Source organism: Streptomyces adelaidensis (genome assembly GCF_016598475.1).
Lineage (GTDB): Bacteria > Actinomycetota > Actinomycetes > Streptomycetales > Streptomycetaceae > Streptomyces > Streptomyces adelaidensis.
In genome coordinates this window covers 57,672-113,947 of record NZ_JAEMUX010000002.1, presented here as the reverse complement: position 1 = coordinate 113,947, position 56,276 = coordinate 57,672, and the positions used below count along the sequence as shown (strand labels likewise).

Genomic DNA, 56,276 nt, shown 5'->3' with positions numbered 1-56,276 from the left:
TCGATGGGCGCGGACCCCGGGCACGAGGGCGACGAGATCTTCGACGCCTATCTGCGGGCGAAGGGCGAGGCCGACGCGTATGTGCGCGGCCTGGACGCCCTGGACTGGACGATCCTGCGCCCCGGCATGCTGACCGACGACGCCGGCACCGGCCTCGTACGCCTGGAGGCGTCCACCGGTCGCGGCCCCGTTCCCCGCGACGACGTCGCCGCCGTACTCGCCGAACTCCTCGACACCCCGGCCACGGCCGGCCTGACCCTGGAGCTCATCAGCGGCTCGGCGCCCGTCTCGGTGGCCGTGAAGTCCGTGGCGGGCAACTGAGCGCGGGCGGCGGACTTCGTTGTCGGGGGCTCGGGTCGGCGGAGCTTCAGAACAGCGGCAGCTGACCGGGGAACTCCGGGACGACGTACCCGTCGAGCGCGGGCTGGGCCGCCCCCATGGGCACCGGCCTGCGCGACCCGGGGCACGACACCAGGTCGCCGCGCGCGCCCGGCGGATCGTGCCGCGCGAACCGCCCCGCCACGACGGCGATCCCACGGCGGCACTCGGGGCAGTTCCTGCGCAGCGATGACATGCGATCAGTGTGCCGCGTGACCACGAAGAGACCCTTTCCGCATACGAAGAAGCCCCTTCCGAACTGCTTTCACAGTCCGGAAGGGGCTTCCCTCCACGTGGCGGCGCCAGGATTCGAACCTGGGTAGGCTAAGCCGACGGATTTACAGTCCGCTCCCATTGGCCACTCGGGCACACCGCCTGGGATTTGTCGCCCCTCGAACCGCTTTTCGACGGTGCTCCGTGGCGACGACGTAAACGATACCTGATGCCCGGGGGTGCTTCGCCACCTGATTGATCAGTGCTCACAGGGGCGGGGTGGCTAGGCTTGTCCGGATGCGGTCCGGGACATACGCCGGGCTCGGCGGTCGTTTTCCGCGCGCGCCGATACGCACCCGATGGTCCCGACAAGCCCCCCGATACCCCGATGCAAGGAGCCACAGGACATGGCCGACTCCAGTTTCGACATCGTCTCGAAGGTCGAGCGGCAGGAGGTCGACAACGCCCTCAACCAGACCGCCAAGGAGATCTCGCAGCGCTACGACTTCAAGGGCGTCGGCGCCTCGATCTCGTGGTCCGGCGAGAAGATCCTGATGGAGGCGAATTCCGAGGACCGGGTCAAGGCCATCCTCGACGTCTTCCAGTCCAAGCTGATCAAGCGCGGGATCTCTCTGAAGTCCCTGGACGCGGGTGAGCCCCAGTTGTCCGGCAAGGAGTACAAGCTCTTCTCGACGATCGAGGAGGGCATCTCCCAGGAGAACGCCAAGAAGGTGGCGAAGATCATTCGCGATGAGGGTCCGAAGGGTGTCAAGGCCCAGGTCCAGGGCGAAGAGCTTCGCGTCAGCTCCAAGAACCGCGACGACCTGCAGGCTGTGATCGCCCTTCTGAAGGGTCAGGACTTCGACTTCGCGGTGCAGTTCGTCAACTATCGGTGACCACCGGCCGGTCCGCGCCGGTGAGTCGTACGCGCAAGGGTGGGCACCCGGCTTCGGCCGAGGGTGCCCACCCCTGTGCGTACGTGTATGTGCTCAGCGGCGGGAATGGCCGAACAGGAGACGGTAGGCGATCAGCAGGACCAGGGCGCCGCCGATCGCGGCCGCCCAGGTGGCGCTGTCGTAGAAGTCCTTGGTGATCGGGTGGTCGAGCCAGCGGGCGGAGATCCAGCCGCCGATGAAGGCGCCCGAGACGCCGATGAGGGTGGTGCCGATGAAGCCGCCCGGGTCCCGGCCCGGCAGCAGGAACTTGGCGATGGCGCCGGCCAACAGCCCCAGAACGATCCAGCCGATGATGCTCATGCCGTGAACCTGCCCTTTCGTGCTGTGCCTGTGCTGTGTTCTCCCCCACAGAGATCAACGGGGCCAGGTGTGTTGTCGCCTTGTCCCGTTGTGGTGGGGGACGTCTGCGTGATGCCTGGCGGTTGCACCGGATGCTCCTATGGTTGTCAAGCCGCAGGAGCGAGGTCGGTTTGAGTGGTTCGTTCGGTTGGTGTGCTGGTCAGGGCGCGGTAGACCTCGCGGGCGACGAATCGTTTGAGGCAGCGCATGATGTCCTTCTTGTTCAGCCCGTCCTTGGTGCGGCGTTCGACGTAGGTGCGGGTGCGTTCGTCGTAGCGCATGCGGGTGAGGACGATCGTGTGCAGGGCGTTGTTCGCGGCCCGGTCGCCGCCGCGGTTGAGGCGGTGGCGGTGGGTGCGGCCGGACGAGGCCGGGATCGGGGCGACCCCGGCCAGGTGCGCGAACGCCGCCTCCGAGCGCATGCGTTCGGGGTTGTCGCCGGCCGAGGCCAGTAGCTGTCCGGCGGTCTCGGGGCCGACCCCGAACAGTTCCAGCAGGGCGGGGGCAGCTTGCTTCACCAGCGGCCCGATCTCGCAGTCCAGCTCGGCGATCTCCTCGTCCAGCGCCTGGTGGCGGCGGGCCAGTCGGCGCAGCCATGCCCGGGTCGCCGCCAGCGGGCGGGACAGATCGTCGCCGGGTCGCAGCGGGGCGAGCGTGCGTATCAGCACGGCCCGGTCCAGACCCGCGAGCTGCTCGCGCAGCATCGCCGGAGCCGAGACGAGCAGGCCGCGCATCTGGTTCATCGCCTGCGTGCGGGCCTTGACCGCGCTGCGGCGTGCGATCCGCAGCACCCGCACCGCCTCGACCACGCCGTCCCGGCTCTTGGGGATACCGGTGGCCCGGCCGGACAGCACGGCCGTCGCGGCGGCGTAGGCGTCGATCGGGTCGGACTTGCCCTTCATCCGCCGTGTCTTGCGGTCCGGGCGGTCCACGTCGACGACCGCGACCCCCGCGGCGGTCAGCACCCGGGCGAGCTCGGCGCCGTAGGCACCGGTGCCCTCCACTCCCACCGCTGCGAGCTCGCCGTGAGAGCGCATCCAGTCCAGCAGGTCCCGGTAACCCCGGATGGTGGCGGGGAACTCCCGGTCGGCCAGGTGCCGGCCGACCGTGTCGATCACGGCCGCGTGGTGGGTCAGGCCGTGGGTGTCGACACCGCCGGTGATCTGCGGGCTGTCGTGCGTCATGCTGGTCATGTCCGTCCTTGTGGCGTGTCCGTTCCGAGGGCGGCACGCGCCGGTCGGGCAGGTGGACAAGACAGTGACGGGGCTTCTGGACCAAGCTATAAGGTCACAGACGCCCGTCCGGCCGCGTGCGTGGCGGCCCTGCCGATGAGCCGACAAATCCCAAACAGGACAGTCGATGACGTCAGTCAGTAGGCGAGTCAGACCCACCAGCAGAACCACCAGTCACATCCTCACTGTCAGTAGGGTGCGGCGCATGACACAGGCCGGATCGGGTGCTGAGCTGCGCCGCACGCTCGGGGTCGGGGACGCGGTGGTCATCGGGCTCGGGTCGATGATCGGTGCGGGGATCTTCGCGGCGCTGGGCCCCGCGGCACGCGCCGCCGGGTCCGGGCTGCTGCTCGGGCTCGGGGTCGCCGCGGTGGTCGCGTACTGCAACGCCATGTCGTCGGCGCGGCTGGCGGCCGTGTATCCGGCGTCGGGCGGCACGTATGTGTACGGGCGGGAGCGGCTCGGCGCGTTCTGGGGGTATCTGGCGGGCTGGTCGTTCGTCGTCGGGAAGACGGCCTCGTGCGCGGCGATGGCGCTCACCGTGGGGGCGTACGTGTGGCCGGGGCAGGCGCATGCCGTGGCGGTGGCGGCCGTGGTGGCGCTGACAGCCGTGAACTACGGCGGCGTCCAGAAGTCGGCCCGGTTGACGCGGGGAATCGTGGCCGTGGTGCTGGCGGTCCTCGCCGCCGTGGTCGTCGTGTGCCTGGGTTCCGGCGCGTCGGACACCGGGCGGCTGGGCATCGGGGCGTCGGGGGGCGCGGGCGGGGTGCTCCAGGCGGCCGGGCTGCTGTTCTTCGCGTTCGCGGGGTACGCCCGGATCGCGACCCTGGGCGAGGAGGTACGGGATCCGGCGCGCACCATCCCGCGCGCGGTGCCGCTCGCGCTGGGCATCGCGCTGGTCGTGTACGCGGCCGTCGCCGTCGCCGTCCTCTCCGTGCTGGGCTCGGGCGGGTTGGGGCAGGCCTCGGCTCCGCTGGCGGACGCGGTACGGGCGGCCGGTGTGCCGGGGCTGGTGCCCGTGGTGCGGGTGGGGGCCGCCATGGCCGCGCTCGGGTCGCTGCTGGCGCTCATCCTGGGCGTCTCGCGTACGACGCTGGCCATGGCCCGGGACCGGCACCTCCCCGGTGCCCTGGCGGCCGTGCACCCCCGTCACCAGGTTCCGCACCGGGCTGAGTTGGCCGTCGGTGCCGTGGTCGCCGTCCTGGCCGCCACCGTCGACGTCCGGGGCGCCATCGGCTTCTCCTCCTTCGGGGTCCTCGCGTACTACGCGGTCGCCAACGCGTCGGCCTGGACGCTGAGTCCGGCGCCCCTCTCCCGTGTCCTGCCGGTGGTCGGGCTCATCGGGTGCCTGGTGCTGGCGTTCGCGCTGCCCGGGGTGTCGGTGGGGCTGGGCGCGGCCGTGCTGGGCGTGGGGGCGGCGGTGCACGGCGTACGGCGGTGGTGGGCCGGGCGGGGCTGAGTCCGCTCGGTCGGGGCCGGCCGAGTCCGGTCGTGTTCGGTCGAGTCGTGTTCAGGCGAGGCGGACGTCGATGCGGCGTTCGGTGAAGAAGTCGAGGAGTTCCTCGAAGGTCTCCGGGCGGATGTCGATGTGCGGGGAGAGGCCGAGGCAGGCGCGGGCGATGTGGGCGTCGTGCCAGACCAGGGTGAAGGGTCCGGTGGCGCCGAAGTGTCCGCCGAGGGCGTCGCTGACGCCGTTGAGGCAGCGGCCGAAGTAGCCGCCGGGGCCGTTCACCGCCTCGCCGAGGGCGCAGAAGAAGGCCTGGTCGTCGGTGATGTGACGGCCGTCGAGGTGGAAGGTGGTGCCGGCGGCGGCGTCGGGTCCGGTCGTCGCCCGGTTCGCGAAGGCCGTGTCGAGCCAGAACCTCCGGCCGTCGGTGCCGCAGTGGGCCCAGAGATTCGGTTCGGTGGGCCGGCCCCGGTCCCACAGGTCCCAGACCTGTTCGGCCGCCCTCGGGGGTCGGTCCGACCATGGTTCGAGGGTGAGGTCGACGTAGCCGCGGCCGCGTGCCGAGGGGATCCACGCGGTGAGTTCGCCCTCCACGGCGGCCTGCACCGTGGAGCCGTGTGTGTCGAGCCGCAGCAGCTTGGCGTGGCCCAGGTCCTCGTCCCCCGCGTCCAGCGCCGCCTTCAGGGCGCCGCGCGGTGCGCAGCCGAGGAGCCGTACCGGGGGCTGTTCGGCGGACGTGGACTCGGGCGGCTCGTCGTCGAGGTGTGCCAGGTCCGCGCAGGTGCCCTGGGGTTCGCCCTCCGGGCCGAGAAGCCGGAAGCCCCATGACTGGGGGCGGCGCTGGGGGTAGTCGGACGGGTTGTCGGCGTGCTGCGATCCCTCGACCATGACGTCCCGCAGCGACAGGTCGTGCGGGCACGTGCGGTGGCCGAGGACACGTACGTCCTCCAGGTACCACTCGTAGACCCGCTCGCCCCGGGCGCCGAGGATCTCCAGGACGAGGAAGCCGAGCGGGGCGGAGCCGTCGGCACGCGCGCGCGTGAGGGCCGTTCTCAGGTCGCCTTCGGGGGCGCAGCCGAGGAGTTCGTACATGCCGCGCGGGGGCGGGAACGGATCGCCGAAGAGGTTCTCCGTGTCCGTGCAGTGGGCCCAGGTCTCCTCGTGGCCGTCCTCGCCGCTGTACTCGGCTTCCGCGTCGTACGACAGCAGGACGTACTTCGGCCGCTGCGTCTGCCCCACCCCCGGCGCGCCGCTCTAGCCGCGCTGGCCGAACGGCTGGTTCGAGCGGACGATCTCGCGGCCCAGGGGCATCAGCGAGACCGGGACGAGCTTGAAGTTGGCGATGCCGAACGGGATGCCGATGATCGTGACGCAGAGCACGAGGCCGGTGAAGATGTGTGTCAGCGCCAGCCACCAGCCCGCCAGGATCAGCCACAGGATGTTGCCGAGGCAGGAGGGCGCGCCCGCGTCACGGCGCTCGACCGCGCTGTACCCGAAGGGCCACAGGGCGTAGATGCCGATGCGGAACGACGCGATGCCGAAGGGGATGCCGATGATCGTGATGCACAGGAGCAAGCCTGCGAACAGGTAGCCGAGGAAGAGCCAGAAGCCGCTGAGGATCAGCCAGATGATATTGAGAATGGTCTTCACTGGTGGCGACCTGCCATCTTCTCGAGTCGGGCGATGCGTTCCGCCATCGGCGGGTGTGTCGAGAACATTTTGGAGAATCCTCGGCCCGGCCGGAAGGGGTTCGCGATCATCATGTGGCTCGCGGTCTCGATTCGGGGCTCCGCAGGCAGCGGGAGCTGCTTGGTGCCCGTTTCCAGTTTGCGAAGGGCACTGGCGAGGGCCAGCGGGTCGCCGGTGAGCTGGGCTCCGGAGGCGTCCGCCTCGTACTCCCTGGAGCGGCTGATCGCGAGCTGGATGACGCTCGCGGCGAGCGGGCCCAGGATCATGATCAGCAGCATACCGAGGAGGCCGGGGCCGTCGTCGTCGTCCGAGCGGCCGATCGGGATCAGCCAGGCGAAGTTCACCAGGAACATGATCACGGAGGCGAGGGCTCCGGCGACCGACGAGATCAGGATGTCGCGGTTGTAGACATGGCTCAGCTCATGGCCGATGACACCGCGCAGCTCGCGCTCGTCGAGCAGTCTCAGGATGCCGTCGGTGCAGCACACGGCCGCGTTGCGCGGGTTGCGGCCGGTCGCGAACGCGTTGGGGGCGTCCGTCGGCGAGATGTAGAGACGGGGCATGGGCTGGCGGGCCTGCATGGAGAGCTCGCGGACCATGCGGTACAGCGCCGGGGCCTCGAATTCGCTCACCGGGCGCGCGCGCATCGCGCGTAGAGCCAGCTTGTCGCTGTTCCAGTACGCGTACGCGTTCGTGCCGAGTGCGATGAAGACCGCGACGACCAGACCCGCGCGGCCGAAGAAGCTTCCTATGACGATGATGAGTGCGGACAGCCCCCCGAGGAGGACGGTGGTCCTGAGCCCGTTGTGCCGGCGGTGCACGGTACGCCCTCCAAGTCGTGCGGCAGGGGAACCCTTTGCTTGCTGTTGCTGTTGACTCCACTTCTCAGTGGACCTTCCCGTACTGGTCAACGCCAGGCGGGGAGCACTAGTTCCCTTGTGCACGCGGCCCCACCGGTGGGCCGTCCGGGTGAGGCGGACTCGTCAGAGGAGGCCGATGCCGGCGAAGCGCAGGATCAGCTGGGGTGCTCCGGAGAGGGCGATGCCGACGATTCCGGTGAGGGCGAGTGCGGCGGTCAGCGGGGCCGGGACGCGGTGCTGTTCGGGTTCGCCCTCGGGGGCGCGGAACAGCAGGGCCGTCCACTGGAGGTAGTAGAAGAGCGCGATCACGACGTTGACGGCCATGACGACGGCGAGCCAGCCGAGGCCCGCGTCGACGGCCGCCGAGAAGACGGTGACCTTGGCGAAGAGGCCGATGATGCCCGGCGGCAGCCCGGCGAGGCAGAGCAGGAAGAAGGCCAGGAGCAGGGCGCTGAGGGGGCTCGACGCGTAGAGGCCCCGGTAGTCGCTGACGCGGTTCAGAGGCTTCGTACGGCTGACGAGGGCGGCCACGGCGAAGGCGCCGAGGTTCACGGCGGCGTACATCAGGGCGTAGGCGACGGTGGAGCCGATGGCCTTCTCGGCGTCGTCGGTGTTGTCGGCGTACGCGGCCGCCGCGATCGGCACCAGGAGGTAGCCGGCCTGGCCGACGGAGGACCAGGCGAGGAGGCGGACCGCGCTGTACGCGCGCGTGGACCGCTGCCGCAGGGCGCCGACGTTGCCGACGGTCATGGTGAGGGCGGCCAGCGCGGCGAGGGCGGGGCCCCAGACGTCGGCGTACGAGGGGAGGGCGACGACGGTGATGAGGATCAGCCCGGAGAAGCCGACCGCCTTGCCGACGACCGACAGGTAGGCGGCCACCGGCAGCGGGGCGCCCACGTAGGTGTCGGGGACCCAGAAGTGGAACGGTACGGCCGCCGTCTTGAAGGCGAAGCCGATGAGGGTGAGGACGACGCCCGCCTGGGTGACGGTGTGCAGCTGGCCGTCGACGTTCTGGATCCGGTCGGCGATCTCGGTGAGGTAGAGGGTGCCGGTGGTGGCGTAGATGAAGCTGATGCCCAGCAGGCTGACGGCGGTCGCGGTGACGGACGACAGGAAGAACTTCAGGGCCGCCTCGGATGACCGCTTGTCGCCGTGCCGGATGCCGACGAGGGCGAAGGCGGGCAGGGAGGCGACCTCCAGGGCGACGACGAGGGTGGCGAGGTCGCGGGAGGCGGGCAGGAGGGCGGCGCCGGCGGCGGACGACAGCAGCAGGAACCAGAACTCCCCTTCGGGGAGATCCTTCTTCGCGTCCTTCAGGGCCGTCATCGACAGCAGGGCGGCAAGGAGGGCACCGCCGAGGACGAGGAACTGGACGACGAGGGTGAAGCGGTCGGCGGTGTAGCTGCAGACGCCGGGCTCGCCGGTCAGGCAGAAGGTGGCGCGGTCGCCGTCCAGGAGCGGCAGCAGGGCCAGCAGGGAGACGGCGAGGCCCGCGACCGAGACCCAGCCGAGCAGGGTCTTCCGCGCGTCGCCCACGAAGAGGTCGGCGACGAGCACGCCGAGGCCGACGACCGCGGCGATCGTGGGCGGCGCGATCGCGAGCCAGTCGACGGACTGGACCACGGACTCGGCCGCGGACGCGGCCAGGTGCTGGGCCGGGGAGCTCATCGGTTGCCTCCTGCGAGGAGCTGCTGCACGGCCGGATCGCTCAGGCCGAGGAGGGCCGCGGGCCAGAGGCCGGCGAGGACGGTGAGGGCGACGAGTGGGGTCCACGCCGCGAACTCGTACGTCTGTACGTCGGCGAGCGGCGGCCCGTCCTTCGGGGCCGCGCCCATGCAGACGCGGCGGACCACGATCAGCAGGTAGGCGGCGGTCAGGAGCGTGCCGAAGGCGGCGATCGTCATGAAGGTGAGGAAGGCCGGGCGGCTGAGGTCCTCGGCGGGCCGGAACGCGCCGAACAGCGCCAGCATCTCGCCCCAGAACCCGGCGAGCCCCGGCAGTCCGAGCGAGGCGACGGCGGCGAAGGCGAGCAGGCCGCCGAAGCGGGGGGCCCTGCCGTAGAGGGCGGCGCCGGTCTGCTGCGCGAGGGTGTCGAGGTCGGTGGTGCCGGTGCGGTCCTTGAGGGCGCCGACCAGGAAGAACAGCAGGCCGGTGATGAGGCCGTGGGAGATGTTCGCGAACAGCGCGCCGTTCACGCCGGTCGGGGTCATCGTCGCGATGCCGAGCAGTACGAAGCCCATGTGGCCGACGGAGGAGTACGCGATGAGGCGTTTGAGGTCGCCCTTCGCGCCCTGTTTGGCGAGGGCGAGACAGGCGAGGGAACCGTAGATGATGCCGACGACCGCGAAGGCGGCGAGGTAGGGGGCGAAGGTTCTCATGCCGTCCGGCGTGATCGGCAGGAGGATGCGGACGAACCCGTACGTACCCATTTTCAGCAGGACGCCGGCCAGCAGGACCGAGCCGACGGTCGGGGCGGCGGTGTGGGCGTCCGGCAGCCAGCTGTGCAGCGGCCACATCGGGGTCTTGACCGCGAGCCCGACACCGATCGACAAAGCGGCGATGACCTGCACGGATGTGGTCAGTTCGGGGTGATTGTCAGTGGTGAGTGCCACTATGTCGAATGTGCCCGCCCTGAGTCCGATCAGGAGCAGGCCGAGCAGCATGACCACGGAACCGAGCAGGGTGTAGAGGATGAACTTCCAAGCGGCTTGCGTGCGTTGCTCACCGCCCCAGCGGGCGATGAGGAAGTACATCGGGATGAGCACCATCTCGAACGCGAGGAAGAACAGCAGCAGATCGAGGACGGCGAAGGTGGCGAGGGTGCCGGACTCCAGGACGAGCAGCAGGGCGACGAAGGCCTTCGGGGACGGGCCCGCGGGCATTTTGAAGTAGGAGTAGAGCGCGCAGAGGAAGGTCAGCAGCGCGGTCAGGACCAGAAGGGGGAGGGAGATGCCGTCGATGCCGAGGTGGATGCGCACGTCGAGTGCAGGGATCCAGCTGATGTCCGTGCTGGCCTGCATCTTCGACGGCTGGTCGTGGTCGAAGCCGAGCGCCAGGACGATCGCTGCGATGAGGACCGCGCCGGTCACGGTCATGCCGTGGCGCAGCACGGCCTGCTCGGGCGACTTTCCCTTCAGCCCCGGCGGGGCCGGCAGGAGAGCGGCGGCGGCGCCGATGAGCGGGCCGACGACGACGAACGCCAGAAGGAACTGCATCACGGACTCGTTGATATCGATCACGACTGCTCACGCTCCCGCGGCGACGAGGAGGGCGGCGACCACCAGGACGACGGTGCCGGCGAGCAGCGCGCTCACATAGGTCTGCACATTGCCGGTCTGGGCCCGGCGTACGGCCGTGCCCAGCAGGCGGGGCAGGGCGCCCGCGCCGTGTACGTAGGTGTCGACGACCTCGCGGTCGAGGAACCGGACGAGACGCGCGCCGGCCTGGACCGGGCGGACGAAGAGCGCCGTGTAGACGGCGTCGAGGTGGAAGCCGGCGGCGGCGTGGCGGTGCAGCGGGCCGAGCAGGAGGCGGCCCGGGTCCGCCGGGTCGGGTGCCGAGGCCACGTCTCCGTAGGCGGGCTCGTGGCTGGCGATGGCCTCCGCCTCGACCGTGGCCGCGTCCGCCTCGGGGTGGGCCGCGACGGCTCCGAGGGGGGTGCGGGCGGCTGCCGCCGTGGTGTGCCGCCAGGCCGCGTAGGTCAGGAGTCCGCCGGCCAGGGCGACGCCCGTGCCGAGGACCGATGTGGTGAGGGTGGGGGCCAGGTCGTCGCCGTCGAACCAGTCGGGGAGCCTGCCGTAGGCGAGCCCGCCGAGGGCCAGGGAGGGCGCGGCGAGCACCCACAGCACCACCGTCATGGTGCGCGGTTGGCGGCCGTGGTCGGGGGCTTCGGCGCCCTTGCCCCGAAAGGCGAGCAGCCACAGGCGGGTGGCGTACGCGGCGGTGAGCAGGGCCGTGAGGACGCCGGCGACAAGGACGGTCCAGCCCGCGGCGCCGGGGATGTGCTCGGCGTGGCCGGTGGCGGCGTGTTCGGCGGCTCCGAGGACGGACTCCTTGGAGAAGAAGCCGCTGAAGGGCGGGATCGCGGCGAGGGCGAGGAGGGCCACGGTCATCGTCCAGTAGGCGTCGGGGACGCGGGCGCGCAGGTCGCCCATGCGGGACATGGCGGCCAGGGAGTTGGTGCCGGCGGCGTGGATGATCACGCCGGCCGCGAGGAACAGCAGTGCCTTGAAGGCACCGTGGGAGAGGAGGTGGAAGACGGCGGCACCGCGGTCGCCGACGGCGAGGGCGCCGGTCATGTAGCCGAGCTGGCCGATCGTCGAGTAGGCGAGGACGCGTTTGATGTCGTCCTGGGCCAGGGCGGCGAGGGCCGAGCCGGTCATCGTGACGGCGGCCATGACGGCGAGGACGACGAGTGCGGCGGCGGAGGCCTGGAAGACGGGGAGGAGCCGGGCGACGAAGTAGACACCGGCGGCGACCATTGTCGCGGCGTGGATCAGCGCGGAGACGGGCGTCGGGCCGGCCATCGCGTCGGGGAGCCAGGTGTGCAGCGGGAACTGCGCCGACTTGCCCGCCACCCCGGCGAGGAGCAGCAGGGCGATCAGCGTCGGATGGTCGAGGCCGCCGCTCGCGACGGTGTCGAGGATCTTCGTGATCCGGAAGGACCCGGCGTCGGTGGCGAGCGCGAACAGGCCGATCAGGAAGGGGACATCGCCAAGCTTGGTGACCAGGAAGGCCTTGAGGGAGGCGGCGCGGGCCTCCGGGGTCTCCCAGTAGTGGCCGACCAGGAAGTACGAGCAGATGCCCATGATCTCCCAGCCGACCAGGAGCACCATCAGGTCGCCGGAGTAGACGACGAGCAGCATCGCGGAGGTGAAGAGGGAGACGAGAGCGGCGTACGAGGGGTAGCGCGGGTCGTCGCGCAGATAGCCCGTCGAGTAGATCTGCACGCAGGTCGCGACCAGGCCGACCAGGACGGCGACGAGGGCGGCGAAGCCGTCGATGTGCAGGGCGAGTTCGACGGGGACCGAGCCGGTCGGGGTCAGTTGGGTGGCCGCGTCGACGGCTTCGTCGCCGCCCTGGCGTACGGCGACCAGCACGGCCAGGGCGAAGGCGGTGAGGGGCGGGAGTACGGCGAGGGGGCGGACGAAGCCGGGGGCCGTGCGGCCCAGGAGCAGGCCGGCGGCGGCGCCGAGGAACGGGAGGAGGGGGACGAGGACGGCGAGGGTGGTCGTGGTCACGCGGTGGCCTCAGCCTTCTCCGTCTGTTCGGCCGGGTCGGTGGCGCCGGTGGCCTCGTCGGGGCCCTCGGGGCCGTCGGTCTCGTGACCCTCGGCGGTGTCTCGGAGCTTGTCGATGTCCGCGGTGCCCCGGTTGCGGTGGACGGCGAGGACGATCGCCAGGCCGATGCCGATCTCGGCGGCGGCGATGGTGATGGTGAACAGGGTCAGGGCCTGGCCGGAGTGCAGGGTCTCGTCGGCGGCCTTGCTGAGCCAGACGTCGAAGGCGACGAGGTTGAGGTTGACGGCGTTGAGCATCAGCTCGACGGACATCAGGACGAGGATCGCGTTGCGGCGGGCGAGGACTCCGTACAGGCCCGTGCAGAAGAGGAGGGAGGAGAGCACGACGGGATAGGCGAGGTGCATCAGGGGTTGCCTCCCTTGGCCGCCTTGGCTTCCTTGGTCGGCTTGCCTTCCTTGGTCGGCTCGGGTGGGCCGGTCGGCTCGGGAGGGCCGGTCGGCTCGGGAGGGCCGGTCGGCTCGGGAGGGCCGGTCGGCTTGGCCGGGTCGGCGGTCGCCTTGGCCTTGCGGGAGAGGACGATCGCGCCGACGAGGGCGGCGAGGAGAAGGACGGAGAGGGCCTCGAAGGGGAGGACCCAGTGCTGGAAGAGGCTTTCGCCGGTGGCCTTGGTGGAGCCGGCGGCGGGGCCGTCGAGGTCGATCCAGGTGGTGCGGAAGGCGTCGACGACGACCCAGACGAGGGCGGCGGCCGAGGCGACGGCCACGGTGAGGGCGGCCCAGCTGTTGCCGGAGTCGGCGTCCGGGGAGCGGCCGATGGGGGCCTTGGTGAGCATCAGGCCGAAGAGGAGGAGGACGACGACGGAACCGACGTAGATGAGGACCTGCACCCAGGCGATGAACTCGGCGGTGAGCAGGAGGTACTCGATGGCGATCCCGCCGAGGGCCACCACCAGCCAGAGCGCGGCGTGCACGAGCTGGCGGGTGGTGACGGTGACGATCGCGGCGCCGAAGGTGACCAGGCCGACGAGGAGGAAGGCGATCTCGACGCCGGTCGGGGAGAGGAAGCCTTGCTGTGCTTGGGCGAGGAAGCCGTGGGGTGCCTGGGCGAGGGTCACGACTCTCCTGCCTGGGGTTCGTTCGGCTCGGCCGGGGTCGCCTGGTCCGCTGGGTCTGCTTGGTTCGCCTCGGCTGCCTCGGCTGCCTGAGCTGCTTGGGTGGCGGCCAGCTTCTCGGCGGTCTTGCGGGCGGCGGCGAGTTCCTTGGGTTCCTCGGCGGCGGGGTCGAGGGCGGGTGGGGAGGGGACCGTCCACATCCACTCGCGGAGTTTGTCGCGCTCGTGGGTGAGCTCGTGGATGTCGGTCTCGGCGTACTCGAACTCCGGGGACCAGAAGAGGGCGTCGAAGGGGCAGACCTCGATGCAGATGCCGCAGTACATGCAGAGGGAGAAGTCGATGGCGAAGCGGTCGAGGACGTTGCGGCTGCGCTCCCGGCCGCCGGGGGCCGCGGGCGGGACCGTCTCCTTGTGGGAGTCGATGTAGATGCACCAGTCCGGGCACTCGCGGGCGCACAGCATGCAGACCGTGCAGTTCTCCTCGAAGAGGCCGATGACGCCGCGGGTGCGGGGCGGGAGTTCGGGTTGGACGTCCGGGTACTGCTCGGTGACGGTCTTCCTCGTCATCGTGCGGAGGGTGACGGCCAGGCCTTTGGCGAGACCACTGCCGGGGATGGGGGCCATGGTTACTGGATCACCACCTTGACGATGCCGGTGAGGGCGATCTGGGCGAGGGAGAGGGGGACGAGGAGGGTCCAGGAGAGCTTCTGGAGCTGGTCCTCACGCATGCGGGGGTAGGTGACGCGGAGCCAGATCACGACGAAGGCGAGGACGGCCGTCTTCAGAAGGGTCCAGACCCAGCCGAGGCCGTCGGCACCCCACGGGCCGTGCCAGCCGCCCAGGAAGAGGACGGTGGTCAGGCCGCACAGGACGACGATTCCGGCGTACTCGGCGAGGAGGAACAGGGCGAAGCGGAGGCCGGTGTACTCGGTGTAGGCGCCGAAGATGATCTCCGAGTCGGCGACGGGCATGTCGAAGGGCGGGCGCTGGAGTTCGGCGAGGCCGGCGACGAAGAAGACGATCGCGCCGACGATCTGCCAGGGGAGCCACCACCACTGGAAGGCGTCGAGGATGCCGACGAGGGAGACCGTGCCGGCCGCCATCGCCACGGAGGCCGCCGTCAGGAGCATCGGGAGTTCGTACGCGAGGAGCTGGGCCGCGGTGCGCAGGCCGCCGAGGAGGGAGAACTTGTTGGCGGACGCCCAGCCGGCCATGAGTGATCCGAGGACGCCGACTCCCATCACGGCGAGTACGAAGAAGATGCCCGCGTCGATGACCTCGCCGACGGCGCCCTCGCCCGGGCCGACGGGGATCGCGAGGAGGACGAGGAGGTACGGGAGGAGGGCGACGGCGGGGGCGAGTTGGAAGATACGGCGGTCCGCGCCCGCCGGGACGACGTCTTCCTTCTGCGCGAACTTCACGCCGTCCGCGACGAGTTGGGCCCAGCCGTGGAAGCCGCCGGCGTACATGGGGCCAAGGCGGCCCTGCATGTGGGCCATCACCTTGTGTTCGGTCTGGCCGATGATCAAGGGGAGGGTCAGGAAGACGACGAAGACGATGAGGAGTCGCAGGGCGACGTCCAGGGCGTCGTTCACTGCGGGCCTCCTGTGGGGGGTTGGGGGGTGGGGGATTCGGGGGCGAGGGGGTCGTCGCCGGGCGTTTCGTCTTCGGGGACGGCACCGGCATCGGCTTCGGTGTCGGTGGCTGGGATTTCGGGGGTGGGGGTGTCGGGGGTGGGGGTGTCGGGGGTGGGGGTTTCGGGGGTGTGCTCCGGCTCGGGGGGTGGTGCGGGGGTGGGGGCGGATTCGGGAGCCGGTACGGAGTCCGGCTTCGGGGCGGGTTCGGCCTTCGGCTCGGCCTGCGGCTTCCTCACGGGTTCAGCCTCCGGCTCCGGCTTCGGGGCGGGTTCGGCCTTCGGCTCGGGCTTCGGCTTCGGCGCGGGTTCAGCCTCCGGCTCCGGCTCGGGCTCGGGCTCCGGCTTCGGCTCCGGCTCCGGCTTCGGCTCGTCGAAGGCCGGGCGGGCGTGGTGCCAGGGGGCGTCCGCGCTGCGTGGGGCGGGACGGGGCTGTGTGGAGGGGTCGCCGGTGCCGGGCGTTTCGGCGGGGGTGGCGCGCCGGCTTGCCGAGCCTGCCGACGCGCTGCGGGTGCGGCGAGGGCCGGTGGGAGGGGTGCGCTCGGGCCGAGCGGTTCGCTCGGCGGGGGCCGACTGCTGCCCGGGCGTGGCGGACTGTTCCTCGTGCGTGCCCTGCTCGCCGGGAGTGGGCTGCTCTTCGGCGGCCGCCTCTGCCCCGGCGGTGGTCTGGGCTTCGGGGGCTGTGGGCTCGGTCGGCAACGGCTCGGTCCGAGGCTGGTCCGGTTGTGTGGCTGAGCCCTCGCTCGCGGTGTCGGCTCGGCGCGGGGTCGCGGGGTCAGTCGTCGGGTCGGGCGCCGAACCGGCTGCCGCCTTGCTGGCGGAGCCCTCGGCCGCCGTACGGGCACGACGCGGTGTTGTCGAGGTCGCCGTCTCGGGTGCCGAACGGGCGGGGCCCGACGCCGCCGGAGTACCCGGTGCGTCGGCCGCTGTGCCGCCTGTCGCCTGACTCGTCGAACCTTCCGCCACCGGGCTGCCCGGCGCATCGACCGAACCAGCCGTCGGCTGACTCGCTGCCGCCTCGGCCGCCGAATCGCCTGCTGTCCGACTGGTCGAGCCCTCCGCTTCCGTACGAGCCCGGCGCGGTGCTGTCGGCGCCGCCGTCTCGGGTGCCGTCCCAGCCACAGCCTGGCTCGCCGAGCCCTCCGCTGCCGTACGGGCGCGGCGCGGCGTTGTCGGGGGGGCCGGGCTTGTTGAGGCCTCTGTCGTTGAGGGGGTTCGGCGGGGTGGGCGGTCGCCGGTTGGGCGGGCGGCGGGGGGTCGGGTTGGGCGGGTGGGGGCTGGGGGGAGTTGGCCCTTGAGGGGGCCCCATTCGTTGGGGTCGGGGACGCCGGGGGGAAGGATTTGGCGGCGTTTGGGGGCGCCGTGTTCGGACTCGCCGGGTTCCTTGGCGCCGGGCCAGGCCTTGGCCACGCGGGCGGCGAGGACGAAGTCCTTGCGGAGGGGGTGGCCCTCGAAGGTCTCGGGGAGGAGGAGGTGGTCCAGGGCGGGGTGGCCCTCGAAGCGGACGCCGAACATTTCGTGGGTCTCGCGTTCGTGCCAGGCCGCGCCGGCGTAGATGTCGACCGCGGTGGGCAGGACCGGGGACTCGTGCGGGACCGTCGTGCGCAGGAGGAGGCGTCGGACGGGGGCGAGGGCGACCACGTGGGCCGAGACACGGAAGCCTGTGCCCGGTTCGTCGACCGCGCTCAGCCAGTCGAAGTAGGTGCAGCCCAGGGTGGTGCGGGCCGTGCGCAAAGCCTCGGTCCAGGATGCGGACGGAACGTCCACCGTGAGGACGGCGTACGACTCCTCGGCCGTGGCCTCGGGGCCGAAGAGTTCCTCGGCGGGGGCGGGCAGCCAGCCGGTCATCCGTCGTCCTTCCCGGGCCCGGCACCGGCACCGGCACCTGTCGGCGTCGGCGGCTTCACCAGGTCGCTCTGCAGGGCCGTCGTCGACGGGCGGGCCGGCGACGGGCCGTACCGGTCCGCCAGTGACTCGCGGGCGATCTTCTCCTGGAGTTTGAGGATGCCCTGGAGGAGGGCTTCGGGGCGGGGCGGGCAGCCGGGGACGTAGACGTCGACGGGGATGATCTGGTCGACGCCCTTGGTGACCGAGTAGGAGTCCCAGTAGGGGCCGCCGCAGTTGGAGCAGGCGCCGAAGGAGATGACGTATTTAGGTTCCGGCATCTGCTCGTACAGGCGTTTCACCGCCGGGGCCATCTTGTCCGTGACCGTGCCGGAGACCACCATCAGGTCGGCCTGGCGCGGGCCCGGTGCGAAGGGGATCACGCCGAGGCGGATGAAGTCGTGGCGGGCCATGGACGCGGCGATGAACTCGATCGCGCAGCAGGCGAGGCCGAAGTTGAAGACCCAGAGGGAGTAGCGGCGGCCCCAGTTGAGGATCACCTTCATCGGCTCGGGGGCGAGGCGGGCGAGGGCGCCCAGCCGTTTCGGCTCCGGGAGCAGCACCGGTTCAGGGATCGACGGGGTCGATGGGTTCGACGGGGTCGAGGAGGTCGAGGAGGTCGACGGGGTCGAGGAGGTCGAGGAGGTCGACGGGGTCGAGGAGGTCGAGGAGGTCGACGGGGTCGATGGGGTCACGTCCATGTCAGGACGCCCTTCTTGTATGCGTACAGCAGGCCCACGGCCAGGAAGCCCAGGAAGATGAACATCTCCACGAGGGTGGTGGCGCCGTAGCCGTCGTCGGCGAAGACCGTCGCCCAGGGGAAGAGGAAGATCGAGTCGATGGCGAAGATGACGTAGAGGAAGGCGTAGACGTAGTAGCGGACCTGGGTGTGGGCCCAGCCTTCGCCGACGGGGTCTACGCCGCACTCGTACGTCAGGAGCTTCTCGCGGGTGGGGACGTCGGGGCGCAGCAGGCGTCCCGCGCCGAAGGCGACGGCGACGAAGAGCACGCCCACGGCGGCGAGCAGTCCGACCACCGAGTAGGACTGGAAGTAGTCCGCCGCTACGGCGACGGTCGGTTCCGGTAGGTCTTCCGGCACGTCCGTCCCTCGCTCCCTGGCCAGGCGATTCGTACGTACGCGATGGTGGACGTCGTACGTACTTCGCTGTTCGACGATCTGTACGCACGGGAGTCTAGGCCCTGCTAAATAGACCGTAAGCAGCCCGTCACAGCTCGGCACGGCAGGGACCCGGGGCCGCCGTGCCCGGGGCCGGGGTCGGGTGGGGTTTTCCCCAGGGTGGCGGGGCGGTCCGCCTCATGGCGCGGGGTGGGGGCGGGCGGGCAGGCTGGTGCGCATGACCGATCCTCTCTCCTCCCCGACCGGCTCCGGACGGCCGTACGGTCGTCCGCTGCCCTCCAGCCGTACGCCCTCCGAGCCGCTGCCGCCCGCGCGGTTCGCGTTCGAGGGGCAGACGTGGCGGGAGATCGCGCATCTGCTGATGAATCTGCCGTTGGCGCTGTTCGGGTTCGTGTACGTGACGACGGTGCTGTCCACGAGTGCCTTCCTGACGCTGACGGTGATCGGATTCCCGCTGCTCGCCGCCGCGCTGATGGGGGCCCGGCAGCTGGGGCGGCTGGAGCGGATACGGGCGCGGGCGCTGCTGCGGGTGCGGGTGGACGAGCCGAGTCCGCTGCCGTTCCGGTCGGGCCGGGCGGACGAGGGGTTCTTCACGCAGGTGTGGATGAGCGTGAAGGATCCGGTCGGCTGGCGTTCGATGCTGTACGAGCTGATCCGGCTGCCCTGGGGCATCACGACGTTCGTCATCACCCTCACGGGGTTGTTCGTGGCGTGGCCGGTGCTGCCGTACATCGTGCGGGGGCTGACGAACGTGGACCGGGTGATCGTGCGGGCCCTGCTGTCGCCCTCCGACGAACTGGAGCGGCGGATCGCGGAGTTGGAGTCCGACCGGGGGGTCGTCGTCGACACCGCGGCGGCCGATATGCGGCGGATCGAGCGGGATCTGCACGACGGGGCGCAGGCCCGGCTGGTGAACCTGGCGATGGGGCTCGGCCTCGCGAAGGAGAAGCTGCTGGAGGACCCGGACGCGGCCGCGTCGATGGTCGCGGAGGCGCACGGCGAGGTGAAGCTGGCGCTTCAGGAGCTGCGGGATCTGGCGCGGGGGATCCATCCGGCGGTGCTGACGGATCGGGGGCTGGACGCGGCGTTGTCGTCGGTCGCCGCGCGTTGTGTCGCGCCGGTGAAGGTGACCGTCGAACTGGCCGCGCGGCCGGCCGCCGCGATCGAGGGGATCGCGTACTTCACCGTTTCCGAGTTGCTGCAGAACATCAGTAAGCACAGTGGGGCGAAGGCGGCGGCGGTCGATGTCTGGCGGTCCGATGACCGGCTGCTGATCCAGGTCTGGGACGACGGGCGGGGTGGGGCGCGTCTCGATGGGGGGACCGGTATCGCGGGGCTCGCGGAGCGGCTCGGTGCGGTTGACGGGCTCTTCGTCATCGAGTCCCCGGTGGGGGGGCCGACCACGGTCACGGCGGAGTTGCCTTGGCGGGGTCGGTGAGGCTCTTCCGGGCTGGGCGCGCCCAGTAGCTCGGGGGTGCGGGCTTCTGTCGCGGGTGCCGCTACGTGGGGGCTGGTCCCGCAGTTCCCCGCGCCCCTTCAGCGGCTGCGCCGTCGGGGGCGGGGGGTGGGGAAAACCCCCGGGTTGAGAGGCCGACTTGCTCCATGGTTCGGGTGGGTGGGGGCGAGGAGGGTGGGGGTAGGGCACGTGGAGTGCGGGGCGAGTAGGGACGGGCGATGGTGATGGCCACGGAGTACGGGTACGGGCGTGGGTACGGCGGTTGGGACGGGAGCGGCGAGAGGCGGCGGTTGCCGGCCGGGCTGCGGGCGCCGTTGGAGGGGCGCAGCTGGCGGGAGTACGGCTATGTGCTGCTGAGTCTGCCGATGGCGATCCTGATGTTCACGTACGCCGTGACGATGGTGTCGGTCGGCGCGGGCCTGCTGATCACCTTCCTCGGGGTGCCGGTGCTGGCGGCGGGGCTGGCCGGGTGCCGGGGGCTCGGCGCGCTGGAGCGGGGGCGGGCCCGGGTGCTGCTCGGGGTGGAGGTGGACCGGCCGGAGCCGTTGCGGATGAAGGGGCGCGGGCCGATGGCGTGGATGGGCGCCGTGCTGCGGAGCGGGGCGTCGTGGCGGCATCTGCTGTACGCGTTCGTGCAGTTCCCCTGGGCCGTGTTCTCGTTCGTCGTGGCGGTGACCTTCTGGACGTACGGCTGGGCCCTGCTGACGTATCCGCTGTGGTTCTGGGTCTTCCCCGTGTGGGCCGGGCAGGACGGCTTGCAGCTGTACGGCGACGAGACGCACGCCGTGTACCTGAACAACCCGTTCGAGGTGACCGTGACCGCGCTGGTCGGGCTCCTGTTCACCATGGCCACGCCGTGGATCGTGCGGGCGCTGACGACGGTCGACCGGGTGCTGGTGGGCACGCTGCTGGGCCCGTCGCGGCTGGGGGCGCGGCTGGTCGAGCTGGAGTCCGACCGGGGGGTCGTGATCGACACGGCGGCCGCCGACCTGCGGCGTATCGAGCGTGATCTGCACGACGGGGCGCAGGCCCGCCTGGTGGCGCTGGCCATGGATCTGGGGCTGGCGAAGGAGAAGCTGACGGAGGACCCCCGGGCGGCGGCCCTGATGGTGGACTCGGCGCACGGGGAGGTCAAGACGGCGCTTCAGGAGCTGCGGGACCTCGCCCGGGGCATCCACCCGGCCGTGCTGACCGACCGGGGGCTCGACGCGGCGCTGTCGGCGATCGCCTCGCGGTGTGCGGTGCCGGTGGTGGTGGACGTGGATCTGCCGGCCCGGCCGGTGCCGGCGATCGAGGGGATCGCGTACTTCACGGTGTCCGAGCTGCTGCAGAACGTGAGCAAGCACGCGGGGGCCTCGCGGGCGACCGTGGATGTGTGGAGGGTGGAGGACCGGCTGATGCTCCAGGTCATCGATGACGGGGTGGGCGGTGCTGACACCTCGGCCGGGTCCGGGCTGGCGGGCCTCGCGGAGCGGATCGGGGCGGTCGACGGGATTCTGGTGGTCGACTCACCGGGCGGGGGGCCGACTCGGGTGACCGCGGAGTTGCCTTGGCGGGCGGTCTGAGAGGGCTGCGGGTTGGGGGGCCGGGGGGGTGGTTCGGTGGCTGGGCTGCGCCATCCTCAGTGGGGCGAAGGGGGTGTGTGGGTGCGGGTGCGGGTGGGTGTGGCTGGTCGCGCAGTTCCCCGCGCCCCTTCGGGGGCGCTGTTCCTCGGCCCTGGCCTTGAGGCCGCCGGGGCCCACCCCTGAACAACCCCACCCCCTCCCTGGGCCGTCCGTGCCCCTGTTTTCTCGTCTGCCCGGCGCCTTGGCGTCCCGTTGCTGGAATGCTGGTCCTGTTGTTGTGCGGGCCGGGGCGAAATGTGCCGGGCCGGGGGCGGACGGGCGGTAGCAGTGGGGGGACAGGGCGTGGAGGACAGGGTGCGGGTGGTCATCGCCGAGGATTCGGTGCTGTTGCGGGAGGGCCTGACGCGGCTGCTGACCGACCGGGGGCACGATGTCGTGGCGGGGGTCGGGGACGGGGACGCGCTGATCAAGACGATCGCGGACTTCGCGGCGCAGGACGACCTCCCGGACGTGGTCGTGGCGGACGTACGCATGCCGCCCACCCATACGGACGAAGGCGTGCGGGCGGCCGTGCTGCTGCGGAAACAGCATCCGGAGATCGGGGTGCTCGTGCTGTCGCAGTACGTGGAGGAGCGGTACGCCACCGAGCTGCTCGCGGGGTCCAGTCACGGCGTCGGGTATCTGCTGAAGGACCGGGTCGCCGAGGTGCGGGAGTTCGTCGACGCGGTGGTGCGGGTGGCCCGCGGGGGTACGGCGCTGGACCCCGAGGTGGTCGCGCAGCTGCTCGGGCGGAGCCGGAAGCAGGATGTGCTCGCGCGGCTCACCCCGAGGGAGCGGGAGGTGCTGGGGCTGATGGCGGAAGGGCGGACGAACTCGGCGATCGCGCGGCAGCTGGTGGTGAGCGACGGGGCGGTCGAGAAGCACGTCAGCAATATCTTCCTGAAACTCGGACTGTCCCCGAGCGACGGGGACCACCGCCGGGTGCTGGCGGTGCTCACCTACCTCAACTCGTGATCATCTGACACCGTGTCAGTAGGCTTCCGAGCCATTCCCCCTCGATCTCCACCCCACACTCCCATCCCACATCGGGTGAATCATGACAAGTCGGAGCGTCCAGGAGTCTCAAAACAGCGTCCATCAGGCGAAAGGACGAGGGGAGGCCACCCTCGCCGACGTAGGGTTGGTCTTGGGAGGGCCCGCGGGACGGCCGTTCCCGGACAGCCGCCTCAAAGGAGGTCAAGTTCAGTGACCAGCCAGGTCAGCAGCCCAGCGGAGCAGGCCGACGAGTCCGTTCTGGGAGAACAGCGCAATTCGGCGGGAACGAAGAACGTCCGCCGGCTCGATCGGGTGATCATCAGGTTCGCGGGCGATTCCGGTGACGGAATGCAGCTCACCGGCGACCGCTTCACCTCCGAAACCGCGTCCTTCGGCAACGACCTCTCCACCCTGCCGAACTTCCCCGCCGAGATCCGCGCCCCCGCCGGCACCCTCCCGGGTGTGTCCAGCTTCCAGCTGCACTTCGCCGACCACGACATCCTCACCCCGGGTGACGCGCCCAATGTGCTCGTCGCCATGAACCCGGCCGCGCTGAAGGCGAACATCGGCGACGTACCGCGCGGCGCGGAGCTCATCGTCAACACGGACGAGTTCACCAAACGGGCGATGCAGAAGGTCGGCTACGCGACCAGTCCGCTGGAGGACGGCTCGCTCGACGGATACAGCGTCCATCCGGTGCCGCTGACCGCTCTCACCGTCGAGGCCCTCAAGGAATTCGACCTCACCCGTAAGGAGGCCGAGCGCAGCAAGAACATGTTCGCGCTCGGCCTTCTGTCATGGATGTACCACCGGCCGACCGAGGGCACCGAGAAGTTCCTGGCCACCAAGTTCGCCAAGAAGCCCGACATCGCGGCCGCCAACCTCGCCGCGTTCCGCGCGGGGTGGAACTTCGGGGAGACCACCGAGGACTTCGCGGTGAGCTACGAGGTCGCGCCGGCCTCGGCCGCCTTCCCCGTGGGCACGTACCGGAACATCTCCGGGAACCTGGCGCTGTCGTACGGGCTGATCGCGGCCTCGCGGCAGGCGGATCTGCCGCTCTACCTGGGCTCCTACCCGATCACTCCGGCCTCGGACATCCTGCACGAGCTGAGCCGGCACAAGAACTTCGGCGTACGGACCTTCCAGGCCGAGGACGAGATCGCGGGCATCGGGGCGGCGCTGGGGGCCGCGTTCGGGGGTTCCCTGGGCGTGACGACCACGAGCGGCCCCGGCGTGGCTCTCAAGTCGGAGGCCATCGGGCTCGCCGTCTCGCTCGAACTGCCGCTCCTCGTCATCGACATCCAGCGCGGCGGGCCGTCCACCGGGCTGCCGACCAAGACCGAGCAGGCGGATCTGCTCCAGGCGATGTACGGCAGGAACGGGGAGGCGCCGGTGCCGGTCGTCGCGCCGCGCACTCCGGCCGACTGCTTCGACGCGGCCATCGAGGCGGCCCGGATCGCGCTGACGTACCGCACGCCCGTGTTCCTGCTCTCCGACGGCTATCTGGCCAACGGTTCGGAACCCTGGCGCATCCCGGAGACCGACGAACTCCCCGACCTCACCGTGCAGTTCGCCCAGGGCCCCAACCACACCCTCGACGACGGCACCGAGGTCTTCTGGCCGTACAAGCGCGACCCGCAGACCCTGGCCCGCCCGTGGGCGATCCCGGGCACGCCGGGGCTCGAACACCGGATCGGCGGCATCGAGAAGCAGGACGGCACGGGCAACATCTCGTACGACCCGGCCAACCACGACTTCATGGTGCGGACCCGGCAGGCGAAGATCGACGGGATCGACGTACCGGACGTCGAGGTCGACGATCCGCACGAGGCGCGCACGCTCGTCCTCGGCTGGGGGTCGACGTACGGGCCGATCACGGCGGCGGTACGGCGGCTGCGGACGGCCGGGGAGTCCATCGCGCAGGCGCATCTGCGGCATCTGAACCCCTTCCCGCGGAATCTCGGCCCGGTGCTGAGGCGTTACGACAAGGTGGTGATCCCCGAGATGAACCTCGGGCAGCTCGCCATGCTGATCCGGGCGAAGTACCTGGTCGACGCCCACTCGTACAACCAGGTGAACGGCATGCCGTTCAAGGCGGAGCAGCTCGCCACGGCTCTCAAGGAGGCCATCGATGGCTGAGACGTCCACGGAAGGCACCCGGGCGGGCGGGATCGAGGCGCTTTCCCTGGTGCCGAAGGCCGAGGCCAAGCAGTCCATGAAGGACTTCAAGTCCGATCAGGAAGTGCGCTGGTGCCCCGGCTGCGGCGACTACGCGGTCCTGGCCGCCGTGCAGGGCTTCATGCCCGAGCTCGGGCTGGCCAAGGAGAACATCGTCTTCGTCTCGGGCATCGGCTGCTCGTCCCGCTTCCCGTACTACATGGACACGTACGGGATGCATTCCATCCACGGGCGGGCGCCGGCGATCGCGACCGGGCTCGCCACCTCGCGGCGCGATCTGTCGGTGTGGGTCGTCACGGGTGACGGCGACGCGCTGTCCATCGGCGGCAACCATCTGATCCACGCCCTGCGCCGCAATGTGAACCTCAAGATCCTGCTCTTCAACAACCGGATCTACGGCCTGACCAAGGGCCAGTACTCCCCCACCTCCGAAGTCGGGAAGATCACCAAGTCGACGCCCATGGGGTCGCTGGACGCTCCCTTCAATCCGGTGTCCCTTGCCATCGGGGCGGAGGCGTCCTTCGTCGCCCGGACCGTCGACTCCGACCGCAAGCATCTGACCGAGGTGCTCCGCCAGGCCGCCGCCCACCCGGGCACGGCGCTCGTGGAGATCTACCAGAACTGCAACATCTTCAACGACGGCGCCTTCGAGGTCCTCAAGGACCGGCAGCAGGCGGAGGAGGCCGTGATCCGGCTGGAGCACGGCCGGCCCATCCGGTTCGGCACGGACAGCGCGCGGGGGGTCGTACGGGACGACGTGACCGGCGACCTCGAGGTCGTCACCGTCACGCCCGAGAACGAGTCGCGGATCCTGGTCCACGACGCCCACGCGGCGTCCCCGACCACGGCCTTCGCGCTGTCCCGGCTCGCTGACCCCGACACCCTCCACCACACCCCGATCGGCGTGCTGCGGTCCGTCGAACGGCCCGTCTACGACACCCAGATGGCCGACCAACTGGACACCGCCATCGAGCAGTTCGGCAAGGGCGACCTGTCGGCGCTGCTGGCGGGCGGGGACACCTGGACGGTCGTCGGCTGACGTCCGTCCCGTCCGTGTCCGCGTCCGTCCCGTTCGTGTCCACGTCCACCGGCCCGGGTCTCGCCGTCAGGCCCGGGCCTCGTCGTACGTCCGGCGCGCTTCCTCCACCTCGGCCATGCGGTCCCTGGTCCAGGTCGACAGCGTGCGCACCTGCTCGGCGGCCTCGCGGCCGAGGTCGGTGAGCGAGTAGTCGACGCGGGGCGGGATCACGGGCTTGGCGTCGCGGTGGACGAGCCCGTCGCGCTCCAGGGTCTGCAACGTCTGGGTGAGCATCTTCTCGCTGACCCGCCCGATCGCACGGCGCAGCTCACTGAAGCGGTACGACCGCTCCGACAGCTCGATCAGGACCAGGACGCCCCAGCGGCTGGTGACGTGCTCCAGGACGAGGCGGGAGGGGCAGGTCCCCTCGCCGTCCAGGTCGTACTTGCCGGCCGGCGGTCCCACTCGCGCACTTCGCTCGCTTACTCCCATGCCAGTACCTTACTTCAAAGTGGGTACTTTCGAAGAGTTAGCGCACCCCCTAGGGTTAGCGGCACACCCGCCCCTTGGAGGAGTTTCATCATGAGCATCGTCGTCACCGGAGCGACCGGAAGCCTTGGCAGGTTCGTCGTCGAGGGGCTGCTGGAGAAGGTCCCGGCCGAGCAGATCACGGCCGTCGTACGCAGCGAGGAGAAGGCCGCCGGGTTCGCGGCGCGCGGCGTGAAGATCGCCGTCGCCGACTACAACACGCCCGAGACCTTCGACGGTGTCTTCGCCGCCGGTGACAAGGTGCTGCTGATATCCGGCAACGAGGTCGGCTCCGACCGTGTCGGCCAGCACAAGGTCGTCATCGAGGCCGCCAAGGCCGCCGGGGCCGCGCTCCTCGCGTACACCAGCGCGCCGGGCAGCCTGACGGCCGCGCTCGCGGACGACCACCGCGGCACCGAGGAGGCCCTGCTCGCCTCCGGTCTGACCTACGCCCTGCTCCGTAACGGCTGGTACAACGAGAACTACACCGAGCAGCTCGGCCCGGTGCTGGAGTACAACGCCGTCACCCACGGCGCCGGCGAGGGCCGCGTCTCCTCCGCCACCCGCGCCGACTACGCGGCCGCCGCGGTCGCCGTGCTGACCGGCGAGGGTCACGAGAACCAGACGTACGAGCTCGGCGGCGACGTCGCCTGGAGCTTCGCCGAGTACGCGGCCGAGCTGAGCCGGCAGACCGGCAAGGAGATCGCCGACAACCCGGTCCCCACTGACACCTACGTCGGCATCCTGACCGGCGCCGGGCTCCCCGAGGGGTTCGCCGCGATCCTCGCGGGCGTCGACGCGTCCGTCGAGAAGGGTGAGCTGGTCGTCTCCTCCGGCGACCTCTCCCGCCTCATCGGCCGCCCGACGACGCCGATCGCGGACTCGATCGCGGCGGCGCTCAAGGCGTAAGGGCCCCGCCGGCCAGGACCTGGGCCCGCACCTTCCGGGTCCGGCCCGGCCCGTTCACAGGCCCCGAACTCCCCCTCGGGGTGCCGACCCCCGGCTGTCATGACCGTATCTCGATACGGGTATGACAGCCGGGGGTGCCCGGCGTTACCTTCTTGAGGACTTTCGTGCCGGACAGAAGGAGGGGGCCGTGGCGGCGCAGCCGAGGGGCGAACACCGGATAGGGCTGCTGAACGGCTTCGCGGCGTACGGGATGTGGGGGCTCGTACCGCTCTTCTGGCCCTTGCTCAAGCCCTCCGGGGCGGTGGAGATACTCGCCCACCGCATGGTGTGGTCCCTCGCGGTCGTGGGCATCGCGCTGCTGGTGCTGCGCCGCTGGTCGTGGGCCGGCGAGCTGCTGCGGCAGCCGCGCAAGCTCGGCCTGATCACGGTCGCGGCGACGGTGATCACCGTCAACTGGGGCGTCTACATCTGGGCCGTGAACACCCACCAGGTCGTCGAGGCCTCCCTCGGGTACTTCATCAACCCCCTCGTCACCATCGCCATCGGTGTCCTGCTGCTGAAGGAACGGCTGCGGCCCGTGCAGTGGGCGGCGGTCGGCGTCGGCCTCGCGGCCGTCCTCGTCCTCACGATCGGCTACGGGCGACCGCCGTGGATCTCCCTGTGCCTCGCCTTCTCCTTCGCCACGTACGGGCTGGTGAAGAAGAAGCTCAACCTCGGCGGCGTGGAGTCGCTCGCCGCGGAGACCGCGGTCCAGTTCCTGCCCGCGCTGGCCTATCTGCTGTGGCTGGGGTCTGAGGGGGACGCCACCTTCGGCGCGGAGGGGACGGGGCATGCCCTGCTCCTCGCCGCGACCGGTCTGGTGACCGCGCTGCCGCTGGTCTGCTTCGGGGCGGCCGCGATCCGGGTGCCGCTGTCCACGCTGGGGCTGTTGCAGTACCTGGCGCCCGTGTTCCAGTTCCTGCTGGGCGTTCTGTACTTCGGTGAGGCCATGCCGCCCGAGCGGTGGGCGGGCTTCGCGCTGGTGTGGCTGGCGCTGTCCCTGCTGACGTGGGACGCGCTGCGGACGGCACGGGGGGCGCGGCGGCGGCTGGAGGAGCGCGAGGGGACGGCGGCGGTGGAGGGGTTGGAGGCGGTCGCTCAGCCCTCCGCCACTCGCACCCCCTGACCGAATAGCGCTCTTGACGGAGAGTCAGTCCCACCAGCACCATCCAGGCACCCCATTCACTGTGGACATGTCATGCACTGGCCAATAGCCGGCCATGAGGTCCCTATGGAATTCGGAGCCCCCACATGAAGCTCTCCGTTCCGCACCTGGCGTTCTCCGCCCGTAGACCCGGGCGGGCCGCCGTCACCGCCGTCGTCGCGGCGGCCGCGCTCCTGACGACCGGGTCGATGGCCGGGGCGGCACCCGCCCCGCTGGGCGCGGCCGCGCCGCCCGTGGAGGTGGCCGCCGCCCCCGACCTGCCGGTGGCGAACGTCAAGGCGCATCTCACGCAGTTCCAGTCCATAGCCACGGCGAACGGCGGCAACCGGGCGCACGGCCGCGCCGGGTACCTGGCCTCCGTCAACTACGTGAAGGGCAAGCTCGACGCGGCGGGCTTCACGACCACCGTGCAGTCCTTCACGTCCGGCGGCCGCACCGGGTACAACCTGATCGCGGACTGGCCCGGCGGCGACCCGAACCAGGTTGTCATGGCCGGATCACACCTGGACAGTGTCACCTCGGGCGCCGGCATCAACGACAACGGCACGGGTTCCGCCGCCGTGCTGGAGGCCGCGCTGGCCGTGTCCCGCGCGAACTACCAGCCCACGAAGCACCTCCGGTTCGGCTGGTGGGGTGCGGAGGAACTGGGCCTGGTCGGCTCGCGCTACTACGTCAACAGCCTGTCGACCGCGAACCGCGCCCGGATCAGCGGCTACCTCAACTTCGACATGATCGGCTCGCCGAACCCCGGGTATTTCGTCTACGACGACGACCCGACCATCGAACGGACCTTCAAGGACTACTTCATGGGCATCGGCGTGCCCACCGAGATCGAGACCGAGGGCGACGGCCGCTCCGACCACGCGCCGTTCAAGAGCGCGGGCATCCCCGTCGGCGGCCTCTTCACCGGCGCCAGCCGCGCCAAGACCGCCGCGCAGGTCACCAAGTGGGGCGGCACCTCCGGCCAGGCCTTCGACCGCTGTTACCACTCCTCCTGCGACACGACCTCCAACATCAACGACACGGCGCTCGACCGGAACGGGGACGCGCTGGCGTACGCGGTGTGGGAGTTGTCGGAGTAACCCGCTTGGGAGTAACCCGCGTCGGAGTGACCAGCTCAGGACGGGTCCTCGCGGGTCCGGGGTCGGTCAGCGGCGTGGGCCCGCGGCCGGTCCCGGGCCCTGGGGAACGCCGGGTGCCCGTGTGCGGGTGATCGCGGAGGCGGCGCGTTCCGCCGCGTGGGCGTGGGCGTGGGTGTGGGTGTGGGTGTGGGTGTGGGTGTGCACCGGCGTCGCGCTCGTCGAGCGGAGCCGGGACGCGACCGCCGTGGGCGTACGGGTGCCCCGCGCGGGGTCCGCGGTGCCTCCGGAGCGGAGGGCGCCCAGCCCGGCCAGGTGACGTTGCCGCTGCTCCGGGGTGAGCGATGCGAGGTCGACGCCTACGGCAGCCCGTACGGCCGCGGGGTGCGTCGGGATCGGGGCGGCGCCCTTCGCGGGGCCCCGGGAGGGGGCCGGTCCGGTGGAGCGGAGGGCTGCCGCGCGGGCGCTCCAGGGGGCGTGTTCGGGGGCGGGTTCGGGGGTGCGGTGTGCGGATCCGTCGGTCTGCCGTCGGGTCCCGGCGTTTGTCGGGCGCTCGGTGGTGCGCCGGCTCATGGTGCCGGCGCGCTCGTTGAAGGAGACCTCGGCTCGCGCGCGGGGGATGGGGGTGAGGGCGTGTGCGCCGCCGGGCCGGTTGCGGTCACTGGAATCACTGGCCATGGGCGTGGGGGCTTCCGGCGTAGGGGGCCGCGTCGAGGGCGCGGGCGCGTTCGGTGAGGCGGGCCATGCGGGTGCGGGCCTTGTCGAGTTGTTCCAGGTCGTCGGCGGCGGGGCCGGCGTCGGCCGCGAGTTCGGTCCAGACGGCGATCAGGTCCCGGCCCAGGTGCAGGCCCTGGAGCGGGTCGCGGACCGCGCGCCAGGCCGCCGCCGCGCTCTGGATGTTGCCGTACGCGGCACGCTGGTCGCGCAGGCGGTGGCGGAGGCCGGCCAGGTCGAGGGAGAGATGGAAGGACCGCAGCGCGTCACCGGCCAAGTAGGCGATGTAGGCGGTGAGTTCGCGCAGCCGCAGGACCTCGGGGTGTTGCGGGCCGAGGGCTGCCGTCGCCTGGCCGACCGTCTGCTCGGCCATCTCGGCGGCCTCCTGGATCCGGCCCACCTTCACCGCCTCGTTGATCCGCGACACGGACTCCGAGAACGGTGACGCCGGGCCGCCGTCCTCCTCCGCCGTGTCCAGCACCGCCTCGGCCACCGCGTCGAACTCCCGTACGGGAGCGGGCTTCGGGGCCGCGTCCTCCTCCATCACCTTCCACTCGGGGGCGGAGTAGGCGTCGGTGGCGGACTCCGCCGGAGGGGCGAGTGCGGGGGGTGCGGCCGCGGGGTCGGGAGTGGACGTGCGTTCGGGGGTGGGGGTGGGGGCGCTCGTGTGGATCTCGGCCGGGGCCGGTGCCGGGGGCCAGGGCTGGGGCTCCAGGGAGGCGGGGGACCGTGGGGGTGTGGGCTGGCTCGGTTGCCAGGTCTGTGAGGTCGCCGGCGCGGGCGGTTCGGAGTCCGGGGCCGGGCCGAACTCGCCGGTCGACGGTGTGACCGTACCGGTGGAGGGGGCCGCTTCCCGGGCGGGGGCGACGGGTGACGGGGACTCGGTGTCCGGGTCCACGGGGATGCCAGGCATGGTCAGGGGGAGGTTCGGCGTGCGGGGTGGCTGCGCCAGGGGCCGGTCCTTCGGCTCCGGCCGCGCCAGCGGGCCGTTCTCCGGCTCCGGCCGTGCCAGCGGGCCGTCCTTCGGCTCAGGCACCGCCCGCAGCACGAACGTCGACGGGGCGACGGGGGCTGCGGCGGGCTCAGCTTGTTCCTGGCCCTGGCCCTGGCCCTGGCCCTGGCCCTGGCCCTGGCCCTGGCCCTGGCCCTGGCCCTGGCCGTGGTCCAGGCCTTGGCCGTGGCTCTGGCCCTGGCCGTGGTCCAGGCCTTGGCCGTGGCTCTGGCCGTGGCCCTGCTTCTCTTTCGCCGCCGTCAGCGGCATCGTCCGGGGCTCTCGCTTCGGCGCCGGAGTCACCGCTGCCGTGGTGTCCGCCGGGGCCTGCTCCGGCTCCGGCGAGGTCGCCGCCTGCGCCGCCGACAACCGCATCGTGCTGGGCTCCCGCCTCGGCTGCTGGGGCTGGGAGTGCGGCTGCGGCTGGGGGTGCGGCTGCGGTGCTGACTGCCGCTCGGGCTGGGCCTGCGGCTGCGGCTGCGGCTGCGGTGCCGACTGCCGTTCGTCCTGGGCCTGCGACGGCTCCGGCCGTACCGGCGCCTGCCACTGCGGCTCCGGGCGTACCTGAGGCTCGGGCTGGGCCTGCGGCTGCGGTGCCGACTGCCGTTCGTCCTGGGCCTGCGACGGCTCCGGCCGTACCGGCGCCTGCCACTGCGGCTCCGGGCGTACCTGAGGCTGCCGCTCGGGCTGGGCCTGCGGCTCCGGACGCACCGGGGTCGGTGCCTGCCACTGGGGTTCCGGCCGTGCGGGCGCCTCCAGCCGTGGCTGCGGCTGCCGCTCGGGCTGTGGTGGCGCGTACGCCGACGGCTTCGCCGACGTACCCGACTGTCCCTGAGAACCCCCGAGTTCAGCTCCCGCCGCCGACTCCGGTACCCCGCGCAGCACATGGGTCGACTTGTCGCGGCGCGGCCTCGGCGGGGCGGCCGGCTCGGGCACAGGTGGCGATGCCGCCGCGTACCCCCTCGGCTCGCCCACCTGAACCGGCTCCCCGGCGTAGTGGCTGGAGCCGTCGACGTGGACCTGGAGGGGGACGACGTAGCCGATGCGTTCGTCGTGGACGGTGGCGAGGACGGGGTGGCCGGTGGCGAGGGCGAGGCGGTGGAGGTAGTCGAGGGCGGCGGCCTGGAGGGACTCCCCGGCGGCCGGGGGGACCGGCATGCCGCCGACGGTCGCGCCGCGCTCGGCGCAGACGCGTACGTCGATCGGGGTCGGAGCGGCCGGCGCGCGCCCGGCGCGCTTGAGTTCCCGCTTCTGTTCGCGGCTGAGTCGAGTCATCGTTCCCTCACTCGGGTCGGGCAGAAGGAGAAGCGGCGGATGTGGTGGAAGCGGCGGAGTCGGTCGTCGACGGGGTCGGCGCCGGCACCGCTGCCTCCACCGTACGCACGTCGTCCACCCGCCACGGCTCGCCCTTGCCCGAGCGAACCAGCTTCAGGTACACCGTGGCCTGCGGACCGGTCCCCGTCCAGCCGTCGCGACCGTACGCCGTGCCGTCGACGAAGAGGGCGCGGTACGCGTCCCGTGCCGAGTCGGGCGGGGCGTCGCCGTCGTCGTCGAACTCCACCTCGACCGTGGTCCAGGCCTTGTGCGCGGCCCAGGAGTTCCACTGTTCGCCCGCGCCGCTCGCGGGGTGGTACGAGCGCTCGGCCTTCGCCTTGGCGGTGGTGAACCAGCGCGCGGAGCGCAGTACGGCGTCGTGCGGGCCGGAGTCGTACTTCGTGTCGTAGCCGTACGCGACCTCCGCCCATGCCTCGGCGACGGCGGTAGCGTCCGTGTCGTCGACGCCGGTGGGGCTCGGCACACGCGCGTCGGCGCCGAGCGGCTTGCCGGAGGGGAGCGGCGCCTTGGGGGCGATCGACGGTTCGGCCGAGGCCGTGCCGCCGCCGCGCGCCGTGTCCCGGTGGTCCTCCAGGCCGCACGCGCCGAGGACCGCCATACCGGTCACGGCCGCGAGTACGACCGCGCCGACACGACCGGCCCGCCCGAGCCCGCCATACCTCGTGTCCACCGTCGTCCCCCTCCTCACCTCAGTGTCCTTCCTCGCCGATCGCGTCGTCCACGTCGTCCACGTCGTCACCGCAGCCCCAACCAGGGCGCCGGGTCCACGTACGCGTCGTTCCGCATGACCTCGAAGTGCAGGTGGGCGCCGGTCGAGTAGCCCGTGGAGCCCACCAGGCCGACCCGCTGGCCGACCTTCACCTTGTCGCCGGCCTTGACGCTGAGCCCGGCCAGCATGTGGTTGTAGGTCGTGGAGACCCGGTCGCCGTCGATGGTGCCGTGGGAGATGACGACGCGGTTGCCGTAGCCGTTGGTCCAGCCGGCGAAGGTGACCTCGCCGTCGCGGGCGGCGAGGACCGGCGTACCGGCGGCCACACCGAAGTCGGTGCCGGTGTGCAGTTTGCGGACGCCGAGGGTGGGGTGCATGCGCCAGCCGTACGGGGAGGTCACAGGCGGGTTGCCGGAGAGCGGCATCGCCATCTCCCTGCCGTCGGGGAGCTTGCCCGGCGGGTCGTCCACCGACTCGTACTTGGCGATGAGGGACTTGATACGGACGACGTAGTTCTGGGTCTCGGTGTACGGCGGGATGCCCCCGTACCGCTCCACGGCGCCGGGGCCCGCGTTGTACGCGGCGAGCGTCAGGTCGAGCGTCTCGCCGGTGGCCCGGCCCTGGTCCTTGTACCCCTGGACCTGCTTGGCGAGGGCACAGTCGTAACGGCCCTGGGCCATGATCGCGTCGCCGGGGTCGTACGGGGATATCCGCCCGTTGCCGTCGTCGTCCCGGCCCCAGCTCGTCCAGGTGCCGGGCATGAACTGGCTCAGCCCCTCGGCGCCGACCGGCGACTTGGCGTTCGGGTTCCAGCCCGACTCGGCCTCGATCTGCGCGGCGATCACGGCCGGCTTGATGACGTCGCACATGGCGCCCGCCTTGAGGACCCACGGCACGTACTCCGCCGGGACCTGGCCCGTCTTGAGCCCGCCGCCGACGCCCTGTTCCTCCGCGTCGGCCTCGCCTCCCCCGCTCACCGCGACCATCATCACCACGGGCATCATCACGGCCGCCACGCAGCCGCCGACGACCCAGGTCGTGACGGACCCTCCCCCGTTGGACATCTGCTCCCCTCAGCGTCGAAGTCCGTTCGTGTTCTTCGAAGTCCGCTCCCCCCAGGGCACGTTCTCGAAGTCCAGTCATGTTCCTGCCACTTGAGGCCGGTCCGACGAGTCTCTCCGCTCACCCCTGTTCCGCGCGTCACCAGCGCGTCACAGGCTCGTCGCAGGAACTCACGTCCCGATTCCCAAGCCGCCCGTACGCCGTGAAGATCGGGGGAGCACAGCTCCGGATGCGACGGGCGCGACATGACGGGCACGACGGGCTCAGGAAGACTGCTGTGATCAGCGGCGGAAACGGGGAGTGGTGGAGAGCGGTGATGTGGTGATGCAGCCAGGCGCAGGACAGGCGGCGGCCGGACCGGAGATCTGGGTGCGCGGGCCGGTGATAGAGCCGGAGGCACGACCGCAGGACCCCCCGCCCCAACCCGCCGCGAGCGCGCGGCGGTTCTCCTGGGTCGCCACGCACGGCGGCGCCGGGTCCACCACCCTCGCGGCGGTCTTCGGCGGTCATGACGCGGGCCGCAACTGGCCGCAGCCCGAACACGGCGAACCGGCGTCGGTGCTCCTGGTGGGGCGTACGCACTCCGCCGGGCTCGACGCGGTCTCGCACACCCTGGACATCTTCCGGCGGGGCGACTCGCCGCCGGGGCTCGATCTCGACGCGATCGTGCTGGTCGCGGACGCGCCCGGCCGGCTGCCGCGGCAGCTCGCGCAGCGCGTCAAGGTGATCGGTTCCGTCATCGACGTCTACCGCGTGCCCTGGGTGCCCGCCTGGCGCACCGGCGACCTCACCGGCCCGCCGCCGCGCGAGAGCGCGGCACTGGCCCGTCTCACCGGGAGGACCCCATGAGCGCCATCATGAGCGACACGCTGTACGCCGCGGCCACCGCCCTGGCCGGGCCCCCGGCGGTGGTCACCAATGAGCTCGACTACGTCCTGAACATCCTCGCCTGGCTGGTCACCGCGGCCGGTGTCTGCGGGCTGCTGCTCGTCGGCTCCCGGATGGCCATCTCCCTCAAGGCGGGGGAGGGCGACGAGCACCTCAGCCAGTTCGCGATCGTCCTGGGCGCCTGCGTCATCGGCGCGACGGCGGGGCCGATTGTGGGGTTCGTGCTGTAGGGACACCGTAAGAAACGCGGTGGGGAGCAGGCTGGGCAACACCGGGCGACGGCCCGCCGGTTCAACCGAACCGGCGGGCCGTCGTCGTACGCGCGGGTCACGCCACTGTCGTACACCGGTGCGACCCATTCCGCTTCCCCGCAGGTCCGGACGGTTCTGACGGCACGTCACTGTCCCGGACATGACGAGACGTTCCCGTCTGTCACGAGCACGTCACCGACAGGTGCTGGATCACTACATCCCTTGGCTACGGGTCACAGGAGTCGCCAAGCTCACAGAGCGACCGGGAACCCGAGCACGTCACGCCGGCCCCGAACGCACCCGATGACCCATCCGCTCGAACGAGTCGACGCCGGCCCCACCCACCGTGACGGGCCGGCCGAAACGACGGGGAGAAACCACATGCTGAACGCGATAGCCGCCAGGGCACAGCAGTCCATCTACCTGGCCGACGGTACGGTCCCCAACCCGAACCGGGACGCCCCCGCGGAACTCACCGGCAAGGTCGACACCGTGCTCGGCATCGTCGCCTGGGCCGGCACCGCCGCGGGCGTCGCGGGGGTGCTGATCACCGGCGCGATGATGGCGATCTCGATGCGCCGCGGCGAGGGCTCGGAGCACATGGGCCGGCTCGGCATGGTCCTCGGCGGCTGTGTCCTCGTCGCCACCGCCGGCCCGCTCGTGAACTTCGTCTTCTAGTCGTCCGAGCGAGTCGAAAGGGGGAGCGACGATGCTGAACTCCGGCCGGCCCCAAGGGGGCAGCGGGGAATGGGAACAGCCGTTCTGGCAACAGCGGGGCTGGGTCCTGTCGGCCGGGTTCCTGACGGTGCTGCTCGTCCTCGCGGTCCTCTTCGCGGTGACGGGCAACGGCGCCGAGGGGCCCGCCGGTTCGTCCGGCGACCCGAACCCGGCGCCGACCTCGTCCTCGGACTCGACCTCTGACTCCGGTGACGGTGACGGTGACGGTGACGGCGACGACAGGGGTTCGGACGCCCGGCCCGCCGGCTGCCGTACCGACGACAGCGACCAGGCCAAGCCCACCGAGGCGCCGCGCGACTTCCACTGGAAGGCCAACGGCACCGGCCTGGTGCCGGTCTCGAAGGCGGCCGGGCCGCTGAAGTACGACGGACCCGTCTGGTCCTGCTTCGCGCACACCCCGATGGGCGCCGTCCTGGCCGTCCACTCCATCACCGACCATCTCAGCTACGAGGGCTGGCGCAAGGTCGTGGACCGGCAGGTCGTGCCGGGCGCGGGCCGCGACGCGCTGATCGCGAGCCGCTCCCAGGAGGCCGACAAGTCCACCACGGGCTCGCCGGACGCCGGTGGCTACGCGGGCTTCACGGTGCTGTCGTACGACGAGACGCAGGCGACCGTGATGGTCCTGGTGCGCGGCATGGGCGACGGCGGCTTCGGCTCCGCCTCGGCGACCGTGCGCTGGCAGGACGGCGACTGGAAGCTCAACCCCGACCGGGACGGCACGGTCTACAGCGGTGTGTCGCAGGTCGGCGGAACCGACGGCTTCGTCACCTGGGAGGCATGAGATGGCCTGCTCCTGGAAGATCTACGACTGCCTCATCGAAGAGGGCGGAAAGCAGTTCACCGAGGGTGCCGTGGTCGTCTTCGCCAAGGCGATCGGTGACGGCGCGGCGGAGGTGCTCAAGGCGCTCAACGGCGTCTGGCTGGGCATCGACGTGGACGACCCCGCGGGAAACGTGGGCCATGCCCAGAGCCAGGCCGATCCGGGCAGCCCCATCGGCCTGATCACCGCCGAGGTCAACTGGATCGTCGCGTACGTGGCGGTGGCCTCGCTGCTGATCGCCGCGATCCGCATGGCCATGGACCGCAAGGGCCAGTCCATGAAACAGGCGTTCATGGGGATGTGGAAGGTCATCCTCGTCGGCGCCGCGTCCGTCCCCGTCGTCACGGCGCTCATGAAGGCGTCGGACGCGTACGCCAGGGACGTGTACGAGAGGTCCGATCTCGGCGACAAGGCCTCCGAGATGCTGGGCGTGCTGACGCTCAACCAGCCCGGACTGGTGCTGATCTTCGGTCTGCTGGTGATGCTGTCGAGCTTCGTGCAGATCGTGCTGATGTACATCCGCATCGGCGTCCTGATCACCCTGGTCGGCACGCTGCCGTTGGCCGCCGCCTCCTCGATGACCGGGTGGGGCGAGGGCTGGTGGAAGAAGCACATCGGCTGGCTCACGGCCTGGCTGCTGTACAAGCCGGCGGCGGCCCTGATCATCTACTCGGCCACCTCGATGACCCAGGACACCAAGGACCTGGACTCGGTCATCGCGGGCATGGGCATGCTGATCATGGCCGTGTTCGCCCTCCCGGCCCTCCTCAAACTGATCGTCCCCGCCACCGCCGCGCTCGGCGGCACCTCCGGCGGCACGGTCACCCTCAACGCCGTCAACAACGTGGCCTCCGGCGCGGTCAGCATCGCGGGCGGCGCCGGCGGCGGGGGTGGCGGCGGAGGCGGAGGCGGAGGCGGCGGAGGCCCCCAGGGCTCGCCCTCCTCCGGCGCGGGTTCCTCCGCGGGCGGCGCCGGAGCAGCCGCCGGCGGAGCGGGTGGCGCCGCCGGGACAGCCGCCGCGGGCGCGGCCACCGGAGGCGCGGCCCTCGCGGTCCAGGCCGCCGCCGTCGCCGTACAGACCGGCGTGGCAGCCGCCTCGGAGGTCACCAACTCCCTCGACGACAACGACGGGATGAAGGGCCACAACCAGTAGTAGGCCGACGGCGCCCCTGAAGGGCCGCAGGCCCCCTTCAGGGGCGCGGGGAACTGCGCGACAAGCCACGGAGGACCCGCACCCGCCGTCGGACAGAACCACCCGAGCTCGTAGGCACCCAGGCCCCAGGCCCCCAGCGACCTCAGCGATCTCAGCCGGAAGAAGGTCCCCATGTCCACCGACGCCCTGACGCGTCCCACCTACGGAAACTGGCGCAGACCCCGCCGACCCGGCCTGGGGCCACTGGGCCTCCTCGGCACAGTCGTCGCCTTCGGCGGACTCCTGGTCGCGCTCCTCGCCTCGCTGGTCTCGCTGCCGGCCGCGGTCCTCGTCCTCATCCCCCTCGGCCTCTTCCTCGCCCCGCTCGCGCTGCGCACGGTGGACGGCCGCAACATCTACCAGGTGGTCGCGGTGCGTATCGGTTGGCTCAGGCGCAAGGCGAACGGCTCGCACACGTACGTCTCCGGCCCGCTCTCCAAGCGTCCCGGCGGCCGCTACCACCCGCCGGGCCTGCTCGCCCGCACCAAGATGCACGAGGGCCGGGACGCCTACAACCGTGCCTTCGGGGTGATCCACCACCCCGGCCGCAACCTCTGCACGGTGGTCCTGGCCTGCGAGCCGGACGGCGGTTCGCTGGTCGATCCCGAGCAGGTCGACATCTGGGTGGCGTCCTGGGGCGACTGGCTCGCCCGGCTCTCGCACGAGCCGGGCCTGCGCGGCGCCCAGGTCGTCGTCGAGACCGCCCCGGACACCGGGACGCGGCTGGCCGCCGAGGTCCTGCCGCGGATCTCGCCGGACGCCCCGGCCGCCGCCCGCGCGGTCATGGAGGAGGTCGTCGCGCGCTACCCGTCCGCCTCCTCGGAGATGCACACGTACATCGCGCTGACGTACGGCCCCACCGGCGGCCCCAAGCGGAGCATCGAGGACGTCATCACCGACCTCTCGATGCGGCTGCCCGGCCTGCTGTCGGGTCTGGTCGCGGCCGGCGGCGGCTCCGCCTACCCGCTCTCCGCCGAGCGGCTCGCGGAGATCGTACGAGTGGCGTACGACCCGGCCGTCGGCCCCGATGTGCTGAGCACCCGGGCCGAGCACACCACGACCGGGCTGGAGTGGGCGGACGCGGGCCCGGCGGCGGCCGTCGAGTCGGTGCAGTCGTACAAGCATGACTCGGGTGTGTCGCGGACCTGGCTGCTGACGCTGGCGCCGCGCGGCACGGTCCGGTCGAGTGTGCTGCGGGGGCTGCTGGAGCCCGCCGCCGGGACGCGCCGCAAGCGGGTCTCGCTGATCTACCGTCCGATCGACCCGGCGACCTCCGCCCGGATCGTGGAGGCCGACCGGCGGACCGCGCACTTCATGGCGGGCTCCAAGCGGGGTCTGGTGCAGGCGCGGGCCAGTTCAGAGATGCACGCGGCCGAGCAGACGGCGGCCGAGGAGGCGGCGGGTGCCGGGCTCGTGGAGTTCTCGCTGATGGTGACGGTCACCGTGGACAGCGAGGAGCAGCTGCCGGACGCGGCGGTCACCGTCCGCAACCTCCAGGCGTCGTCCCGCATCCTGATGCGCCCCGCCGACCGCATGCAGGCCTCCGCGTTCACCTGCACGCTCCCCGTCGGCCTGCTGCCGTGGGAGCACACCCTCGTTCCGTACCAGATCCGGGAGGCGCTGTGAGCAAGCCCGCTACCCCTCGGCCCCGTACCGCACCGCCGCGTGGCTGGTTCGGCCCCGGCGGCGGCCAGGTCGCGCATGTCGACCCGCCCGCGCTGTGGCGGGCGACGACCGTCCAGGCGTGCGGCCTGTGGCCGTTCGCGGCGGGCTCCGGCGCGCCGATGACGGGGGTGCCGCTGGGCCAGCACCTCCAGACGGGCGCCACGGTCTGCGGCGACCCCATCTCCTGGTTCACCCGCGCGCGTTACATCTCCAACCCGTCCCTGTTCATGCTGGGCATGCCGGGCCTCGGCAAGTCGACGCTGGTCAACCGGATGCTCATCGGCATGGCCGCGACCGGGGTGACCCCGCTGGTCCTCGGCGACCTCAAGCCGGACTACGCGGACACCGTACGGGCCCTCGGCGGCCAGGTGATCTCCATCGGGCGCGGTGTCGGCGGCATCAACGTGCTCGACCCCGGCGCGATGGGCGAGGCGGCGGCCCGGATCGGCGGCGAGCGGGGCCGGATCCTGGCGGCGGAGGCGCACGGCCGGGTCCTGAACATGGTCGCGGCGCTCATCACGATCGTCCGGGGCCGCCCGATGGACGACCACGAGCAGTCGGTGCTCTCCGCCTGCCTGCACCACCTGGCGGAGCGCGCGAAGCCGGGGCGGGCGCCCCTGCTGCCCGACCTGCTGAAGGTGCTGGACGAGGGCCCCGACCGGGTCCGCGCGGTGACCCTGGACCGGGGCGACGAGGCCCGCTACCAGGAGGCGGTCGACCCCCTCCACCGCTCGTTGCTGGGCGTCCTCGACGGCCCGCTCGGCGACACCTTCGCCTCCGAGACGTCCACCCGTATCGACGCCGCCGCGCCCGCCGTCTGCGTCGACATCTCCCGCATCGGCGAGGCCGACACCCAGCTCACGGCCGCGGCGATGCTGGCGGCCTGGTCGGACGGCCTCGGCACGGTCGCCGCCGCGCACGCCCTCGCGGACGCCGGGCTGGCCCCCCAGCGCTGGTTCTTCACCGTCCTCGACGAACTGTGGCGCCCCCTGCGGGCCGCCTCCGGCATCGTCGAACGCATCGACGCCCTCACCCGCCTCAACCGCTCCCTCGGCCTGGGCGACGCGAAGATCACACACACCCTGAAGGACGCGGAGGCGCTGGGCAGCGAGGCCGACCGCGCGAAGGCGCGCGGCTTCGTGGAGCGGGCGGGCATGGTGGTGTGCGCCGGCCTGCCCCGTGCGGAGATGAGGGATCTCGGCGAGATCGTCGGCCTCTCCGAGCGCGAGATCGACCTCGTGTCGTCCTGGTCCTCACCGCCGGGCTGGGCCAGCACGGGCGGCAACGAGGAGCCGCCGGGCCGTGGCCGCTTCCTCATCAAGGTGGGCGGCCGACCCGGCATCCCGATCAAGGTCTCCATCACCGACAAGGAGCGCGAACTCCACAACACGAACACGAGATGGACGCCGAAACCGGTGCTTTCCAAGGCTGCGGGGCGCCTATGAGGGCGGGGGTGCGGTGCGTCGGCGGCTGCGGGTGGGTGGGGGCTGGTCGCGCAGTTCCCCGCGCCCCTGAAAAGCAGGGGCTGCGCCCCATGCTTTTCGCCCTTCAGGGGCGCGGGGAACTGCGCGAGCAACCCCCACCGGACCCGCACCCGAAAACGCACCCAAGGGGGGGGCGAAGGGGGCGCAGCCACTGGGAAGGGACGGGTAGGGGCGGCGGGGGCGAAGAAGAAATCGCACATCAACAAACCGACGGGGGAACCGAAATGCCCACACGCAAGCAACAACACACCACCACCGACGACCTCCTCCCCTGGCTCGTCCCCGGCGCCGCCCTCCTCATAGGCACCCTCTTCTTCGGCGCCTGGCTGGGCGGCACCCTGGGCGCGGCCCTCGGCGGAGCCGGCTGGCACCCACCCCCCTTCGCCCTGGAAACGATGTCGACCCTCGCGCAGAAGGGCCCCGCCCCCCTGTGGCCGACGGCGTCAACCGGCGCGATCACCGCAGGCATGGCCACCGTGTTCGGCGGAACAGTCGCCCTCCTCGTCACCCTGGCCGTACTGATCCGCCGCCGGGGCCGGAGGCCCACCGGTCTCGCCGGCCGCCGCGAACTCTCGACCCTCCTCCCGAAAGGCGCCACCACCAGGGCCCGCGAACTCCGCCCGTCCCTCCCGAGGTCAGGCCGCCTGGCCCCGGACGACACCGGCAACCTCCTCGGCGACCTGGAACCCGGCGGCCCCGAACTCCGCAGCAGCTACGAGGACGTCGAGCTGGACCTGATGGCACCACGGGCGGGCAAGTCCACCGGCATAGCGGTCCCACGCGTACTCCGCGCCCGCGGCAGCGTCCTGCTGACCTCGAACAAGGCGGACGTGTACAGCGTGACCCGAGCGGAGCGCGCACGCGTCGGCACCGTATGGACGTTCGACCCGCAGGGCATCGCCCACACCCCGCGCGCCCTGTGGTGGGACATGCTCGCCGACGCCGCCACGATCGAGGGCGCCCGCCGCCTGGCCGGCCACTTCGTGGGCGCGGTCAACGACGACGCCACCAAGCGGGACTTCTGGATCTCGGCGGCCCAGAACACCCTCACGGCCCTCTTCCACGCGGCGAACCGGGGCGAGCGGCAGGTGGACGAGGTGCTGTCCTGGCTGGCGGACCCGGCCGACCGTACGCCGGTCGACCTGCTGCGCGACGCCGGCATGTCGGCCCTCGCCGACCAGCTCCAGGGCACCGTCCAGGGCGCGGTGGAGACACGGGACGGCATCTACGAGACGGCCCGCCAGTGCGTGGCGTGTCTGCTCGACCCGGCGATCTCGGCCTGGGTGAGCCCGGACCCGGACCTGCCGCAGTTCCTGCCGGAGCGGCACGTCCTCTCCCCCGACACGCTCTACCTCCTCTCCAAGGACGGCGGCGGCTCGGCGGCCGGTGTCATCGCCGCGTGCGCGGACTCCGTACTGCGCGCGGGAGTCGGGGCGGCGGAACGGATGGGTGGCCGCCTCGACCCGCCGATGACGGCGGTACTGGACGAGGCAGCGAACGTCTGCCGTATCTCCGACCTCCCCGACCTGTACTCCCACTTCGGCTCGCGGGGCATCAACGTCGTGACCCTGCTGCAGAGTTACCGCCAGGGCACGCGGGTGTGGGGCGAAGCCGGGATGGACGCGCTGTGGGGCGCGGCCACGATCAAGCTGCTGGGCGCGGGCCTGGACGACGCGGACTTCGTGGAGAAGGTCTCGCGGCTGGTCGGCGAGCACGACGTGTCGACGGTGAGCTACTCCCGTAGCAAGGACGGCCGCTCCCGCTCCACCTCGTACCGCCTCGAACGCATCCTCCCCGCCGACCGCATCCGCGCCCTCCCCAAGGGCACGGCCCTCCTCCTCGCCACCGGCATCAGGCCCGCGCTCGTCCGTCTGCGCCCCTGGTACGCCGAACCCGGCGCCGACCGCATCGCACTGGCCGCCCGTGCCGAGGTCAAGGCCATCACGGCACGGGCGGCGGAAGGGATCGTCCGATGACCACCGCCGTCGACCAGCCCGGCTTCGAACAGCAGAGCCTCGAACAGCAAGACCTCGAACAGCCGCTTCCCGCCGCCCCGCCGTTCATCCTCTACCTCGACGGCCACGAGTACGCCGAGGAGATGCGCGGGCTGGCCCTCTGGGTCGGCGACCTGCTCCTCCCGGTCTACGGCCGCGAGGCCACCTCCCAGCAGCCCTGGTGTCCGCGCTGGTGGGAGCACCTGGAGGCGGTGGCCCGGCTGCACGCCCTGTGGCTCGCCTGGCAGGAACTCACCGACCCCACGGCGGGCGCCTCCGGCCCGGCCGTCTGGCACCGCGACCACCTCGGCCCCGTACTCGCCGAACTCCGCTCCCCGAACGGCCCGTTCGCGGGCTGCAAGGCGGGCGCCCACCGCGCGAAGCAGCCGCCGGTCGTCGAGCCGTACGGGACGAACCCTTGACGCTGCCACCCGACTCCCTTCCCCCCGGTTCCCCTCCCCTCGGTGGCTTTCCGCCGCTCTCGGCCGAGCGGATCGCCGCCGGTGTCCGCGCTCGTGAACTCCGTGCCGTCGACGTGGTCGCTGCCTCGCTCGCCCGTATCGAGCGGGCGGACTCCGTGCTGTGCGCGTTCGCCGAGGTGTGGGAGGAGGAGGCGTTGCGCCGGGCGGCGGCGGTGGACGAGCAGGTCGCCGGGGGTGTGCGGCTGCCGTTGGCCGGGGTGCCGATCGGGGTGAAGGGGCGGGCCGGGCTGCGCGCGGCACCGGCGCGGGCGCTGATCGCGGCCGGGTGCGTACCCGTCGGGGCGACCTCCGTGCCCGGCTCCGGTACGCACTGGCAGACCTGGGGTCTCGGGGCCGGCGGCCGGACCGTCAACCCCTGGCGGGCCGACCGGACGCCGGGCGGATCGTCGGCCGGGTCCGCCGCGGCGGTGGCGGCGGGCCTGGTACCGATGGCCACCGGGTCCGACGGCGCCGGGTCGGTACGCATCCCGGCCGCCTGGTGCGGCGTCGTCGGCCTCAAGACCACGAACGGACGCCTGCCGTCCGCCGACCGCACGGGTCTCGCGGCAGCCGGCGTCCTCACCCGGTACGCGTCGGACGCGGCGGCGTACTGGCGTTGCGTGCGAGGCGAGGAGGAGGGCGAGGGGTACCCGTCTGCGCCCCTCACCGCCGTATGGTCGGCGGACCTCGGGTTCGCCGACACCGACCCCGAACCCGCCGCGCTCGCCCACGGCGCCGCGCTGCGCCTGGCGGACACCGGTCTCGTACGGCTCGTACAGCTCGTACAGCTCGTACGGCGGAACTCGTCGCTGGTACGCCTGGAGGACCCCGGACCCGCTTGGCTGGCCCTCCGCGCCGCGCCCGGCACCGACCCCTCGGCCGTGCGGGACGCCGACCGGCTCCGCGCCGAGAACGACCGGCGGCTCGCCGCCCTCTTCGCGGACGCCGATCTGATCCTGACCCCCACCACGCCCAACGCCCCGCACGGCCACGACGGCCCCGGCGACCGTTACTCCACAGCCCTCACCTGGGCGTTCAACCTCAGTGGCCACCCCGCGATGAGCATCCCGGCGGGCTTCGACTCCGACGGCTGCCCGGCCGGCCTCCAACTGGTGGCCCGGCACGGGGAGGAATCCCTGCTGCTACGGCTGGCGCGTGCCGCCGAAGCCGCCGAAGCCGCCCGGCCGTCGTACCCCGAACGAGAGCGGGAGAGCCCGGCATGAAATGGACCGTCCACGGCTAACGCACGCTCCACGACACCCCGTGGGTGCGGCTGCGCTCGCTGGACGTCGAGCGGCCCGACGGCACCCGCGGCGACTACCACGTGGTCCGGCTGCGGGACCTCGCCGTCACCGCGGCCGTGGACGACCGACGGCGGGTGCTGATGATGTGGCGCCACCGCTTCGTCACGGACACCTGGGGCTGGGAGCTGCCCATGGGCCTGGTCGAGGACGGGGAAGGGCCGGCGGAGGCGGCGGCGCGGGAGCTGGAGGAGGAGACGGGGCGGCGGCCGGGGGCGCTGCGGGAACTGCTCTGCGCCGAGCCGGCGGCCGGGATCACCGACACCCGGCACTTCGTGTTCCGCACGGACGACGCGCGACGCGTCGGCGAGCCCACGGAACAGAACGAGTCCGACCGGCTGGAGTGGATCCCGCTCACCGACATCCCCGGCATGATCGCCCGCCGGGAGATCGTCAGCAGCGCCACCCTGGTCGGCGTCATGGCCCTGCTGCTGGAACTGCCGCCCAAGGAGCCGGACGTACGGGCGTGACCCCGTCCCTACGACCGTGCCCGCACCCTCTTGGACCGCGCCCTCCTGGCATCACATGCGCATACATATATCGTCTACGCATGTAATCGTCGTACGCAGCGTACCCGCGTGCCGCATACCCGATAAGCATGTCCAGGGGGACCCCCATGACACGCCGCTTCCTCTTCGTCCTCGGCAGCAGTCGGCGGGACGGCAACACCGAGGCTTTGGCCCGCGTGGCCGCCGAGCAGTTGCCCGACGGGGTGGAGCAGCGCTGGCTGAGCCTCGCGGAGCATCCGCTGCCGGACTTCGAGGACCTGCGTCACGACAGCGACCACGTACGGCCGGAGGGCGACAACCGGGCGCTGCTGCTGCACGCCACGCTCGCGGCCACGGACATCGTGATCGTGTCGCCGCTGTACTGGTACTCCGTCTCGGCCGGCGTCAAGCGCTACCTCGACCACTGGTCGGGCTGGCTGCGCACCCCCGGCGTCGACTTCAAGAAGACGCTGGCGGGCCGCACCCTCTGGGGCGTCACCGTGCAGGCCCACCAGGAGGAGGAAGTCGCCGAGCCCCTCATCGGCACGCTGAACCACTCCGCCGCGTACATGGGCATGCTCCCCCACTGCCTTAAGGGCGTGGGCGGTACCCCCATCGGCGGAGTCCTCCTCGGCAACGGCAGCAAGCCCGGCGACGTACTCCGCGACTCGGCGGCCCTGGCCCGCGCGAAGACGTTCCTCACCGAGGAACCGCCGTTCGCGCGCTTCCCCTACGACACCGAGGAGGCTGCCGCTTGAGAGGTGTCAGGAGGCGATGTCCTTCGCCGTGAACCTCGCCCACGCCGCCGCCCCGAACACCGCCGCGTACACCGCCTGGAGGCCGAGGTTGCGTTGGAGGTCGTCCCAGTAGACGGGCTCGCGCATCAGATCGGCGAAGGAGAGCCAGTAGTGGGAGAAGAAGTACGGGTGGAGGGCGTCGAGCTGGGGGATCTGGTCGAGGATCTGGACGGTGATGAGAAGCCCGACCGTGGTGGCCATCGCCGCGATGCCGCTGTTGGTGAGGGTGGAGACGAACAGCCCGAGGGCCGCGATCCCGATCAGTGACGCGGCCACCGCCAGGGCGATCAGCAGCGCCCGCAACAGCCCCTCTGCGAAGCTGATGGACGTACCGGAGATCGTCGTCAGGTCCCCGAGTGGGAACAGCAACGCCCCGACGGCCAGCGCGGAGGCCGCCACGACGAGGGTCGCGACCAGGCAGAACGTCATGGTGGCCGCGTACTTGACGAGCAGCAGCCGGGTCCGGCCGGCGGGCGCGACCAGCAGATAGCGCAGGGTGCCCGCGTTGGCCTCGCCCGCGATCGCGTCCCCGGCGATCACGCCGACGGCCATCGGCAGGAAGAAGGGGAGCGTCGCGGCCAGCGCCGTGAACACCAGGAACAGCCCGTTGTTGGTGATCTGCGCGATGAACGCCGGCCCGCCGCCTCCGCCACCGCCGCCGGGTCCGCCGCCCATCGACGACCCGTCACCGGTCTCGATCCGCACCGCGATCCCGACGAGGACGGGCACCGCCGCGAGCACGGCGAGCAGCGCGATCGTCCGCCAGCGCCGGAAGGTGGTGACCAGCTCGCTGCGGAACAGTCCGAACGTCCAGAGGAAGCCGGGTGTACGGGCGGCGGGCGAAGCGGCCTCCGCCGTGGCCACGTCCGTGGCCGTGGCCTCGACACCGTTCGTCTCAACCCGCGACATCGAAGCCCTCCCCCGTCAGCGCCACGAACGCGTCCTCCAGGGAGGCCCGTTCGAGGCCGAAGCCGCGGACGCGGACGCCCGCGGTGACCAGTGCGACGTTCAGTTCGGCCAGGTCGCGGTCGGGGGGCGGCGGTTCGCCCGTCACCCGGTCACCCTCGCCCTGCCCTCGGCCCTCCCCGGCGGCCACCACGACATCCGCGATCCCCTGCTCCTTGAGCACCCGGGCCGCGTCCGCCGCGTCGGGGGTGGTGACGACCAGGCGCCCGCGCGCCCCCGCCGCCAGCTCACTCACCGGGCCCTGGATGATCAGCCGCCCCTGCGCCATGACGGCGGCATGGGTGCACACCTGCTCGATCTCGTCGAGCAGGTGTGAGGAGAGGAAGACGGTGGTGCCCTCGGACGCCAACTCCCGTACCAGGGCCCGGATTTCCCGCATCCCCTGCGGGTCGAGCCCGTTGGTCGGCTCGTCGAGGACGAGGAGGCGGCGCGGCTGGAGCAGCGCCGCCGCGAGGCCCAGCCGCTGTTTCATGCCCAGCGAGTACGCCTTCGCCTTCTTGCCGGCGGCGGCCGAGAGCCCGACCCGGTCGAGCGCCGCCGCGACCCGCGTACGCCGGGTGCGCGGGTCGGCGGCCCGGTCGGCGGAGTCGTAGCGCAGCAGGTTGTCGCGCCCGGAGAGGAAGCCGTACAGGGCGGGTCCCTCGATGAGCGCGCCCACGTGCGGGAGCACGGTGCGGGCGGAGCGCGGCATGGGCCGGCCGAGGACCCGGGCCGTGCCCGAAGTCGGCTCGATCAGGCCCATCAGCATCCGGATGGTGGTGGTCTTGCCCGAGCCGTTCGGGCCGAGGAAGCCGAAGACGCTGCCGCTGGGAACCTTCAGTTCCAGGTGGTCCACGGCCACCTGGCCACCGCGGAAGGTCTTGGTCAGCCCCTGGGTGTGGATGGCCGCTGCGTCGTTCATGGCTCCCCTCGGGTACGGCCGGTGGGCCGGGACGGCTGCCTCGCCGTCCCGGCCCACGGTCAGGCGTCGCTACTTCGCCGCGTTGGCCGCCTTCACCAGCGCGTCCTTGGTCACGGCACCCGCGTACACCTTGCCGTCCTCGGTGAAGAGGACGTTGATCAGCCGGGTCTTGAAGACCGTACCGGAGCCGAAGTCACCGCTGACCTGGTCGCCGAGGGAGTTCAGGAACCCGTCGACACGCGAGTCGCCGGTGGTGTCGGAGCCGCCGGTGGGCAGGCCGCCCTCGGAGCCGTTGTCGAACTCGGCGATGGTGCTCCAGCCCTTGCCGATGGTCTTCAGCCCGTCGAGCCCGCTCGCGAACTCCTCCTCGGAGCCCTTGGAGTCCCGGGAGCCCTTGGCGTCCTTGGAGGCCGCGTCCTTGTCGAAGTCCTCGAACTTGGACTTGGAGTCGTGGTGCCCGGACTCCTCCATCTCGTCGGCCTCGGTGACCTTCGCGCCCTTCGGCGGTGTGAAGTCGAACGTCGACGCGCTCGGCTTGCCGAAGTCGACCTGGGTGAAGCCCACGTCCACGACGGCCGCGCCGCCGCTCGCCGGGGTGAGCGTGAACTTCAGCGGCAGCCCCGTCTTCGCGTCGACGGCGATCGAGATCGCCCCGACCGTCGAACCGGACTGCTTCGGCTCGATCACCAGCTTGTACGCGTCCCGCCCGGCGACCTGCGCGGTCCCGTCGACGGTCACGGACGTGGTGTCGTCGACGGCCTTCAGGGCCTCCTCGGCGAACTCCTGAGGCGTGGCGGGCGCGTCCTCGGGCGCGTCCTCGCCCTTGCCGGCCTTCTGGTCCTTGCCCTCGCCGGCCCCGTCCGCGTGGTACACCTCGTTCGAGGCGCTGTCGTACGCCCACATGTCGTCGCCGTTGTGGATGACGCTGTACTCGGCGGCGTCGTCCAGCAGCGACAGCTTCTGCTTGTCGGGGCCGTCGGCGGCGATCCGCAACGTGTGTGTGCCGGTGGCGAGTTCGAGGAGCTTGGCGGAGGGGTCCGCGGCCGAGCCGCCGTCGCCCCCGGAGGCCCCCTGCGACATCAGGCCGTCCGCCAGACCGCCCAGGTCGGGCAGGCCCAGATCCGTGGTGATCTTCACCGTGCCGGACACCTGCTGTACGTCCGATTCGGCGATCTTCTCGATGAGTTCCTGCGCGCTGATCTTCGGCAGATCGGGGTCACCGGAGCCGGCGAAGGCCGGGACGAGCCCGATGGTCGCGGCGGCCACGCCCAGCACGGTGGCCGGAACGATGTACCTCGCGGCCTTGCGTCGTCGAGCCGAGCGCACCTCCTCGACCTCGGCCGCGAGCGCGGCCGCGTCACCGGACCGGGCGCTGTCGTCGGTTTCGTACGGTGCCATGTGTGCCTTACCTCCGTCGTCGGCGGCGGCGTCTACCTAGAGCCGCCATTCTCACCCGAATCGGTGAGGAGTGGTGATACCCATCTGACCAAATGTGCCGGCGAGCGTCGTCAGACTCGGGGCTCAACTCGACGTACTGCTACGGGATGACATGGCGAGGTGGCACTTCCCCGAACCCGTAGGGGTCGTGGGGTCGTCGGGTCGTCAGGTCGTCGGGGCGTCGGAGGAGGCGCCGCCGACGGCGATTTCAGCCCGTCCGGCGTTTGAGGACGAGGCCGAAGGCCTACAAGGGGGGTCTGGGGGCGCAGCCCCAGAGGGGCACACCACCGCCGGGTGCCTGACCCGGCCGCTCAACCAGCCCGGTGCACAACCGCGTCGCACAGCTCGACCAGCGCCGCCTTCGCGTCGCACTCCGGCAGCGGCGCCAGTACGGCCCGCGCCTCCTCCGCGTAGCGGATCGTGTCGCGGCGGGCCTGCTCCAGGGCGGGGTGGACCCGGAGCCGGGCCAGGGTCTCGGCGTGGCGGGCGTCGTCGGTGAGGTCGGATTCGAGCAGCTCGCAGAGCGCGATGTCGTCCGGCAGCTCCAGCCGCCCCGCCCGCTCGCGCAGCCGCAGCACCGGCATCGTGGGCACGCCCTCGCGCAGATCCGTGCCCGGCGTCTTGCCGGACTCGTGCGTGTCGGAGGCGATGTCGAGGACGTCGTCCGCGAGCTGGAAGGCGACGCCGAGCCGCTCCCCGTACTGGGTCAGCACATCGACCACGGTCTCGTCGGCGCCCGCCATCAGCGCGCCGAGCCGCCCGGCGACCGCGACCAGCGAGCCGGTCTTGCCGCCCAGCACGTCGAGGTAGTGGTCGATCGGGTCGCGCCCGTCGCGCGGCCCGGCGGTCTCCAGGATCTGCCCGGTGACCAGCCGCTCGAAGGCCTCCGCCTGGATGCGTACGGCGTCGGGGCCGAGGTCGGCGAGGACGTGCGAGGCGCGGGCGAAGAGGAAGTCACCGGTGAGGACGGCCAGGGAGTTGTCCCAGCGGGCGTTGGCGCTCGGCACGCCCCTGCGCACCTCGGCCTCGTCCATCACGTCGTCGTGGTACAGCGTGGCGAGATGCGTCAGCTCGACCACCACGGCCGAGGGGACGACCCCCGGCGCGTACGGGTCACCGAACTGCGCGGCGAGCATCACGAGCAGCGGCCGGAACCGCTTGCCGCCCGCCCGCAGCAGATGCTGGGCGGCCTCCTGGATGAAGGGGACCTCGCTCTTGGTGGCCTCCAGCAGACCCTCTTCGACGGCCGCCATTCCGGCCTGGACATCGGCTTCGAGAGCCTGGTCCCGCGCGCTCAGCCCAAACGGCTCGACGACGGTCACGAGGGGTCTCCTGTCTGCTGACGTCTGCTGACGGTCACACGGTCGGGCTAGGTCGGTCTCACGGTCGATGACAAAGTTTGTCGATCTGTCGCTGCCATCACCCGAGTCAGCGTATCCGGTCACCTTTCGATCACCACGAGCGCCCACGGCTTCGGCCCAGGTGGCACGGGATCGGGCTCGCCATATTCTTGATCAACTCATAGGTACCGATATCCACCGACGCGCGTGCCGCCCGGGTACCCGACACCCGGCCCCGGGTACCCGCCCCTCCCCCGGAGACGCCCGCGCGCTCCACGGCCGACCGGAATCCATCGGGCATCCCTCCCGAAACCCTCCGCAACCCATCGGGACCGCCGTCCGGAATCCCCGCGAGAGCCCTTCCCGCACCCTCGCCCGTTTCGCCCCAAATATTCACTAGATGCACCATACGCACCCCTGTCGCACCCTCCATCACTCCTCTCACCGCATCACCCCATAACCCAAGTTGACCGAATTGCGGCTTACCCTGCACTTCACCCGACTCCTCCCGTGAGTTGGGTCACGCGCACCCTGCGCGACACCCCACTCACCCCCGCACACTTCCCCTTTGCGGTAGGCAAGTTGAGCCGCCTTCCAGATCCAAAACCGGGGCGCGATCTCATCAAAGTCAAGGTCAACTGCACCGGCCCGTGAAGCCGGGGCTTGTTCCTGTCGTGTGCTCTCGCATACGTTCACACCCCGTCCGGACGGACCGCCGAATCCTGCCACCGCCCGGACTCCCCACCCATCACCACTCATCCACGCACGGCAGGAGCGGGGGACCCAGGTAAGTCGCCGGTCTGTACCGGCTCGGGGTGAAGCCACGCACAGCACGCACAGCACGCCCGGCGGACGCGGCACGCAACGCGACCGCCGGACGGCACACGCATGGCCGGGCATCTCCCGCCCGAACCCGACAGCTCACCTCGCAGGCGCCGGAGAGGAATTCGTCATGCCCGCACGAGGCAAGCACCGCCGCCCCAGAAACAACCCGTTGACCCGTGGGGTCGTCGCCGCCGGAACGGGCGGGGCCGCACTCGCCCTGCCGCTCATGGTCGCCACGACCGCGCACGCCGCCACACCGGCCCAGGCCGTCACCTCCGTACAGTCGGCCCCGCAGTCCGCGCCGACCGTCACGGGGCCCAAGTCCCTGACGTACACCGTGGTCTCCGGTGACACCCTCTCGTCGATCGCGCGGAAGCACGGCACGAGCGGCGGCTGGCAGCGGCTCTACCAGGACAACCGCGCGGCCGTCGGCGACGATCCGCGGCTGATCCACCCGGGCCTGAAGCTGAAGGTCAGGTCGACGAAGTCGGCCAAGCCCGCCAAGGCTTCCACGACCTCCACGGCCTCCACCACCACGTCCGAGGCGTCCACGACCACGCAGGCAGCGCTCAAGACGTACACGAACGACCTCGACGGCTGGATCCGCGAGTCGCTGGACATCATGGCGCAGAAGGGAATCCCGGGGTCGTACGACGGGATCCACCGCAACATCATGCGCGAGTCGTCGGGCAACCCGCAGGCCATCAACAACTGGGACTCCAACGCCGCCGCGGGCACCCCGTCGAAGGGCCTCCTCCAGGTCATCGACCCCACGTTCGCCGCGTACCACGTGTCCGGCACCCCGTACGACCCGTACGACCCGGTCGCCAACATCACGGCGGCGTGCAACTACGCCGCCGCGAGGTACGGCTCCATCGACAACGTGTTCGGGGCCTACTAAAACCCCCTGCCTCCCTGGGCGAACAGCCGGTCCAGCACCACCGCGATCCCGTCCTCCTCGTTCGAGAGGGTCACCTCGTCGGCGACGGCCTTGAGCTCGGGGTGGGCGTTGGCCATGGCGACCCCGTGCGCGGCCCAGTCGAACATGGGGATGTCGTTGGGCATGTCACCGAAGGCGATGGTCTCGTCCGCGGTCAGTCCGAGATGCTCGGCGGCCAGGGCGAGGCCCGTCGCCTTGGTGATGCCGCATGGCTGGAGTTCGACGGTGCCGGGCCCCGACATGGTGACCGTCGCCAGCGAACCGACCGCCATGCGCGCCGCCGAGGCCAACTCGTCGTCGGACAGACAGGGGTGGCGCAGCAGCACCTTGCTGATGGGTTCGCACCACAGGTCGTCCCGGCGCGGCACGCGTACGGCGGGCAGCGTGGGGTGCGGCATGAGGTAGCCGGGCTCGATCAGGGTGAGGCCGTGGACCCCGTCCTGGTCGACGGCCGCGTACAGCTGTCCGACCTCCGCCTCGATCTTGCCGAGCGCGGTCTCGGCCAGCTCCCGGTCGAGGGTGACGGACCAGAGCAGCCGGTCCGCGCCGTGGTCGTACAACTGCGCGCCCTGCCCGCACACCGCGAGCCCCCTGCTGCCGAGGTCTTCGAGCAGCGGGCGCACTCTCGGCGCCGGCCGTCCCGTCACCACGAGATGCTGAGCACCGGCCTCCGCGGCCCGCGCCAGGGCGGCGAGGGACCGGTCGGAGAGCGTGTCGTCACTGCGCAGGAGCGTTCCGTCCAGGTCAGTGGCGATGAGTGAATATGCGGTGGGAGCGGCCATGATCAGAGAATACGGATGCGGCGCCCCATCGGTTCGACGCGAACCGGACGACGTCCGGCATCCCGACCGCGACACCGCACCCCTATGTCAACATCCCTTTCCCGAACGGCAGTTCAGCCGGGCATGGGGTCACCGCCCAGTGCGGCGCCCCGACCGAGCTCATCCCGGCCCCGCTCACCCATGCGCCCCCGCCAGATGCCGAGCCAGCCGAGGCGAGGCGAACTCCGTCCCGCACACGAACCGCATCACCGGCCCGTACGACGCCGCCGCGGGCAACCCCGTGAAGTACAGCCCCGGTATCGAGGACCGGAACCCCGCGCCGAGCACCGGCGCCCCCCGGCTCACGCTGAGTTCCGTGCGGAGTTCATGCCCGAGGAACCCCATGGCACCGAGGTCGACGCGGTAGCCGGTCGCCGCGATGACATGGTCGGCGGCCACCTCCTCCCTACGCCCCTCGTGGCCTTGGAGAGCCAGGAGCGGACGCCCGTCGACGACGGCGGCCCGCGCGACCCGCGCCACCTCCCGCACCTCAACCCGCCCCTCGAACCGCTCCCGCAGCCACCACGCGCCGAGCGGCCCGAGCACCCGGCGGACCAGGAAGTGCCGGGTGGCGGCGGGCAGATACCGGTACGGCTGCGGGTAGTAGCTGAGCGCGTACAGCGACCAGGCCCGGCCGAACGGCGACTCGGGGCGCAGCCGGGACTGCTTCCACGGGGGCGCGCCGAAGGCCACCGAGCCCCGGCCGCGCGCCACCACACGCACCCGCGCGCCGGCCTCGGCCGCCAGCACCGCCGTCTCCAGGGCGGACTGCCCCGCGCCCACGACGATCAGTTCCTTGTCCTTGAACCGGCTGAGGTCCGGATGCTGTGAGCTGTGCGAGACGGGCCCCGTGGGGGTGGGTCCGTCGACGGCCGCGCCGGCCAGCTCGGCCGGCAGATGCGCCAGCCCGAACAGCCCGCTCGCCACGACGACGGCCCGGGCCGCGAACAACTCCCCCGAGTCCAGCTTCAGTTCGAAGCCGCCCCCCTTGCTCCGGTCCACGGACACCACCCGCACCCGCTCCAGCTCGGGCACGAGCCGCTGCTGGAACCACTCCCCGTACGAGATGAACGTCTCCACGGGGATGATGTCCTCGTCGGTCACCAGCCGCCGGATGCCGGCCACGTCGCAGTAGTCGAGCAGGGTGTGACCGCGCTGCGGGGCGTCCATGCTGGACGCCGCCGGGGTCGATTTCAGGATCATCCCGGCGGGCATGTTGTCCCGCCAGCTCACCATGGGTTCGCCGAAGACCCGGACCGGAATGCCATGCGCCCGCAGATGCGCGGCGGTCGACAGGCCGAACGGCCCGGCACCGATGACTGCCACCGGTTGAATCACGAAGTCCCTCCCCAGGACGCGATGTGCCTACCTCGTGTACTCACTGCCCGGGCGCCCGCCTAGGGGCGCACCGGAGTGTTGCCGAGACGGTTGGTCCGCCACAGCTGATAGAGGTGCTTGGCCCCCGGCCGCACGAAGCGCGCCAGCATCGTGACGAACGGCAGCGGGTCGTCACCCGCGAGCCACGCCAGCTCCGTACCGCTCGCGCGAGCCGGCGCGTGCGGGGTGGTGTAGCCGCTGCGCCGGTAGGCGAGCAGAGCCGGCAGATCGATGTTCTCCACGATGTACCGCCGCCCGGCGAGCTGTTCCCCCTCCGGCACCGGACGCCCGGTCAGATCGAGATGCATGGCGCGTACGACGTCGATCCCGGCCTCGTTCTCGAAGAGCCGGAACTGCGCGCCCATCCGCGGGTTGAAGTCGAGCAGCTTGTACTGCCCGTCCCGCCGGTCGAACCGCAGATCGAGATCGATGACGCCGCTGAACCCGATCTGTTTGATGAAGCGCGCGGCGATGTCCGCGAGCTCCGGGTTGTCGACGACGTAGGCGTTCGCCGTCATCCCCGCGTGCGGCGGCCACGACCGCACCTTGACCCCCGTGAACAGCGCGAGGGGGGTCGAGTCGGCGTCGAAGTACGCGTGCACGATCCAGTCCTCGGCGTCCTCCCGGGGCAGGTACTCCTGAAGGATCACCCCGGGCCGTTCGCCCCAGCCGCGGGCCAGCCGGAGCAGCCCCGCCCGGTCGGCGATCCGTGTCGTCCCGTTGACGGCCGGCTGCCGCCGCCGCTCGAAGGCTTCCCGGTTCTTGGCCACGACGGGAAAGCGGGCCCGTTCCGCGAACCGCTCGACCTCCTCGTACGACTGTGGAAAGGCGCTGGCGGGACTGGCGATCCCGTACTCCACGCACAGCTCGTGGAGCCCCTGCTTGCTGGCGAGCCGCCGCGGCAGCTTGCCGTCGACCCGGGGAAAGAAGAACCGCGCCGCCAACTCCTCCTGGTGCTCGGCGATGAGTACCGCCGCCTCCTCATCGGTCGGAATGAGGACGGTGGGCCGCCCGATCTCCCGGCCGATGCGCAGCAGCCGCTCCACCAGCCACTCCGGCTCCTCCGTGCCGGTGGTCGGCCAGACGAAGGCCCGCCGCAGGTAGCGCGAGACGGCGGCCGGTGTGCAACGGTCCTCCGTGATCGCGTACATCGGCACACCGAGCCGCCCCAGGCTGCGGATAGCGCCGACCCCGCCATGGTGCAGCGGATAGTCACCGAACTTCACGACGAGTCCCGGGACGCTGCGGTCCGCCTGTACCGGCGCATTCCGAGCACCCCTGGCCACGGGTCCCCCCACGTGTCCCCCCCCTACCGGACCCGGACCCACCCCGTCCGCGTCCCCCACAGGAAGCTAAGCCGGAACCCCTCCTTCCGACCCTCCCCTATCAGGACATTGCGAACTCTTTAGACACTCCCCGATCTTCGCAACGCCACGTAACGTGTGCCGCGACCAGAGGTACGACGGATCACACGAGAGCGAGGCAGCACCCGATGCCCCCCTTCGATGTCCCCGAAGGCGATCCCTTCGATGTCCCCGAGGGCCACCCCTTCGGGCCGCACAACCTCCCCTACGGCGTCTTCTCCCCCGCCGGCTCGACCGCCCGCACGGTGGGCGTCCGCCTGGGCGACCACGTGCTGGACGCGGCCGGAGCCGCCCTCGCTCTCGGCTCCCCGTACGCCACGCTCC

The 56,276-nt window shown here is 71.6% G+C and carries 53 protein-coding genes and 1 tRNA gene (2 of these 54 cut by a window edge); 25 read left to right on the top strand and 29 right to left on the bottom strand.

The genetic code is table 11. The features are described 5' to 3' along the window. A protein-coding gene (locus I8N67_RS01445; RefSeq protein WP_200300697.1) for an NAD(P)H-binding protein crosses the window boundary here: on the top strand, window positions 1-321 show its end. Its footprint begins 336 nt before the window's first position; 321 of the gene's 657 nt are visible here — the last part of the coding sequence; its start codon lies beyond the left edge, outside the window; its stop codon occupies window positions 319-321. Between the two features lie 46 nt (window positions 322-367). Here I8N67_RS01445 and I8N67_RS01440 read toward each other — a convergent pair whose 3' ends face one another. Then, window positions 368-574, bottom strand: coding sequence for a hypothetical protein (locus I8N67_RS01440; protein WP_200300696.1), 207 nt, complete (start codon window positions 572-574; stop codon window positions 368-370). A 98-nt stretch (window positions 575-672) separates the two neighbouring features. Continuing rightward, a tRNA-Tyr gene (locus I8N67_RS01435) sits at window positions 673-754 on the bottom strand. Window positions 755-998: 244 nt separating this feature from the next. Between I8N67_RS01435 and I8N67_RS01430 the strand changes: the two genes are divergently transcribed. Next, a complete protein-coding gene (locus I8N67_RS01430) occupies window positions 999-1,487 on the top strand; it encodes a YajQ family cyclic di-GMP-binding protein (protein WP_200300695.1) in 489 nt (162 codons plus the stop codon). 93 nt (window positions 1,488-1,580) lie between these two features. On the opposite strand, the gene I8N67_RS01425 is transcribed toward I8N67_RS01430, so the two are convergent. After that, window positions 1,581-1,847 (bottom strand): GlsB/YeaQ/YmgE family stress response membrane protein, encoded by a 267-nt coding sequence (locus tag I8N67_RS01425; protein WP_200300694.1) that lies wholly within the window; start codon window positions 1,845-1,847, stop codon window positions 1,581-1,583. 146 nt (window positions 1,848-1,993) lie between these two features. Continuing rightward, window positions 1,994-3,079 (bottom strand): IS110 family RNA-guided transposase, encoded by a 1,086-nt coding sequence (locus tag I8N67_RS01420; RefSeq protein WP_200300693.1) that lies wholly within the window; start codon window positions 3,077-3,079, stop codon window positions 1,994-1,996. 244 nt (window positions 3,080-3,323) lie between these two features. Between I8N67_RS01420 and I8N67_RS01415 the strand changes: the two genes are divergently transcribed. Next, window positions 3,324-4,577 (top strand): APC family permease, encoded by a 1,254-nt coding sequence (locus tag I8N67_RS01415; protein ID WP_200300692.1) that lies wholly within the window; start codon window positions 3,324-3,326, stop codon window positions 4,575-4,577. Window positions 4,578-4,628: 51 nt separating this feature from the next. Here I8N67_RS01415 and I8N67_RS01410 read toward each other — a convergent pair whose 3' ends face one another. From I8N67_RS01410 to I8N67_RS01350, 13 genes are all read right to left on the bottom strand, one after another. After that, window positions 4,629-5,804: a barstar family protein gene (locus I8N67_RS01410; RefSeq protein WP_200300691.1), complete on the bottom strand. Its 1,176-nt coding sequence runs from the start codon at window positions 5,802-5,804 to the stop codon at window positions 4,629-4,631. A 15-nt stretch (window positions 5,805-5,819) separates the two neighbouring features. Then, window positions 5,820-6,215 carry a YccF domain-containing protein gene (locus I8N67_RS01405; RefSeq protein ID WP_200300690.1) on the bottom strand — a complete coding sequence of 132 codons (396 nt, stop codon included), beginning with the start codon at window positions 6,213-6,215 and terminating at the stop codon, window positions 5,820-5,822. Continuing rightward, window positions 6,212-7,075: a zinc metalloprotease HtpX gene (gene htpX / locus I8N67_RS01400; protein WP_200300689.1), complete on the bottom strand. Its 864-nt coding sequence runs from the start codon at window positions 7,073-7,075 to the stop codon at window positions 6,212-6,214. Before htpX ends, I8N67_RS01405 begins: the two co-directional genes overlap by 4 nt. Window positions 7,076-7,237: 162 nt before the next feature. Next, entirely contained in the window at window positions 7,238-8,782 is a 1,545-nt protein-coding gene (locus I8N67_RS01395; protein ID WP_200300688.1) for an NADH-quinone oxidoreductase subunit N, read from the bottom strand. After that, window positions 8,779-10,353 carry a complex I subunit 4 family protein gene (locus tag I8N67_RS01390; RefSeq protein WP_200300687.1) on the bottom strand — a complete coding sequence of 525 codons (1,575 nt, stop codon included), beginning with the start codon at window positions 10,351-10,353 and terminating at the stop codon, window positions 8,779-8,781. Before I8N67_RS01390 ends, I8N67_RS01395 begins: the two co-directional genes overlap by 4 nt. A gap of 6 nt (window positions 10,354-10,359) precedes the next feature. After that, window positions 10,360-12,354: an NADH-quinone oxidoreductase subunit 5 family protein gene (locus I8N67_RS01385; RefSeq protein ID WP_200300686.1), complete on the bottom strand. Its 1,995-nt coding sequence runs from the start codon at window positions 12,352-12,354 to the stop codon at window positions 10,360-10,362. Beyond that, window positions 12,351-12,758 carry an NADH-quinone oxidoreductase subunit NuoK gene (nuoK, locus tag I8N67_RS01380; protein WP_200300685.1) on the bottom strand — a complete coding sequence of 136 codons (408 nt, stop codon included), beginning with the start codon at window positions 12,756-12,758 and terminating at the stop codon, window positions 12,351-12,353. The genes I8N67_RS01385 and nuoK overlap by 4 nt, the downstream gene beginning before the upstream one ends. Further along, on the bottom strand, window positions 12,758-13,468 hold the full coding sequence (locus I8N67_RS01375; RefSeq protein ID WP_200300684.1) for an NADH-quinone oxidoreductase subunit J family protein: 711 nt from the start codon (window positions 13,466-13,468) through the stop codon (window positions 12,758-12,760). Before I8N67_RS01375 ends, nuoK begins: the two co-directional genes overlap by 1 nt. After that, a complete protein-coding gene (locus I8N67_RS01370) occupies window positions 13,465-14,088 on the bottom strand; it encodes a NuoI/complex I 23 kDa subunit family protein (RefSeq protein WP_200300683.1) in 624 nt (207 codons plus the stop codon). Before I8N67_RS01370 ends, I8N67_RS01375 begins: the two co-directional genes overlap by 4 nt. A gap of 2 nt (window positions 14,089-14,090) precedes the next feature. Further along, window positions 14,091-15,059, bottom strand: coding sequence for a complex I subunit 1/NuoH family protein (locus tag I8N67_RS01365; RefSeq protein ID WP_200300682.1), 969 nt, complete (start codon window positions 15,057-15,059; stop codon window positions 14,091-14,093). Continuing rightward, on the bottom strand, window positions 15,056-16,945 hold the full coding sequence (locus I8N67_RS01360) for an NADH-quinone oxidoreductase subunit C (protein ID WP_200300681.1): 1,890 nt from the start codon (window positions 16,943-16,945) through the stop codon (window positions 15,056-15,058). The genes I8N67_RS01365 and I8N67_RS01360 overlap by 4 nt, the downstream gene beginning before the upstream one ends. Then, window positions 16,942-17,682 (bottom strand): NADH-quinone oxidoreductase subunit B, encoded by a 741-nt coding sequence (locus I8N67_RS01355; RefSeq protein WP_234044747.1) that lies wholly within the window; start codon window positions 17,680-17,682, stop codon window positions 16,942-16,944. The genes I8N67_RS01360 and I8N67_RS01355 overlap by 4 nt, the downstream gene beginning before the upstream one ends. Next, window positions 17,673-18,080 (bottom strand): NADH-quinone oxidoreductase subunit A, encoded by a 408-nt coding sequence (locus I8N67_RS01350; RefSeq protein WP_307835118.1) that lies wholly within the window; start codon window positions 18,078-18,080, stop codon window positions 17,673-17,675. Before I8N67_RS01350 ends, I8N67_RS01355 begins: the two co-directional genes overlap by 10 nt. A 256-nt stretch (window positions 18,081-18,336) precedes the next feature. Here I8N67_RS01350 and I8N67_RS01345 point away from each other — a divergent pair, with 256 nt between their 5' ends. The 5 genes from I8N67_RS01345 (at window position 18,337) to I8N67_RS01325 (ending at window position 25,392) form a co-directional block, all read left to right on the top strand. Further along, a complete protein-coding gene (locus I8N67_RS01345; RefSeq protein ID WP_200300680.1) occupies window positions 18,337-19,557 on the top strand; it encodes a sensor histidine kinase in 1,221 nt (406 codons plus the stop codon). A 242-nt stretch (window positions 19,558-19,799) separates the two neighbouring features. Beyond that, window positions 19,800-21,140, top strand: a complete 1,341-nt coding sequence (locus I8N67_RS01340; protein WP_200300779.1) for a sensor histidine kinase — start codon at window positions 19,800-19,802, stop codon at window positions 21,138-21,140. Window positions 21,141-21,494: 354 nt separating this feature from the next. Then, window positions 21,495-22,154 carry a LuxR C-terminal-related transcriptional regulator gene (locus tag I8N67_RS01335; RefSeq protein ID WP_307835121.1) on the top strand — a complete coding sequence of 220 codons (660 nt, stop codon included), beginning with the start codon at window positions 21,495-21,497 and terminating at the stop codon, window positions 22,152-22,154. 231 nt (window positions 22,155-22,385) lie between these two features. After that, window positions 22,386-24,314, top strand: a complete 1,929-nt coding sequence (locus tag I8N67_RS01330; RefSeq protein ID WP_200300678.1) for a 2-oxoacid:acceptor oxidoreductase subunit alpha — start codon at window positions 22,386-22,388, stop codon at window positions 24,312-24,314. Beyond that, the gene (locus I8N67_RS01325; RefSeq protein WP_200300677.1) at window positions 24,307-25,392 is read left to right on the top strand and encodes a 2-oxoacid:ferredoxin oxidoreductase subunit beta; all 1,086 of its coding nucleotides are present in this window, start codon (window positions 24,307-24,309) and stop codon (window positions 25,390-25,392) included. Before I8N67_RS01330 ends, I8N67_RS01325 begins: the two co-directional genes overlap by 8 nt. A gap of 66 nt (window positions 25,393-25,458) precedes the next feature. On the opposite strand, the gene I8N67_RS01320 is transcribed toward I8N67_RS01325, so the two are convergent. Beyond that, the gene (locus tag I8N67_RS01320; RefSeq protein WP_200300676.1) at window positions 25,459-25,863 is read right to left on the bottom strand and encodes a winged helix-turn-helix transcriptional regulator; all 405 of its coding nucleotides are present in this window, start codon (window positions 25,861-25,863) and stop codon (window positions 25,459-25,461) included. A 90-nt stretch (window positions 25,864-25,953) separates the two neighbouring features. Here I8N67_RS01320 and I8N67_RS01315 point away from each other — a divergent pair, with 90 nt between their 5' ends. From I8N67_RS01315 to I8N67_RS01305, 3 genes are all read left to right on the top strand, one after another. Continuing rightward, complete coding sequence (locus I8N67_RS01315) at window positions 25,954-26,808, top strand: NAD(P)H-binding protein (RefSeq protein WP_200300675.1); 855 nt, start codon at window positions 25,954-25,956, stop codon at window positions 26,806-26,808. Between the two features lie 187 nt (window positions 26,809-26,995). Continuing rightward, the gene (gene rarD, locus I8N67_RS01310) at window positions 26,996-27,973 is read left to right on the top strand and encodes an EamA family transporter RarD (RefSeq protein WP_307835117.1); all 978 of its coding nucleotides are present in this window, start codon (window positions 26,996-26,998) and stop codon (window positions 27,971-27,973) included. A gap of 125 nt (window positions 27,974-28,098) precedes the next feature. Then, window positions 28,099-29,094 carry a M28 family metallopeptidase gene (locus I8N67_RS01305; protein WP_200300674.1) on the top strand — a complete coding sequence of 332 codons (996 nt, stop codon included), beginning with the start codon at window positions 28,099-28,101 and terminating at the stop codon, window positions 29,092-29,094. Between the two features lie 66 nt (window positions 29,095-29,160). Here I8N67_RS01305 and I8N67_RS01300 read toward each other — a convergent pair whose 3' ends face one another. The 4 genes from I8N67_RS01300 to I8N67_RS01285 all read right to left on the bottom strand — a co-directional run bounded on the left by I8N67_RS01300 (window position 29,161) and on the right by I8N67_RS01285 (window position 33,904). Then, a complete protein-coding gene (locus tag I8N67_RS01300; protein WP_200300673.1) occupies window positions 29,161-29,769 on the bottom strand; it encodes a hypothetical protein in 609 nt (202 codons plus the stop codon). Continuing rightward, window positions 29,759-32,071 carry a hypothetical protein gene (locus I8N67_RS01295; RefSeq protein WP_200300672.1) on the bottom strand — a complete coding sequence of 771 codons (2,313 nt, stop codon included), beginning with the start codon at window positions 32,069-32,071 and terminating at the stop codon, window positions 29,759-29,761. The genes I8N67_RS01300 and I8N67_RS01295 overlap by 11 nt, the downstream gene beginning before the upstream one ends. A gap of 7 nt (window positions 32,072-32,078) precedes the next feature. Beyond that, a complete protein-coding gene (locus I8N67_RS01290) occupies window positions 32,079-32,801 on the bottom strand; it encodes a hypothetical protein (RefSeq protein ID WP_234044743.1) in 723 nt (240 codons plus the stop codon). 65 nt (window positions 32,802-32,866) lie between these two features. Continuing rightward, the gene (locus I8N67_RS01285) at window positions 32,867-33,904 is read right to left on the bottom strand and encodes a peptidoglycan DD-metalloendopeptidase family protein (protein WP_200300671.1); all 1,038 of its coding nucleotides are present in this window, start codon (window positions 33,902-33,904) and stop codon (window positions 32,867-32,869) included. 322 nt (window positions 33,905-34,226) lie between these two features. Here I8N67_RS01285 and I8N67_RS01280 point away from each other — a divergent pair, with 322 nt between their 5' ends. The 12 genes from I8N67_RS01280 (at window position 34,227) to I8N67_RS01225 (ending at window position 45,942) form a co-directional block, all read left to right on the top strand. After that, on the top strand, window positions 34,227-34,751 hold the full coding sequence (locus I8N67_RS01280; RefSeq protein WP_200300670.1) for a DUF6668 family protein: 525 nt from the start codon (window positions 34,227-34,229) through the stop codon (window positions 34,749-34,751). After that, window positions 34,748-35,020 (top strand): hypothetical protein, encoded by a 273-nt coding sequence (locus tag I8N67_RS01275; RefSeq protein ID WP_307835116.1) that lies wholly within the window; start codon window positions 34,748-34,750, stop codon window positions 35,018-35,020. Before I8N67_RS01280 ends, I8N67_RS01275 begins: the two co-directional genes overlap by 4 nt. Window positions 35,021-35,422: 402 nt before the next feature. Continuing rightward, on the top strand, window positions 35,423-35,719 hold the full coding sequence (locus I8N67_RS01270; RefSeq protein WP_200300669.1) for a hypothetical protein: 297 nt from the start codon (window positions 35,423-35,425) through the stop codon (window positions 35,717-35,719). A gap of 31 nt (window positions 35,720-35,750) precedes the next feature. After that, window positions 35,751-36,560 carry a DUF8175 domain-containg protein gene (locus I8N67_RS01265; RefSeq protein WP_200300668.1) on the top strand — a complete coding sequence of 270 codons (810 nt, stop codon included), beginning with the start codon at window positions 35,751-35,753 and terminating at the stop codon, window positions 36,558-36,560. A 1-nt stretch (window position 36,561) separates the two neighbouring features. Beyond that, window positions 36,562-37,752 (top strand): TrbL/VirB6 family protein, encoded by a 1,191-nt coding sequence (locus tag I8N67_RS01260; RefSeq protein ID WP_200300667.1) that lies wholly within the window; start codon window positions 36,562-36,564, stop codon window positions 37,750-37,752. A gap of 171 nt (window positions 37,753-37,923) precedes the next feature. Continuing rightward, entirely contained in the window at window positions 37,924-39,417 is a 1,494-nt protein-coding gene (locus tag I8N67_RS01255) for an SCO6880 family protein (protein ID WP_200300666.1), read from the top strand. Beyond that, window positions 39,414-40,901, top strand: coding sequence for a putative type IV secretion/conjugal transfer ATPase (locus I8N67_RS01250; protein WP_307835115.1), 1,488 nt, complete (start codon window positions 39,414-39,416; stop codon window positions 40,899-40,901). The genes I8N67_RS01255 and I8N67_RS01250 overlap by 4 nt, the downstream gene beginning before the upstream one ends. A 263-nt stretch (window positions 40,902-41,164) precedes the next feature. Further along, window positions 41,165-42,916 carry a TraM recognition domain-containing protein gene (locus I8N67_RS01245; RefSeq protein ID WP_200300665.1) on the top strand — a complete coding sequence of 584 codons (1,752 nt, stop codon included), beginning with the start codon at window positions 41,165-41,167 and terminating at the stop codon, window positions 42,914-42,916. 122 nt (window positions 42,917-43,038) lie between these two features. Beyond that, the gene (locus I8N67_RS01240) at window positions 43,039-43,356 is read left to right on the top strand and encodes a DUF4913 domain-containing protein (protein ID WP_234044800.1); all 318 of its coding nucleotides are present in this window, start codon (window positions 43,039-43,041) and stop codon (window positions 43,354-43,356) included. Window positions 43,357-43,358: 2 nt separating this feature from the next. Then, entirely contained in the window at window positions 43,359-44,618 is a 1,260-nt protein-coding gene (locus I8N67_RS01235) for an amidase (protein ID WP_200300776.1), read from the top strand. A 44-nt stretch (window positions 44,619-44,662) separates the two neighbouring features. Then, entirely contained in the window at window positions 44,663-45,166 is a 504-nt protein-coding gene (locus I8N67_RS01230) for an NUDIX domain-containing protein (protein ID WP_307835114.1), read from the top strand. A gap of 146 nt (window positions 45,167-45,312) precedes the next feature. Further along, window positions 45,313-45,942 (top strand): flavodoxin family protein, encoded by a 630-nt coding sequence (locus I8N67_RS01225; protein ID WP_200300663.1) that lies wholly within the window; start codon window positions 45,313-45,315, stop codon window positions 45,940-45,942. A 6-nt stretch (window positions 45,943-45,948) separates the two neighbouring features. On the opposite strand, the gene I8N67_RS01220 is transcribed toward I8N67_RS01225, so the two are convergent. The 4 genes from I8N67_RS01220 to I8N67_RS01205 form a co-directional block, all read right to left on the bottom strand. Beyond that, entirely contained in the window at window positions 45,949-46,890 is a 942-nt protein-coding gene (locus I8N67_RS01220) for an ABC transporter permease (protein WP_200300662.1), read from the bottom strand. After that, the gene (locus I8N67_RS01215) at window positions 46,877-47,848 is read right to left on the bottom strand and encodes an ABC transporter ATP-binding protein (RefSeq protein ID WP_200300661.1); all 972 of its coding nucleotides are present in this window, start codon (window positions 47,846-47,848) and stop codon (window positions 46,877-46,879) included. The genes I8N67_RS01220 and I8N67_RS01215 overlap by 14 nt, the downstream gene beginning before the upstream one ends. Before the next feature lie 69 nt (window positions 47,849-47,917). Beyond that, on the bottom strand, window positions 47,918-49,246 hold the full coding sequence (locus tag I8N67_RS01210; protein ID WP_200300660.1) for a LolA family protein: 1,329 nt from the start codon (window positions 49,244-49,246) through the stop codon (window positions 47,918-47,920). A 350-nt stretch (window positions 49,247-49,596) separates the two neighbouring features. Then, the gene (locus I8N67_RS01205; protein WP_200300659.1) at window positions 49,597-50,607 is read right to left on the bottom strand and encodes a polyprenyl synthetase family protein; all 1,011 of its coding nucleotides are present in this window, start codon (window positions 50,605-50,607) and stop codon (window positions 49,597-49,599) included. A 970-nt stretch (window positions 50,608-51,577) separates the two neighbouring features. On the opposite strand from I8N67_RS01205, the gene I8N67_RS01200 reads away from it, so the two are divergent. Continuing rightward, entirely contained in the window at window positions 51,578-52,351 is a 774-nt protein-coding gene (locus tag I8N67_RS01200) for a transglycosylase SLT domain-containing protein (protein ID WP_200300658.1), read from the top strand. Here I8N67_RS01200 and I8N67_RS01195 read toward each other — a convergent pair. From I8N67_RS01195 to I8N67_RS01185, 3 genes are all read right to left on the bottom strand, one after another. Then, window positions 52,348-53,172 carry an HAD family hydrolase gene (locus tag I8N67_RS01195; RefSeq protein ID WP_200300657.1) on the bottom strand — a complete coding sequence of 275 codons (825 nt, stop codon included), beginning with the start codon at window positions 53,170-53,172 and terminating at the stop codon, window positions 52,348-52,350. The two genes, I8N67_RS01200 and I8N67_RS01195, sit on opposite strands and share 4 nt — an antisense overlap. Window positions 53,173-53,346: 174 nt before the next feature. Beyond that, window positions 53,347-54,549, bottom strand: coding sequence for an NAD(P)-binding domain-containing protein (locus I8N67_RS01190; RefSeq protein ID WP_200300656.1), 1,203 nt, complete (start codon window positions 54,547-54,549; stop codon window positions 53,347-53,349). 59 nt (window positions 54,550-54,608) lie between these two features. Beyond that, window positions 54,609-55,886, bottom strand: coding sequence for a carboxylate--amine ligase (locus I8N67_RS01185; RefSeq protein WP_372443602.1), 1,278 nt, complete (start codon window positions 55,884-55,886; stop codon window positions 54,609-54,611). Between the two features lie 194 nt (window positions 55,887-56,080). Between I8N67_RS01185 and fahA the strand changes: the two genes are divergently transcribed. After that, a protein-coding gene (fahA, locus tag I8N67_RS01180) for a fumarylacetoacetase (protein ID WP_200300654.1) crosses the window boundary here: on the top strand, window positions 56,081-56,276 show its 5' end (the start). It continues 1,049 nt past the right edge of the window; only the first 196 of its 1,245 coding nucleotides appear in the window; its start codon is at window positions 56,081-56,083; its stop codon lies off the right edge, out of view.

Bases quoted from the DNA above. Each gene is read 5' to 3' on its own strand.
- I8N67_RS01440 (WP_200300696.1), bottom strand. From the start codon at position 574: ATGTCATCGCTGCGCAGGAACTGCCCCGAGTGCCGCCGTGGGATCGCC.
- I8N67_RS01430 (WP_200300695.1), top strand. From the start codon at position 999: ATGGCCGACTCCAGTTTCGACATCGTCTCGAAGGTCGAGCGGCAGGAG.
- I8N67_RS01425 (WP_200300694.1), bottom strand. From the start codon at position 1,847: ATGAGCATCATCGGCTGGATCGTTCTGGGGCTGTTGGCCGGCGCCATC.
- I8N67_RS01420 (WP_200300693.1), bottom strand. From the start codon at position 3,079: ATGACCAGCATGACGCACGACAGCCCGCAGATCACCGGCGGTGTCGAC.
- I8N67_RS01415 (WP_200300692.1), top strand. From the start codon at position 3,324: ATGACACAGGCCGGATCGGGTGCTGAGCTGCGCCGCACGCTCGGGGTC.
- I8N67_RS01395 (WP_200300688.1), bottom strand. From the start codon at position 8,782: ATGAGCTCCCCGGCCCAGCACCTGGCCGCGTCCGCGGCCGAGTCCGTG.
- nuoK (WP_200300685.1), bottom strand. From the start codon at position 12,758: ATGCACCTCGCCTATCCCGTCGTGCTCTCCTCCCTCCTCTTCTGCACG.
- I8N67_RS01370 (WP_200300683.1), bottom strand. From the start codon at position 14,088: ATGGCCCCCATCCCCGGCAGTGGTCTCGCCAAAGGCCTGGCCGTCACC.
- I8N67_RS01360 (WP_200300681.1), bottom strand. From the start codon at position 16,945: ATGACCGGCTGGCTGCCCGCCCCCGCCGAGGAACTCTTCGGCCCCGAG.
- I8N67_RS01355 (WP_234044747.1), bottom strand. From the start codon at position 17,682: ATGGACGTGACCCCATCGACCCCGTCGACCTCCTCGACCTCCTCGACC.
- I8N67_RS01345 (WP_200300680.1), top strand. From the start codon at position 18,337: ATGACCGATCCTCTCTCCTCCCCGACCGGCTCCGGACGGCCGTACGGT.
- I8N67_RS01340 (WP_200300779.1), top strand. From the start codon at position 19,800: ATGGCCACGGAGTACGGGTACGGGCGTGGGTACGGCGGTTGGGACGGG.
- I8N67_RS01325 (WP_200300677.1), top strand. From the start codon at position 24,307: ATGGCTGAGACGTCCACGGAAGGCACCCGGGCGGGCGGGATCGAGGCG.
- I8N67_RS01320 (WP_200300676.1), bottom strand. From the start codon at position 25,863: ATGGGAGTAAGCGAGCGAAGTGCGCGAGTGGGACCGCCGGCCGGCAAG.
- I8N67_RS01315 (WP_200300675.1), top strand. From the start codon at position 25,954: ATGAGCATCGTCGTCACCGGAGCGACCGGAAGCCTTGGCAGGTTCGTC.
- I8N67_RS01305 (WP_200300674.1), top strand. From the start codon at position 28,099: ATGAAGCTCTCCGTTCCGCACCTGGCGTTCTCCGCCCGTAGACCCGGG.
- I8N67_RS01300 (WP_200300673.1), bottom strand. From the start codon at position 29,769: ATGGCCAGTGATTCCAGTGACCGCAACCGGCCCGGCGGCGCACACGCC.
- I8N67_RS01295 (WP_200300672.1), bottom strand. From the start codon at position 32,071: ATGACTCGACTCAGCCGCGAACAGAAGCGGGAACTCAAGCGCGCCGGG.
- I8N67_RS01285 (WP_200300671.1), bottom strand. From the start codon at position 33,904: ATGTCCAACGGGGGAGGGTCCGTCACGACCTGGGTCGTCGGCGGCTGC.
- I8N67_RS01280 (WP_200300670.1), top strand. From the start codon at position 34,227: ATGCAGCCAGGCGCAGGACAGGCGGCGGCCGGACCGGAGATCTGGGTG.
- I8N67_RS01275 (WP_307835116.1), top strand. From the start codon at position 34,748: ATGAGCGCCATCATGAGCGACACGCTGTACGCCGCGGCCACCGCCCTG.
- I8N67_RS01270 (WP_200300669.1), top strand. From the start codon at position 35,423: ATGCTGAACGCGATAGCCGCCAGGGCACAGCAGTCCATCTACCTGGCC.
- I8N67_RS01265 (WP_200300668.1), top strand. From the start codon at position 35,751: ATGCTGAACTCCGGCCGGCCCCAAGGGGGCAGCGGGGAATGGGAACAG.
- I8N67_RS01260 (WP_200300667.1), top strand. From the start codon at position 36,562: ATGGCCTGCTCCTGGAAGATCTACGACTGCCTCATCGAAGAGGGCGGA.
- I8N67_RS01255 (WP_200300666.1), top strand. From the start codon at position 37,924: ATGTCCACCGACGCCCTGACGCGTCCCACCTACGGAAACTGGCGCAGA.
- I8N67_RS01245 (WP_200300665.1), top strand. From the start codon at position 41,165: ATGCCCACACGCAAGCAACAACACACCACCACCGACGACCTCCTCCCC.
- I8N67_RS01240 (WP_234044800.1), top strand. From the start codon at position 43,039: ATGCGCGGGCTGGCCCTCTGGGTCGGCGACCTGCTCCTCCCGGTCTAC.
- I8N67_RS01225 (WP_200300663.1), top strand. From the start codon at position 45,313: ATGACACGCCGCTTCCTCTTCGTCCTCGGCAGCAGTCGGCGGGACGGC.
- I8N67_RS01220 (WP_200300662.1), bottom strand. From the start codon at position 46,890: ATGTCGCGGGTTGAGACGAACGGTGTCGAGGCCACGGCCACGGACGTG.
- I8N67_RS01215 (WP_200300661.1), bottom strand. From the start codon at position 47,848: ATGAACGACGCAGCGGCCATCCACACCCAGGGGCTGACCAAGACCTTC.
- I8N67_RS01210 (WP_200300660.1), bottom strand. From the start codon at position 49,246: ATGGCACCGTACGAAACCGACGACAGCGCCCGGTCCGGTGACGCGGCC.
- I8N67_RS01200 (WP_200300658.1), top strand. From the start codon at position 51,578: ATGCCCGCACGAGGCAAGCACCGCCGCCCCAGAAACAACCCGTTGACC.
- I8N67_RS01195 (WP_200300657.1), bottom strand. From the start codon at position 53,172: ATGGCCGCTCCCACCGCATATTCACTCATCGCCACTGACCTGGACGGA.